At 45.7% G+C, this 57,671-nt stretch carries 57 protein-coding genes, 4 pseudogenes and 3 other annotated features (1 of these 64 running past the window's edge); of the genes and pseudogenes, 12 read left to right on the forward strand and 49 right to left on the reverse strand.

Annotation, left to right across the window (positions count from 1 at the left end):
- A pseudogene (locus tag C1T29_RS24955) lies at window positions 1–197 on the forward strand (hypothetical protein); the annotation flags it as partial.
- Here C1T29_RS24955 and C1T29_RS22590 read toward each other — a convergent pair.
- Window positions 194–415 (reverse strand): annotated as a pseudogene (locus tag C1T29_RS22590) (sensor domain-containing protein); the annotation flags it as partial. The pseudogenes C1T29_RS24955 and C1T29_RS22590 overlap by 4 nt on opposite strands.
- 181 nt (window positions 416–596) lie before the next feature.
- On the opposite strand from C1T29_RS22590, the pseudogene C1T29_RS22595 reads away from it, so the two are divergent.
- Window positions 597–806 (forward strand): annotated as a pseudogene (locus C1T29_RS22595) (serine hydrolase); the annotation flags it as partial.
- 162 nt (window positions 807–968) lie between these two features.
- Here C1T29_RS22595 and bla read toward each other — a convergent pair.
- Window positions 969–1,907 (reverse strand): class A beta-lactamase, encoded by a 939-nt coding sequence (gene bla / locus C1T29_RS22600; RefSeq protein ID WP_103749372.1) that lies wholly within the window; start codon window positions 1,905–1,907, stop codon window positions 969–971.
- 237 nt (window positions 1,908–2,144) lie between these two features.
- On the opposite strand from bla, the pseudogene C1T29_RS22605 reads away from it, so the two are divergent.
- Window positions 2,145–2,698, forward strand: a pseudogene (locus C1T29_RS22605) (serine hydrolase domain-containing protein); the annotation flags it as partial.
- Here the strand turns inward: C1T29_RS22605 and C1T29_RS22610 are convergent.
- The 3 genes from C1T29_RS22610 to C1T29_RS22620 form a co-directional block, all read right to left on the reverse strand.
- A complete protein-coding gene (locus C1T29_RS22610; RefSeq protein WP_103749248.1) occupies window positions 2,672–2,902 on the reverse strand; it encodes a hypothetical protein in 231 nt (76 codons plus the stop codon). The pseudogene C1T29_RS22605 and the gene C1T29_RS22610 overlap by 27 nt on opposite strands.
- Before the next feature lie 138 nt (window positions 2,903–3,040).
- Entirely contained in the window at window positions 3,041–3,559 is a 519-nt protein-coding gene (locus C1T29_RS22615; RefSeq protein ID WP_015714898.1) for a YwhD family protein, read from the reverse strand.
- A 13-nt stretch (window positions 3,560–3,572) separates the two neighbouring features.
- A complete protein-coding gene (locus C1T29_RS22620) occupies window positions 3,573–4,232 on the reverse strand; it encodes a site-2 protease family protein (protein WP_014665778.1) in 660 nt (219 codons plus the stop codon).
- 108 nt (window positions 4,233–4,340) lie between these two features.
- Between C1T29_RS22620 and C1T29_RS22625 the strand changes: the two genes are divergently transcribed.
- Window positions 4,341–4,529 carry a 2-hydroxymuconate tautomerase gene (locus tag C1T29_RS22625; protein ID WP_003222038.1) on the forward strand — a complete coding sequence of 63 codons (189 nt, stop codon included), beginning with the start codon at window positions 4,341–4,343 and terminating at the stop codon, window positions 4,527–4,529.
- A gap of 42 nt (window positions 4,530–4,571) precedes the next feature.
- Here C1T29_RS22625 and C1T29_RS22630 read toward each other — a convergent pair whose 3' ends face one another.
- From C1T29_RS22630 to C1T29_RS22660, 7 genes are all read right to left on the reverse strand, one after another.
- Window positions 4,572–4,991, reverse strand: coding sequence for a MarR family transcriptional regulator (locus C1T29_RS22630; RefSeq protein WP_003242889.1), 420 nt, complete (start codon window positions 4,989–4,991; stop codon window positions 4,572–4,574).
- Window positions 4,992–5,110: 119 nt separating this feature from the next.
- Complete coding sequence (gene thrS / locus C1T29_RS22635) at window positions 5,111–7,027, reverse strand: threonine--tRNA ligase (RefSeq protein WP_103749247.1); 1,917 nt, start codon at window positions 7,025–7,027, stop codon at window positions 5,111–5,113.
- A gap of 53 nt (window positions 7,028–7,080) precedes the next feature.
- Window positions 7,081–7,302: a binding site (T-box leader), on the reverse strand.
- A gap of 31 nt (window positions 7,303–7,333) precedes the next feature.
- Window positions 7,334–7,555 (reverse strand) — a binding site (T-box leader).
- A gap of 33 nt (window positions 7,556–7,588) precedes the next feature.
- Window positions 7,589–7,822: a binding site (T-box leader), on the reverse strand.
- A 54-nt stretch (window positions 7,823–7,876) separates the two neighbouring features.
- Window positions 7,877–9,277, reverse strand: coding sequence for an MFS transporter (locus tag C1T29_RS22640; protein ID WP_095431141.1), 1,401 nt, complete (start codon window positions 9,275–9,277; stop codon window positions 7,877–7,879).
- The gene (locus C1T29_RS22645; RefSeq protein WP_095431140.1) at window positions 9,274–9,744 is read right to left on the reverse strand and encodes an Rrf2 family transcriptional regulator; all 471 of its coding nucleotides are present in this window, start codon (window positions 9,742–9,744) and stop codon (window positions 9,274–9,276) included. Before C1T29_RS22645 ends, C1T29_RS22640 begins: the two co-directional genes overlap by 4 nt.
- Window positions 9,745–9,855: 111 nt before the next feature.
- Window positions 9,856–10,356 (reverse strand): YwgA family protein, encoded by a 501-nt coding sequence (locus C1T29_RS22650; protein WP_040081509.1) that lies wholly within the window; start codon window positions 10,354–10,356, stop codon window positions 9,856–9,858.
- A gap of 35 nt (window positions 10,357–10,391) precedes the next feature.
- On the reverse strand, window positions 10,392–11,693 hold the full coding sequence (locus C1T29_RS22655) for an HD domain-containing protein (RefSeq protein ID WP_014665786.1): 1,302 nt from the start codon (window positions 11,691–11,693) through the stop codon (window positions 10,392–10,394).
- A 161-nt stretch (window positions 11,694–11,854) separates the two neighbouring features.
- Entirely contained in the window at window positions 11,855–12,079 is a 225-nt protein-coding gene (locus tag C1T29_RS22660) for a YuzB family protein (protein WP_003222050.1), read from the reverse strand.
- A 213-nt stretch (window positions 12,080–12,292) separates the two neighbouring features.
- Between C1T29_RS22660 and rsfA the strand changes: the two genes are divergently transcribed.
- Entirely contained in the window at window positions 12,293–13,072 is a 780-nt protein-coding gene (gene rsfA / locus C1T29_RS22665) for a prespore-specific transcription regulator RsfA (RefSeq protein WP_071581886.1), read from the forward strand.
- A 143-nt stretch (window positions 13,073–13,215) separates the two neighbouring features.
- On the opposite strand, the gene C1T29_RS22670 is transcribed toward rsfA, so the two are convergent.
- The 4 genes from C1T29_RS22670 to pta form a co-directional block, all read right to left on the reverse strand.
- On the reverse strand, window positions 13,216–14,106 hold the full coding sequence (locus C1T29_RS22670; protein ID WP_103749245.1) for a carboxylate/amino acid/amine transporter: 891 nt from the start codon (window positions 14,104–14,106) through the stop codon (window positions 13,216–13,218).
- 168 nt (window positions 14,107–14,274) lie between these two features.
- A complete protein-coding gene (gene ywfL / locus C1T29_RS22675) occupies window positions 14,275–15,120 on the reverse strand; it encodes an octanoyl-[GcvH]:protein N-octanoyltransferase (protein ID WP_103749244.1) in 846 nt (281 codons plus the stop codon).
- A 47-nt stretch (window positions 15,121–15,167) separates the two neighbouring features.
- Window positions 15,168–16,067 (reverse strand): cysJI operon transcriptional regulator CysL, encoded by a 900-nt coding sequence (cysL, locus tag C1T29_RS22680; protein ID WP_014665792.1) that lies wholly within the window; start codon window positions 16,065–16,067, stop codon window positions 15,168–15,170.
- Window positions 16,068–16,212: 145 nt separating this feature from the next.
- Window positions 16,213–17,184, reverse strand: a complete 972-nt coding sequence (gene pta / locus C1T29_RS22685) for a phosphate acetyltransferase (protein WP_071581883.1) — start codon at window positions 17,182–17,184, stop codon at window positions 16,213–16,215.
- Between the two features lie 269 nt (window positions 17,185–17,453).
- Between pta and hemQ the strand changes: the two genes are divergently transcribed.
- Window positions 17,454–18,218 (forward strand): hydrogen peroxide-dependent heme synthase, encoded by a 765-nt coding sequence (gene hemQ, locus C1T29_RS22690; protein ID WP_003227507.1) that lies wholly within the window; start codon window positions 17,454–17,456, stop codon window positions 18,216–18,218.
- Between the two features lie 132 nt (window positions 18,219–18,350).
- Window positions 18,351–19,130: an NADPH-dependent reductase BacG gene (gene bacG, locus C1T29_RS22695; protein ID WP_103749243.1), complete on the forward strand. Its 780-nt coding sequence runs from the start codon at window positions 18,351–18,353 to the stop codon at window positions 19,128–19,130.
- Window positions 19,131–19,142: 12 nt separating this feature from the next.
- Here bacG and bacF read toward each other — a convergent pair whose 3' ends face one another.
- The 23 genes from bacF to spsA form a co-directional block, all read right to left on the reverse strand.
- Entirely contained in the window at window positions 19,143–20,342 is a 1,200-nt protein-coding gene (bacF, locus tag C1T29_RS22700) for a transaminase BacF (protein ID WP_103749242.1), read from the reverse strand.
- Window positions 20,343–21,527 carry a bacilysin exporter BacE gene (bacE, locus tag C1T29_RS22705; RefSeq protein WP_103749241.1) on the reverse strand — a complete coding sequence of 395 codons (1,185 nt, stop codon included), beginning with the start codon at window positions 21,525–21,527 and terminating at the stop codon, window positions 20,343–20,345.
- Window positions 21,524–22,942 carry an alanine--anticapsin ligase gene (gene bacD / locus C1T29_RS22710; RefSeq protein ID WP_103749240.1) on the reverse strand — a complete coding sequence of 473 codons (1,419 nt, stop codon included), beginning with the start codon at window positions 22,940–22,942 and terminating at the stop codon, window positions 21,524–21,526. The genes bacE and bacD overlap by 4 nt, the downstream gene beginning before the upstream one ends.
- 17 nt (window positions 22,943–22,959) lie before the next feature.
- Window positions 22,960–23,721: a dihydroanticapsin 7-dehydrogenase gene (bacC, locus tag C1T29_RS22715; RefSeq protein WP_141237705.1), complete on the reverse strand. Its 762-nt coding sequence runs from the start codon at window positions 23,719–23,721 to the stop codon at window positions 22,960–22,962.
- Between the two features lie 2 nt (window positions 23,722–23,723).
- Window positions 23,724–24,431, reverse strand: coding sequence for a 3-((4R)-4-hydroxycyclohexa-1,5-dien-1-yl)-2-oxopropanoate isomerase (gene bacB, locus C1T29_RS22720; RefSeq protein WP_014665800.1), 708 nt, complete (start codon window positions 24,429–24,431; stop codon window positions 23,724–23,726).
- Window positions 24,421–25,035, reverse strand: coding sequence for a prephenate decarboxylase (bacA, locus tag C1T29_RS22725; RefSeq protein ID WP_040081502.1), 615 nt, complete (start codon window positions 25,033–25,035; stop codon window positions 24,421–24,423). Before bacA ends, bacB begins: the two co-directional genes overlap by 11 nt.
- Window positions 25,036–25,186: 151 nt before the next feature.
- Window positions 25,187–26,425 carry an MFS transporter gene (locus tag C1T29_RS22730; protein ID WP_014665803.1) on the reverse strand — a complete coding sequence of 413 codons (1,239 nt, stop codon included), beginning with the start codon at window positions 26,423–26,425 and terminating at the stop codon, window positions 25,187–25,189.
- 207 nt (window positions 26,426–26,632) lie between these two features.
- Window positions 26,633–28,045, reverse strand: coding sequence for an amino acid permease (locus C1T29_RS22735; RefSeq protein ID WP_040081499.1), 1,413 nt, complete (start codon window positions 28,043–28,045; stop codon window positions 26,633–26,635).
- The gene (locus C1T29_RS22740; RefSeq protein ID WP_095431133.1) at window positions 28,045–29,745 is read right to left on the reverse strand and encodes a M20 family metallopeptidase; all 1,701 of its coding nucleotides are present in this window, start codon (window positions 29,743–29,745) and stop codon (window positions 28,045–28,047) included. Before C1T29_RS22740 ends, C1T29_RS22735 begins: the two co-directional genes overlap by 1 nt.
- A 73-nt stretch (window positions 29,746–29,818) precedes the next feature.
- Window positions 29,819–31,366 carry an L-glutamate gamma-semialdehyde dehydrogenase gene (gene pruA, locus C1T29_RS22745; protein WP_069150532.1) on the reverse strand — a complete coding sequence of 516 codons (1,548 nt, stop codon included), beginning with the start codon at window positions 31,364–31,366 and terminating at the stop codon, window positions 29,819–29,821.
- Between the two features lie 219 nt (window positions 31,367–31,585).
- The gene (gene rocG / locus C1T29_RS22750) at window positions 31,586–32,860 is read right to left on the reverse strand and encodes a glutamate dehydrogenase (RefSeq protein WP_095431132.1); all 1,275 of its coding nucleotides are present in this window, start codon (window positions 32,858–32,860) and stop codon (window positions 31,586–31,588) included.
- A 176-nt stretch (window positions 32,861–33,036) separates the two neighbouring features.
- Window positions 33,037–33,501 carry a biofilm surface layer hydrophobin BslB gene (gene bslB, locus C1T29_RS22755; protein WP_040081494.1) on the reverse strand — a complete coding sequence of 155 codons (465 nt, stop codon included), beginning with the start codon at window positions 33,499–33,501 and terminating at the stop codon, window positions 33,037–33,039.
- 322 nt (window positions 33,502–33,823) lie between these two features.
- Complete coding sequence (locus C1T29_RS22760; protein ID WP_014665810.1) at window positions 33,824–34,279, reverse strand: dTDP-4-dehydrorhamnose 3,5-epimerase family protein; 456 nt, start codon at window positions 34,277–34,279, stop codon at window positions 33,824–33,826.
- Window positions 34,272–35,123, reverse strand: a complete 852-nt coding sequence (gene rfbD / locus C1T29_RS22765) for a dTDP-4-dehydrorhamnose reductase (RefSeq protein ID WP_095431131.1) — start codon at window positions 35,121–35,123, stop codon at window positions 34,272–34,274. The genes C1T29_RS22760 and rfbD overlap by 8 nt, the downstream gene beginning before the upstream one ends.
- 13 nt (window positions 35,124–35,136) lie before the next feature.
- Complete coding sequence (gene rfbB / locus C1T29_RS22770; protein WP_095431130.1) at window positions 35,137–36,084, reverse strand: dTDP-glucose 4,6-dehydratase; 948 nt, start codon at window positions 36,082–36,084, stop codon at window positions 35,137–35,139.
- Window positions 36,084–36,824, reverse strand: coding sequence for a sugar phosphate nucleotidyltransferase (locus C1T29_RS22775; RefSeq protein ID WP_103749239.1), 741 nt, complete (start codon window positions 36,822–36,824; stop codon window positions 36,084–36,086). The genes rfbB and C1T29_RS22775 overlap by 1 nt, the downstream gene beginning before the upstream one ends.
- 24 nt (window positions 36,825–36,848) lie before the next feature.
- Window positions 36,849–37,868: a PseG/SpsG family protein gene (locus tag C1T29_RS22780; protein ID WP_071581876.1), complete on the reverse strand. Its 1,020-nt coding sequence runs from the start codon at window positions 37,866–37,868 to the stop codon at window positions 36,849–36,851.
- A 2-nt stretch (window positions 37,869–37,870) separates the two neighbouring features.
- The gene (locus tag C1T29_RS22785; protein WP_103749238.1) at window positions 37,871–38,593 is read right to left on the reverse strand and encodes a glycosyltransferase family protein; all 723 of its coding nucleotides are present in this window, start codon (window positions 38,591–38,593) and stop codon (window positions 37,871–37,873) included.
- Window positions 38,586–39,707, reverse strand: coding sequence for an N-acetylneuraminate synthase family protein (locus tag C1T29_RS22790; RefSeq protein ID WP_103749237.1), 1,122 nt, complete (start codon window positions 39,705–39,707; stop codon window positions 38,586–38,588). The genes C1T29_RS22785 and C1T29_RS22790 overlap by 8 nt, the downstream gene beginning before the upstream one ends.
- Window positions 39,707–40,576, reverse strand: a complete 870-nt coding sequence (locus C1T29_RS22795; RefSeq protein WP_014665816.1) for a GNAT family N-acetyltransferase — start codon at window positions 40,574–40,576, stop codon at window positions 39,707–39,709. The genes C1T29_RS22790 and C1T29_RS22795 overlap by 1 nt, the downstream gene beginning before the upstream one ends.
- Window positions 40,577–41,746, reverse strand: a complete 1,170-nt coding sequence (locus C1T29_RS22800; RefSeq protein ID WP_103749236.1) for a DegT/DnrJ/EryC1/StrS family aminotransferase — start codon at window positions 41,744–41,746, stop codon at window positions 40,577–40,579.
- A gap of 20 nt (window positions 41,747–41,766) precedes the next feature.
- Complete coding sequence (locus tag C1T29_RS22805) at window positions 41,767–43,191, reverse strand: CDP-glycerol glycerophosphotransferase family protein (protein ID WP_103749235.1); 1,425 nt, start codon at window positions 43,189–43,191, stop codon at window positions 41,767–41,769.
- A 4-nt stretch (window positions 43,192–43,195) separates the two neighbouring features.
- A complete protein-coding gene (spsA, locus tag C1T29_RS22810; RefSeq protein WP_095431124.1) occupies window positions 43,196–43,966 on the reverse strand; it encodes a spore coat dTDP-glycosyltransferase SpsA in 771 nt (256 codons plus the stop codon).
- 319 nt (window positions 43,967–44,285) lie between these two features.
- On the opposite strand from spsA, the gene gerQ reads away from it, so the two are divergent.
- Window positions 44,286–44,822 carry a spore coat protein GerQ gene (gene gerQ / locus C1T29_RS22815; protein WP_014665822.1) on the forward strand — a complete coding sequence of 179 codons (537 nt, stop codon included), beginning with the start codon at window positions 44,286–44,288 and terminating at the stop codon, window positions 44,820–44,822.
- 43 nt (window positions 44,823–44,865) lie between these two features.
- Here gerQ and C1T29_RS22820 read toward each other — a convergent pair whose 3' ends face one another.
- The 3 genes from C1T29_RS22820 to C1T29_RS22830 all read right to left on the reverse strand — a co-directional run bounded on the left by C1T29_RS22820 (window position 44,866) and on the right by C1T29_RS22830 (window position 46,958).
- Window positions 44,866–45,237, reverse strand: coding sequence for a DUF423 domain-containing protein (locus C1T29_RS22820; protein WP_014665823.1), 372 nt, complete (start codon window positions 45,235–45,237; stop codon window positions 44,866–44,868).
- A 61-nt stretch (window positions 45,238–45,298) separates the two neighbouring features.
- Window positions 45,299–46,621 (reverse strand): purine/pyrimidine permease, encoded by a 1,323-nt coding sequence (locus tag C1T29_RS22825; protein ID WP_095431121.1) that lies wholly within the window; start codon window positions 46,619–46,621, stop codon window positions 45,299–45,301.
- Between the two features lie 19 nt (window positions 46,622–46,640).
- Window positions 46,641–46,958, reverse strand: a complete 318-nt coding sequence (locus C1T29_RS22830) for a YwdI family protein (protein ID WP_014665825.1) — start codon at window positions 46,956–46,958, stop codon at window positions 46,641–46,643.
- Between the two features lie 166 nt (window positions 46,959–47,124).
- On the opposite strand from C1T29_RS22830, the gene C1T29_RS22835 reads away from it, so the two are divergent.
- A complete protein-coding gene (locus tag C1T29_RS22835) occupies window positions 47,125–48,495 on the forward strand; it encodes an aldehyde dehydrogenase (RefSeq protein ID WP_095431120.1) in 1,371 nt (456 codons plus the stop codon).
- Window positions 48,496–48,519: 24 nt separating this feature from the next.
- Here C1T29_RS22835 and C1T29_RS22840 read toward each other — a convergent pair whose 3' ends face one another.
- Together C1T29_RS22840 and C1T29_RS22845 are read right to left on the reverse strand one after the other, a co-directional pair.
- On the reverse strand, window positions 48,520–49,197 hold the full coding sequence (locus C1T29_RS22840) for a uracil-DNA glycosylase (RefSeq protein ID WP_040081472.1): 678 nt from the start codon (window positions 49,195–49,197) through the stop codon (window positions 48,520–48,522).
- Between the two features lie 13 nt (window positions 49,198–49,210).
- Entirely contained in the window at window positions 49,211–50,017 is an 807-nt protein-coding gene (locus tag C1T29_RS22845; protein WP_047183375.1) for a glycosyltransferase family 2 protein, read from the reverse strand.
- A gap of 190 nt (window positions 50,018–50,207) precedes the next feature.
- Between C1T29_RS22845 and C1T29_RS22850 the strand changes: the two genes are divergently transcribed.
- On the forward strand, window positions 50,208–51,023 hold the full coding sequence (locus C1T29_RS22850; RefSeq protein WP_103749234.1) for a bifunctional hydroxymethylpyrimidine kinase/phosphomethylpyrimidine kinase: 816 nt from the start codon (window positions 50,208–50,210) through the stop codon (window positions 51,021–51,023).
- A gap of 85 nt (window positions 51,024–51,108) precedes the next feature.
- On the opposite strand, the gene C1T29_RS22855 is transcribed toward C1T29_RS22850, so the two are convergent.
- The 3 genes from C1T29_RS22855 to scrA all read right to left on the reverse strand — a co-directional run bounded on the left by C1T29_RS22855 (window position 51,109) and on the right by scrA (window position 54,272).
- On the reverse strand, window positions 51,109–51,357 hold the full coding sequence (locus C1T29_RS22855) for a hypothetical protein (RefSeq protein WP_014665831.1): 249 nt from the start codon (window positions 51,355–51,357) through the stop codon (window positions 51,109–51,111).
- Window positions 51,358–51,450: 93 nt separating this feature from the next.
- Window positions 51,451–52,890, reverse strand: coding sequence for a sucrose-6-phosphate hydrolase (sacA, locus tag C1T29_RS22860; RefSeq protein ID WP_095431119.1), 1,440 nt, complete (start codon window positions 52,888–52,890; stop codon window positions 51,451–51,453).
- Window positions 52,887–54,272 (reverse strand): PTS system sucrose transporter subunit IIBC, encoded by a 1,386-nt coding sequence (scrA, locus tag C1T29_RS22865; protein ID WP_103749233.1) that lies wholly within the window; start codon window positions 54,270–54,272, stop codon window positions 52,887–52,889. The genes sacA and scrA overlap by 4 nt, the downstream gene beginning before the upstream one ends.
- A gap of 300 nt (window positions 54,273–54,572) precedes the next feature.
- Here scrA and C1T29_RS22870 point away from each other — a divergent pair, with 300 nt between their 5' ends.
- Window positions 54,573–55,343, forward strand: a complete 771-nt coding sequence (locus C1T29_RS22870) for a formate/nitrite transporter family protein (protein WP_103749232.1) — start codon at window positions 54,573–54,575, stop codon at window positions 55,341–55,343.
- A gap of 39 nt (window positions 55,344–55,382) precedes the next feature.
- Here the strand turns inward: C1T29_RS22870 and sacT are convergent, their stop codons facing one another.
- Window positions 55,383–56,213 (reverse strand): sac operon transcriptional antiterminator SacT, encoded by an 831-nt coding sequence (gene sacT / locus C1T29_RS22875; RefSeq protein WP_014665835.1) that lies wholly within the window; start codon window positions 56,211–56,213, stop codon window positions 55,383–55,385.
- Between the two features lie 39 nt (window positions 56,214–56,252).
- A complete protein-coding gene (locus C1T29_RS22880; protein WP_003222155.1) occupies window positions 56,253–56,555 on the reverse strand; it encodes a hypothetical protein in 303 nt (100 codons plus the stop codon).
- Between the two features lie 529 nt (window positions 56,556–57,084).
- Between C1T29_RS22880 and vpr the strand changes: the two genes are divergently transcribed.
- Window positions 57,085–57,671: the 5' end (the start) of a serine protease Vpr gene (gene vpr, locus C1T29_RS22885; protein WP_095431116.1), read on the forward strand. The gene runs 1,834 nt beyond the window's last position; only the first 587 of its 2,421 coding nucleotides appear in the window; it begins with the start codon at window positions 57,085–57,087; its stop codon lies off the right edge, out of view.

Genomic DNA, 57,671 nt, shown 5'->3' on the forward strand with positions numbered 1-57,671 from the left:
GAAAGGTGGGAGATAAATGGATTAAAGCGAGCGATACAATCTTTAATAATAGCAACTGGAGGGCTATTTTTTGGCTGCTGCAGAAGTTCTTTATCGGAATAATGAGTCTTATATGCGCTATTTTACTGTATGTAACGCCGCTAGTATTTATCGTTACGCCCTTACTTCTTCGATATTTTAATAACTCTATCTATATATCCGTATAAACCTTTGTCTGAATGCGTTCATACTGAACAAACGTGTGAGTTGTTTGTAGCACCCAAGCTAACAAGGGAATACCAAAAAAGATAACCGTCATTACTAATGCAAATGTAATGCTGACCAGATAGAAACAAAAGTAAAAGAATCCGGATGCAAAGGTAAATAACAAGAAATAGAAATCTTGCAAAGTTTTTTGAGCTGATGCTTTCGTCATTAAAATCTCTCCTCCTCATTCATTGCTAATGCGGTAAAAGCTACTTTTTGATTCTAAGTATTTTTCTGTCACATACGGTAGTGTCAAAGTGTCATGGTTTGTATTTTTGTTACCCTTTATAAAAATGACAAAAGTTCACTATCGACTATGACTCGCCGCGCTTGCTACACTCTGTTCATACGTGGTACGGCCATCAGGAGAAGCTTATACGTATGACAACGTCTCATTTGCGCTCACAGGGTTAGCAGTAGAGAATGTTACTAGCTCCCCTTTCTCGAAATATATGGAAAAGAATATTTTTAAACCATTAGATATGAAATCTACAAGTATGAGCTTTACGTCTGATCCTCTCAAAAGACTGGCTATACCTTATGGTCCCACCGGCGATCCAAATATAAAACAGATTTCTTCCGTCTAATATAGTGGATTATTATTTTTATAATGGAAATGATAAGCATGCAAAAAACCGATTCTCTTTACACTAAAAAGAATCGGTTTCTAGTTTTATCCTCTAGATAACATTGGATAAAGGAATGAGGAAACTGAGATATTATCACTTGAGAGCATTAATTGTAACCTTGGCAGCCTGCGCAATCAGTTCATTATCATAGGTAGCATCTTTCTTATCTCGGCTGGACAGAATTGCGATGATAATAGGTGCTCTATTCGGTGGCCAAATGATGGCGATATCATTTCGTGTTCCGTAGCTACCGGCTCCAGATTTATCACCGACTTCCCAGTCTTTTGGTACGCCAGCGCGGATGAGTTTGTCTCCTGTAGCATTTCCACGCATCCAATCTGTAAGAATTTTACGTTTGTCAGCTGGGAGCGCATTTCCGACTGTGAAAGCCTTAAGATCGGTAGCAAGTGTTTTTGCTGTACTTGTATCACGAATGTCTCCCGGAATAGCTTCGTTCAAATCCGTCTCAAAGCGATTAGCCACGGTAACGTTATCACCAATCTGTCTAAGCGCTTTTTCAAAGCCTTTAGGTCCGTCTAGTTTCTTGAATAAAAGGTTCCCCGCAGTGTTATCACTATAACGAATAGCAGCCTCGCAAATTTCCCCAAGGGTCATCCCAGTGTCCACATGTTTCTCTGTGACTGGTGAATACGTAACTAAGTCATTTTTGGTATAGGTAATGACCTCGTTTAATTTGTCAATTGAGTTTTGCTGTAATACAGCTCCTGCCGCCAAAGCTTTGTAGGTAGATGCGTAAGCAAACCGTTTATTAGGTCGATAAGTTACTGTCTGGTTTGTACCAGTGTCGATAGCATAGACACCTAGTCGAGCGTCAAACTTTTTCTCAAGTTGAGCGAACTCTCGATGAGTCGCATGGTTTGCATGATTGGTTTGCTCTGTTTTTTCTTTTGCTTCAACTTGCAATGGTTCACCTATAAAGAATTTTACGCTTGCAAGGCTTAAACTTAGTATGCCAACACACACCCCTATTTTTAGCATCCTTGTACTTTTCAAAATGATCATTCCCTTCAGACTTTTAATATTTAAAACGGATGTTAAATTAGATACAATTGTATTGAATTTGAACATCAGTTTTTAAAATTACACTTAATAGACAATCTAAATAACAATATTGTTCCATATCTTTTAAAAAAATAATTTAACCTTAAGGTAAAATAGAACCTACATAGAGAAGGGGTTTATGTTACATACAAGAAGCTTTGAATTTTTTGAGCAAATAGTTGTAATTCATCAGATACAGAAATAGGCATGCAAAAGGAAATGATGACTAGTACAGCTGATTCCCCGTTAGGAAAGTATGGGCTTAGCATACATGCAACAAAATTGCCGGACGGTACCAAAGTATGGGGGCATGGTGGTGGTATTCCCGATTTACTAACTTTGCAGGTGGAACGGAAGATGGTCAACATGTCATTTCGATAAACATCAATGTACTAGGAGCAGAAAAACATATCAAGAATATTTCAGTCTCAGAGTTTGCAGGGAAAACCAAACAGGTAGTAACCAATTAAAAAATCCCAAGTGTCATAGCAGGCGGATTAAAGAAGGGTAAACGCTGGCCTTATGCAACAGGGACAGCGAGTTACGAGGTACCGCGCGCAGTAGAACCGAACCTTTCATTTCGTATTGGAAGCATCACGAAGACGTTCACAGCGTCCGTTATACTGCAGTTGGCTGAGGAGAAACAATTAAACCTTGATGATTCGGTTGAAAAATGGTTACCGGGGATCGTACAGGGTAATGGGTATGACGGTAACAAAATTACCATTCGTCAGCTATTGAATCATACAAGCGGGATTGCATCCTATACAGATTTGAATATGACGGAATGAGACCGAGATCTCTAATACTTGATCCTTTTGAATCGGCAGTTCATTCACTGCCTCATAATAGTTAAGACAGTTACCGCATTCACACATATCCTTTATATCTTTCTCATACTGCTTTCTCGTTTCTTCCACGTCGGCTTTTATCAACCAATCGCCGACTCGAATGGTTTCGTACATCATATCCCCCTAAAAATGAAAAACCCCGAGTCTTGTTTCGGCTCGGGATTTTCCATGTCCTATTTCTGTATCACCAGTTTACTCAATGTTTAGGAAAAATATCACAAATATTCTAAAAGTTAACAGAAAATTCACAAATTAATTGTCTTCCGGAAGCAGGCTCGTTTTTAACTCATCTGAGGAACGGTCCCATAGGCCCTGATCATGCTTTTTCAGAAATTCGCCTAGTACACGCTTCGAGCTGTCGTCCATTTTATCAACGATGATTTTCCGTTTCATGGATTTATCCATCAGATTCACATGCTCAGGCAGTGACTTGTAGCCTCTTCTGATGCTTCTGTCGACCGTCATTTCACAGGCTGTTACCCCTGCGTAATAAGGGCCCTCTTCTCTTCTGTCAATCGTCACCCACACAAGCCAGTATGGTTTTCCGTTCGGAACTTCTTCTTTATTCGGGAGAAATTTAATTCCTTTTTCAACGGTGCTGCGGGCATGCATGGCGCCGATGTCTACGAACGCTTCTTTTTCCTCTACATCGACGAACACGGGAGAAATGTTATCAAGGCTGAGTGCCCCTACGCCAAAACCGCCGTGTCCGTCTGTCGGATCACTTTTGATAATATTAAACCCGATTGATTTTTTCTTTTTTTCTTCCATGAAGTTCTACCTCCTACAAAAGCGGTTGAAATATCGCTGAAAACAGCTTTAAAATCGAATCTCTTCCTGCATTAAGCAGCGGCCACAGCACGTAAGATCCGAGCGGTGTCACAAACAAAACCAAAAACACGATAAAGCCGTAGTTCTCCGCTTGCGTCATTTTGGCACGCACGCCCGGCGGAACGAGATCTTCGATAATTCGATAGCCATCGAGCGGAGGAAGCGGCAGCAGATTAAATAAAAACAAGACAAGATTCAGCTGTATCCAAATAGAAAAAAACTGATCCAATCCCGTGCTGAATGCCGCAAGCATTTCCATTCCGTACGCATGCATCAACACTAACAAAAAGAAACCGATAAAGGCAAGAATCAGGTTACTGACAGGCCCGGCTATAGATACGAGCACACCGGCAAGCCGTGGTTTCTTAAAGAAGCGGCGATTAACAGGAATGGGACGCGCCCATCCAAAGCCGGCCACCAAAATCAAAATGGTACCGAACGGATCAAGGTGCTTGATAGGATTCAGCGTCAGTCTTCCTTGTTTTTTCGCCGTATCGTCACCAAATTTGTATGCGACATAAGCATGGGCAAGCTCATGCATCGTAAACGACACAATTAGCGTGATGACGAGGTATGGCATTAAAGATAACGGATAATATAAAAAACGGTCCAAGTGAGATATCCCTCTTTCTCAAAATGCAAGAATTTACTTTATTCAGTATACTATAAGAAGCCTCTTTTTCTAAAGAGAGGAAACGAGATAAAGGAGGATTCAGCACACATGCCATACGTAACTGTCAAAATGCTCGAAGGCCGTACAGACGAGCAAAAGCGCAATCTTGTTGAGAAAGTAACAGAAGCCGTAAAGGAAACAACCGGCGCTTCTGAAGAAAAAATTGTTGTCTTTATAGAAGAAATGAGAAAAGACCATTATGCCGTTGCAGGCAAACGCCTGAGCGATATGGAATAATCTCTATAAAGCCGGCGCTTCGCGCACCGGCTTTTTCTATCTCTATTGAGCCAGCTTCGCAATAATCGCCAAGAACGTCTTCTTCTCTTCGGCTGTTAAACGTTCAAACATCCCGTCAATCAGCTGCTGGCGGTTTTCGATCATTTGTTCAGCCGCTCCCCGGCCCGATTCAGAAAGCGTAATCCATACGGTACGGCGGTCATTATTATTTCTGGATCTCTCAATAAACCCTTCCTGCTCTAAATGATTCAGAGCTGTAGTCGTGGCAGAGGGAGACAGTGTGACCTCCTTCAAAATATCCTTTATGGTGCAGCTCCCATGTCTGTATATGATCCGCAGAATAAATCCTCTTACATTATTCACGTGTTTCGGAACGGTGGCTTCATCTAATTGCTTCGTGCTTTTCAAATATTTTGTAAGTGCGTGATCCAGCAAATTTGCTTCCAGTTTGTCATGGTCCATGTCAATTTCCCCATTTCGAGATGCATTCATAACATACGAACGATATGATTTACTTATTATTTTACTGATTCCGAATAGGGAAAGTCAAAAAAGCAAAATGTGAATTCACAGCTTTTATCCTACATGCCTCGATTTTCCACCTGTTTCACAAGCTTATCTTTGAATGTCTGAAAAGAAACGTGTTCATTCTGCTGATGTCCGAATTGGCGGACGTTTACCGCATTCTCCTGCTCCTCATGATCTCCAAGCACCAGCACGTACGGGATTTTCTGCATCTGCGATTCTCTGATTTTATAGCCGAGCTTCTCATTGCGCTCATCAATGCCGGCTCTTATCCCCGCCTGCTTCAGCTTCGCCTGCACCTTTCTGCAATAATCCAAGTGTACGTGCGAAACCGGTATGATTTGAACCTGGATCGGTGCGAGCCAGACTGGAAAAGCCCCGCCGTAATGCTCAATCAAAATACCGAAGAAACGGTCAATCGAGCCGAAAACCGCTCTGTGGATGACAACGGGACGAACCTTTTCATTGTGTTCGTTGATATATGCTAAATCAAATTTTTCCGGCATTTGAAAATCAAGCTGAATTGTCGCACATTGGTGGCTCCGTTTTAGGGCATCTTTTATGTGGAAATCAATTTTTGGCCCGTAAAACGCCCCATCGCCTTCATTGATCTCATAAGAGAGGCCAAGCTCCTCAAGGACGCGTGCTAAGGCACGCTCCGACGCTTCCCAAAGGCTGTCATCGCCTAATGAATCCTCCGGGCGAGTCGAAAGCTCAACTGAATACTCGAAACCAAATGTCCGATATACCTCATCAATCAGCCGAATCGCTTCTTTGATCTCACTCTCAATCTGATCCTCCCGAACGAAAATATGGGCGTCATCCTGACAGAACGTCCGAACGCGAAGCATTCCGTTTAAAGCCCCGCTGTATTCATGGCGATGCACCTGTCCGAATTCCGCCATGCGAATCGGCAGATCCCGATAAGAATACAGGCTGTTTTTAAAGATGAGCATATGGCCGGGACAATTCATCGGCTTCATTGCAAACCTTGTATCATCTACTTCTGAGAAGTACATATTGTCGCGATAATGATCCCAATGGCCTGACTGCTCCCATAACCGCTGATTCATCATAAACGGCGTACGCACCTCATCGTAGCCGGCATTTGTTTGCAGTTCACGCGAGAAGCGTTCCAGCTCATTGCGGACAATCTGCCCTTTCGGCAAATAAAACGGCATCCCAGGCGCTTCTTCAGAAAACATAAACAGCCCTAACTGTTTGCCGAGCTTGCGATGGTCTCGTTTTGCCGCTTCTTCCAGCATATGCAGGTGCGCATCCAAATCTTTTTTCTTTTGAAACGCAACCCCGTACACCCGCTGCAGGACTTCATTTTTGCTGTCTCCCCGCCAATAAGCGCCTGATACTCTTGTCAGTTTGAACGCCTTGATCATTCCTGTAGAAGGAAGATGCGGCCCGCGGCACAGGTCAATGAATTCTCCTTGCTGGTACAGCGTGATATCCTCCCCGTGCGGAATATCCTTTAAAATCTCAAGCTTGAGGCGCTCGTCTTTTTGTGCAAACAGCTCTTCAGCTTCTTCGTAAGAAACCTCTATACGTTTGATTTCAAGGTTCTCATTTATAATGTGTTTCATTTCTTTTTCGATAGCCTCTAAGTCTCCTGATCCCAAGCTTTTCTCCAGCTTCATGTCATAGTAGAAGCCGTCTTCAATCACAGGCCCTACCCCCAATGACACTTCGCCGTACAGCCGTTTTACTGCTTGAGCCAGCACGTGCGCTGATGTGTGGCGAAGCACCTGCAAGCCTTCTTGTGAATCGAGTGTGACAATCGAAAGCTCAGCATCCTCCTCCAGCTTGAAACTGAGATCAACAAGCTTGCCGTTGACCTGACCTGCAGCCGCCTTCTTTTGCAGACTGGAACTGATCGAACCAGCTGCTTCCTTGATTGTGATGCCTTTCGGATATTCCTTGATCTGTCCGTCCGGAAGCTGAATGTGTACATGTTTACTCATTTTAAAACACTCCTTATTCATTGTTGTATATAAAAAAACACACCCGTCCCGCAGATAGGGACGAGTGTGTGATTAACCCGTGGTTCCACCCAAGTTCCCGACAAACACGATGTTGTCGGCTCGGTGCTGTAACGCAGCATAGACGGCATTGGATACTTTAGTTCCCCAATGCTGCTCAAAGGCGGTAAATGATATTCCTAAGCTGGGAAGCTCTCACCTTTTCTTTCCTCTCTGAAAACCGTAAAAATCATTCATGTCCTTTTCATCGCATATATTCAATTCATAAAAAAACACACCCGTCCCGCAGATAGGGACGAGTGTGTGATTAACCCGTGGTTCCACCCAAGTTCCCGACAAACACGATGTTGTCGGCTCGGTGCTGTAACGCAGCATAGACGGCATTGGATACTTCAGTTCCCCAATGCTGCTCAAAGGCGGTAAATGATACTCCTAAGCTGGGAAGCTCTCACCTTTCCTTCCCTCTCTGAAAACCGTAACTATCATTCATGTCCTTTTCATTGCATGTATTTAATTCATAAAAAAAAACACACCCATCCCTCTAAAAGGGACGAATGTGTTGATCATCCGTGGTTCCACCCAAATTCCCGATCAATTCAATTACACATGGTGATCGGCTTGAAGATGCTGTAACGCAGCATGACGGTATCAGATACTTGTTTTCCCCGATACGGCTCAAAGGCGGTAAGCTGCTTTCTCTGCGTTAGGAAGATTTCAGCTGTCCTTCCCTCTCTGGAAACCGTAAAAAGCATCTCATGTCCTTATCAGTGCCTGTTGTTTCAATAATTTTTTATATCTTACTATATATTCCCACAAAGCGCAATCAGTGATTTACATTTTTTCTGACGCGGCAGTCCCGTTATGGGCAGCCAGAAACAGCCATACAAGCAATGCAGCGAGGCTGTACGCCGCCCCCATCATCAAAAATGTAAACCCGGCACCGGCGTACCAAGTGGCGGACAGATGAATGATCACCCCGGTTATCGCTACGCCGACCAAAGCTCCGATTTGCCGGTTTGCATTTAACGCCGCACCGGCAATGTTCGCATGCCTTTGCCCGGCAGCCTGCATGATCACAGTTGTCATGGCAGGAACTGTAATACCGGTACAGAGGTTCATGACAGACATCAAAACCGCCAGCTGCCAATAAGGAAAATCCGGAGAAATCAGCACAAACAACAGCAATGCAATGATACAGCTGACCGCCATTGAGACAAACATAAGCTGCCCGGCTTCAAATCGATTCGCCAGACGGGCGAACAGCAGATTGCCGATCACGAAGACCGCCATCATCGGCAGCAGCTCAACTCCGGCCATGAAGGAGTTTGCGCCTCCTGCTTCCTGCAAAAAAAGACTCATCATAAACATGCCGCCAAAAAGAGCAAAATTCAGCAAAAACCCGATAAATTGGGCCGCTGAGAAACGGCCGTTTTTATATAAGGACGCCGGCAGGATGGGTGTTTTCGCAGAAATTTCCCGCAGCAAAAACAGCACAAATGTCAAAATCGCTGCAGTACATGCTAGAAGAATCACGGGCGAGCGCCAGCCCGCTGAAGGCCCCTGTATCAATGCATAGGAAAGAAAGCCGAGAGCCATCATGCCAAGCAGATGCCCGGTGATGTTCACGCGGCCGGTTTTTCCCGGGACGCGGCTGAGAATTCGGTAAGCTGAAATGAGCGCGGCAGCCCCCAACGGCACATTGATCAGAAAAATACTCTGCCAGCCTGCCAACTGTACCAGCATACCCCCAATAAAAGGCCCAAGGGCTGAAGCAGCAGAAACAAGCGCGGCCCACAGTCCAAACATTCTCGCCCGCGCCCGTTCATCAGGGTAAGAGGCAGCCAAAAGACTGAGTGAGCTTGGCATAAACAAGGCTGCGCCAATTCCCTGTATAAGACGTCCGGCAATCAGCATCTGCCCATTAAAGGATGCAGCGCATAGACAAGAGGCGAGAACAAAAACAGCTAAACCCAGGATATAGATCGCCTTCGATCCGAAACGGTCGGCCAAGGCTCCGCCCGCCAGCAGAAGTGACGCAAAAGTAAGAATGTACCCGTCCACAACCCACGTTACACCTGAAAGTGACATTGAAAGAGTGTTTTTCATATCCGCCATCGCCACATTCACAACGGTTACATCAAGAGTAGCCATGAGAAAACCCAGAGCGAGCACGATCAGTACAGATATTCCTGTTGATGAATCTGTTTTGTGTAAAGATCCGCTGTTTTTCATTGCAATTGCCCTTTCATTTGCTCGTTTATCCAATCATCTATTTTTTCAAGATCATACAATTCCCCTACTCTGTCCATGACATGCTGCAAGGACTCTTCTTTCATGAGATTGGCCCATTTATCCTCGATTTCCGCCATGACTGTCTCCAGCACACAGTTTTCACCCTCGAATACAGATTGCAGCAGACCTTTTCCCTGATACATCGAACCTCTGCCTTCGACCGCTTGATAAATATCATAAAGCGTAATGTCCGCCAAAGGCTTCGTTAGGGTAAAACCGCCCTTCGTCCCTGGCAAGGATTCTGCCAAACCTGCTTGAACCAATGTTCTCATCAGCTTCTTCAAATAAGACGGAGACACGCGCAATCGCTGGCTTATTGCCTCTGACGTCAAAGAAGCCTGTACAGGCAGCCGTGACAGTAAAAGCAACACAGAAACCGCCTGCTCCATCCCGGATTTCATTTTCATCATACACACTCCCGATTCATTATGGATAACTATTATCCACAATAGATCCCTTAGCGGCTTTTGTCAATAAAAAAAGCAAAAGAAACGGTTCATTTCTTTTGCTTGGTATCCTTAACAAATCTGCTTCAGTTCCTCTATGTATTGAAGCGCTTCGTCATATTCTTCATTTGTATATTTTTGCTTGCTTTTGATTGTAAAGACTTTTTCTTTCTTTTCCTCATCCTCAAGCCCGTCAAAGTAAAGGATCGTGGAAACCAGCTCTAAAAACCGTGATGAACGGCTGTTTACACTGTCGATATAGCCTTTCATATCCGGCATGTTCAGATCAGCATGGTCTAAAAATGCGGAGCCTGTCTCAGTAAGCGAATACCGGTATTGAAAGTAGCCGCCCTTTTTTTCCTTCACCTCATGCAGAAATCCAAGGTTGCACAGCTCTTCAATCTGGAGCGTCAGTTCCTCTGAATATGGTCCGTAAAAGTGAAAATCATATTTCTCATAGAAAGGAAACTGCATTTTCTTGGCGATATAAATCATTTTCTGCAGCTTCTTTCGCCCGATGATTTCTCCAGAATCCGAGAACACCTTCATCAGTTTTGCATGTTCTTTCAACAAATTCCCGACATCTCCTTTTTCCTTCTTTCCAATTTCTATGTCAGTCCCAGCAGCTGCCGGATTTTCATTTTCGCTTCCGGATGTTTAGAGCCGTCACAAATCAAGTCCTTTGGATAGTACAGCTTGTGGTCCGTCCGCCGTTTACCGGAGATGGATTCCACAATAGCCGACTGCCTGGACAGCTCTTTAATTTGGCCGTTTTGCGTCAAGAGATGGATCGGCAGACGCTCCTCTTCCTCTCCCGGCCGGTAAAAATCGTATGGCAGATCTGAAGAAGAATCAACGACCAAATAATAGCTCGGATCGATCCCCGCCTCTTTGAACAATGACGTCAGCTCAAAATAAGCCGACATTTCTTCATTCGGATTGAATTCAACGTATTGGAACAGCTGGCGGTTAATGAATCTGCGGCACAAGTCGGATAAAATCGCGTCTTCTTCATCCTCCCAGGCCTGGAAGTAATACAAAATAATAGATTCATCCAGCTTTACATAATCCTCCAGTGTCAATTTCCCCTCAAAAATAGAATAAAAATGAACCGGAGCGTGAGTGAAGACATAGCCTTCATCATGCAGCTGCTTCGCCCTGTGAAGAATCTTCGTTAAAATGACCTCTGCACTTCTGGTCACAGGATGGAAGTAGACCTGCCAGTACATTTGGTAACGGCTCATGATATAGTCTTCGACAGCGTGCATTCCGCTTTCTTTAATGACGATCTGATCCTCGCGCGGCCGCATCACCCGAAGAATCCGCTCCATATCAAAATGGCCGTAGCTGACGCCCGTATAATAGGCGTCACGCTGCAGGTAATCCATCCGGTCTGCGTCAATTTGACTCGAAATGAGGCTGACCACTTGCTTGTTTTTATATGTTTTGGCAATGACTTCAGCAACATCCTGGGGGAAATCCGGGCTCACCTTTCTGAGCACCTGGTTAACCTCCGTGTCTCCCAAAATGATACCTCTTGTAAAATCTTCGTGGTCAAGGTGAAAGACCTTTTCAAATGAATGCGAGAACGGCCCGTGCCCGAGATCATGAAGCAGCGCCGCGGCCAAACAGAGTTCGCGCTCACTGTCATCCCATTCAGGGCGGCCTTTAAAGACGTCATCAACCATTCTCCTGACAATTTCATAGACACCGAGAGAATGGTTGAACCGGCTGTGCTCAGCCCCATGGAACGTCAAATAGGTCGTGCCGAGCTGCTTAATTCTGCGGAGACGCTGAAATTCACGGGTTCCGATCAAATCCCATATCAGCTTGTCCCGAACATGAACATAGCGGTGCACCGGATCTTTAAACACTTTTTCTTCTGATAATTTTCCATTTGGATACGCCATCGTCATTCCCTCTTTTTTTTAGCCGTGTTTCTATTATATCGACTCTATTCTTTGAAAACATCCTTGAATTTGCCCGGCGATTTGTTCCATCTTCATGAAAAACACATCTTGTGAAGCAAAAAAGCCTGACCTGAGGGCCGAGGCTAAGAAAAAATATGTTTTTACTTTTTTATTTTCTTTTTTACTTTGTCAATCAGCTCATCCTCTGTCGGAGCTGACAGCGGGCGATTGTTCACAAAAGCAAATGATTTTTTCCGTCCGGGCCCGCAATAAGATTGGCATCCTACCTCAACCTTTGCGTCCGGGTCCACTTCTTTCAAACGCGGCAGCAATGTTTTGATATTAGTGGCTTGGCAATCATCACACACTCGAAATTCATTAGCCATGACGTACGCTTCCCTTCATTTCTATGTTCATCTATGTGAATAACCTAAAATCACGTTTCAAAAAAATCACATCACTCTTCATTTTACAAGGATTCGACTGTTCCTGCAAGCCGCTCCATCCTTCGTATCTCCTATTCTTTCAGCCAATTTGTATAAATATTTTCCAACCTGGACATTCTAATACCATGAAAAGAAAAATGGGAGTTGAGATAAATGACAAAACAACGACAAGACGCTTGGTCAGAGGAAAACGATCTGCTTTTAGCTGAAACAGTGCTTCGGCATGTGAGAGAGGGCAGCACTCAATTGAATGCATTTGAAGAAGTCGGCGATAAATTAAACCGGACATCCGCAGCCTGCGGATTCAGATGGAACGCGGTGGTCCGCCATCAATATGAAAAAGCGCTTCAGCTTGCGAAGAAACAGCGAAAACAGCGGATGAGAGCGCTTGGAAAAGGGCAGCCTGCGAAAAAAAGACTATTATATCAGCCTCCTGCCGTTGATCCTGAAATCATTCAAGAAACCGCTGCAGAGGAACCAGTCAAAACGGATGCACCATCTGCCGAAAATGAGCAGCAGCCTTTAATGTCTGGCGAACATATGCCTTTTGTTGATGAAAGCTTTAAGGAAGAGTTAGCTAGTCTATCACACTTATTGTCTCCTCAAACGCCTGCAGCTGCGCCTGAGATGACGATGAATGATGTGATCCGCTTCCTGCAGAATTACGAAGGCAATAACGAGCAATCATCAGCATTAAAAATGGAAAATGAACGTTTAAAGAAAGAAAACCAGGAGTTGCAAAGCAAGACGGAGCAGCTTGAGGCAGAAGTTCAAAAGCTTGAAAAAGATCAAAAAACGATCCAAGAAGATTATGAAACCTTGGTGAGAATTATGAACAGAGCCAGAAAGCTAGTTTTATTTGAAGAAGATGAACATGCCTCTCCGTCCTTCAAAATGGACAGGAACGGCAATTTAGAAAAGTTAGCGGAATAACAAAGTGAAATCCCAAAACGAGCGGCTGTTTTGGGATTTTCGCCATGTGCAAAATCCCCTTTTCTATTGAGAAAAAAGGATTTCCTCATTTTGCAGCCGGATCAGCTATTCTTGTAAAATGAGGCCAAGCTTATGTGAATCTATTAAGACATGTGAGCTGCCTCGGCCGTTTTATGTTTCCGAGGCGCAGCAGAAATGACCAAAAGCCCCAGCATCATAAGTGCAATGCCAATCCACGAGGAAGGCGAAAGCATTTCTCCTATGAAAAACACGCCAAGCAATGAAGCAGTCAGAGGTTCGGCTAAAGACAGCGTGACCGCCGCCGAGGCCGGAACCCCGGTAAGCCCTTTCGCAAACAAAAAATATGCGGCACATGTTGCAATTAACCCGATGTAAAGGCTCGTTCCCAGTCCTCTAGGGGTCAATATCCACGAGATATCTGACTGCCATAGTAGCGGCGTCAGCAAGATGGCGCTGATCATAAAGACAACGGCGGAAGTCGCTCGCGGAGGCTGGGTTTTCATCATCGCTTTACTGATGAGCGTATAGCCCGCAAAAGAAGCACCTGCTCCAAGCGCCATAAGAACACCACCCACATCAATCCGAACATTGGAACTGTCGGAAAACAGAAGCCAGCAACCCGCTAAAGCCAGCACGGTCGCAATCCACCAGGAGTTTCGCGGGCGTTTCTTCAATACGGCCCACTCAAGGCTCCCGGCAATGATAGGCGCACTGCCGATGGCAATCACAGTTCCCACCGCAATTCCCGTTTCTTTAACAGCTGTGAAAAACAGCGGCTGGTAACATGCCATACAAACAACGGCTAAACATATGAGCGGCCATGACCAATTTTTCACGTGAAGCTCCCGGCTGATCCAAACCGCAAGCAGCATGGCGCTTCCTCCTATTAATAACCTGAACGCTCCAAATGCCAGCGGTGTGGCGCTTTCTGGAGCCAACGCCTGAACGGTTCCCGTGGTTCCCCAGAAAAAAGCCGCAATCAATACAAAAAGGCTGTAAATATTCCCTTTCATCTGCCTCTCCCCTTTAATATGGATGCTGATGTCATTTTATCGTTTTTCTATTTGTCACGGTTATCTGTATGTAAGAAGGATTTATCTGAAAATAAGATCTTTGGGGGTAAAATGCCGCTTGAGATAAAAAATGCATGCCGGCATATACAGCCGGCATGCGAAGAATGTTCACCCAAATACCTTTGCATTCCGCTCAGCCATCCGGACGAGGTTTTTCTCAAATTCCATTTCCTCGTCAATGGACAGTCCCGCTGCGTATAGATGGGTACTTAACGCTTTTAGTTCTGTCAGTAAAGCGAACATTAAATCTTGTACGGAGATGTCTGTTTGCAGAAGCTCACTTAAGGACGCCATCGTTTCCGGACGTATTTCCGGATAGACGCCTTTTTTATCATTTTCTTTATCCTTCAGCGCCGCTTTGTAGAATCGTCTGATCAAGTCGGCCCTTTCACTGCCGCTTTTATCCGCGCAGAGATAAATTTGAACAGCGACTCCGCCGCGAACGCGTCTCTGGGAGATGCCGGCGAACTTTTTGCCATTTATGCTAAGATCATAGCTGCCGGGACAATAAGACCCTTCAATTTCATAGGCTTCGATCTTTGCGTTGTACGGTTTCAGCATTCGTCTCATCAGCTCAACCATCGCTTCATATCCTTTGTCTATATCGATGCCTTTCTTTTCGTCCTCGAATATGAGAGAGATATTTAAAACACCTTCATCCAATACGACAGCAAGACCGCCGGAATTGCGTACGATCACACGGTATCCTTCACTCTCCAGCAAGGAAATGCCCTCCTGCAAAAATGGGAGGCGTGTATCCTGTATCCCGAGGACAATCGTATCGTGGTGCACCCATGAGCGCGCTGTCGCCGGCGACACGCCTTTTCCGACAGACATGCACAGCGTATCATCCATTGCGAAGGATTGCTTCGCATCAAATAAAGGGCCGAGACTGGATTGGTCAATGACTCTCCATTTCGGCTGCATCAGTAAATCAATCGGTTGGTTTGCCATCTATGTAAAACCCTTTCATGTTAGGCTTATGAACAAAAACTATTATATCATTTCAGTCGCTGCGATTGATAATTGCTTTTCAGCATCGTAATAAAAATTTCTTTGTTTTTGGTATTCTCCATGAGAGGAGAATGGATGTAAGACAGCTTGCGCTTTAACGAGAAATCTTTAATATGCAGAATTGAAATGTCGCGGTGAATCAAATCCTTATGGAGCACGCTTCTGGATAGAACCGAGAGTCCCATGCCGCTGATCACCGCTTCCTTTACACCTTGGTTGCTGCTGATGGTGAACATTGATTTCGGCCGAAGTCCATTTGAACTGAGCACATGATCGAGAAATTCTCTCGTCCCGGAGCCTTTCTCCCTTGTCACCCACGCTTCGTTTTGCAAGTCGCTGATTGAAATATCTCTTCGTCCGGCCAGCGGGTGCTGATTTGGAGCGGCAATGCACATTTCATCCTCCATGAACGGCTCAATTTCCAGCTCATTCTCGTTTGTATGTCCTTCGATCAGCCCGATATCAGCCTGAAGCATCCGCACACGCTCGCTGACCTCCTCTGTATTGCCAATCATGACATCGAGATTCAGCTCTGGATACAGCTTTTGCAGCTGGGCCAATAGCGGCGGAAGAATATACTCTCCGATTGTAAAGCTTGCAGCGATTTTCAATTCACCCTTCACATAGTGATGATGCGCATAGATTTCAGCCTTGGCTTGTTCGTAGAGAAACACCATTTGCTTTGCTCTTTGATATAAAATGTCTCCTGTCGGCGTTGTCGTAAAGTGTTTTGGCGACCTGTTCAGAAGAGCCGTTTGAAATTCTTTCTCAAGATTTTTGATATGCAGACTGACGCTGGGCTGGGAGATCATCAGCTTTTCCGCCGCTTTTGTGAAGTTTTTTTCTTCTACCACCGCTATAAATGTTTTCAGCACGTCGTAATACAAAAACCCCACCCCTGTCATTAATGAAATATATGGTTATGATTAGTTTTCTTTATTGTACTCATATCATCCGTCTTGGTAAAGAAGGCTATACGGAAGCGCAAAAAAGGCAGCCCTCAGTCGAGAGCTGCCATCGTCTTCATTTTTATTACAGTGCTTGCACCGCTGTAATTAATGCGAGATTGTAAACATCTTCAGCGTTACATCCTCTTGAAAGGTCGTTCACAGGCATATTTAAGCCTTGCAGGATTGGTCCTACCGCTTCAAAGTTGCCCAATCGCTGAGCGATTTTATAGCCGATGTTTCCTGCTTCAAGGCTTGGGAATACGAATACGTTAGCGTCCCCTTTGATATCAGAATCCGGCGCTTTTTTCTCAGCTACAGATGGAACAAATGCGGCATCAAATTGGAATTCGCCGTCAAGTGTCAGTTCAGGCGCTTTTTCTTTCGCGATTTTCACAGCATCCGCTACTTTTTCTGTTTCATCAGATTTTGCTGAGCCTTTTGTAGAGAAGCTGAGCATTGCCACGCGAGGCTCAATGTCGAACATTTTTGCCGTGTTGGCACTTTCAATCGCAATCTCGGCAAGATCTTGGCTGTCAGGCGCAATGTTGATCGCGCAATCTGCGAATACGTATTGCTCTTCTCCGCGAGCCATGATGAACACGCCGGAAGTCTTTTTCACGCCTTCTTTTGTTTTGATGATTTGAAGAGCCGGGCGGACAGTGTCAGCAGTTGAGTGAGCCGCTCCGCTTACGAGTCCGTCTGCAAGGCCTTTATACACCAGCATTGTACCGAAGTAGTTCTCGTCTAATAATGCTTTACGAGCCTGTTCTTCTGTCGCTTTGCCTTTGCGGCGTTCTACGAATGCTTGTACAAGGTCTTCCATGCCTTCATATGTATGAGGATCATAAATCTTAACGCCGTCCAGCGTAAGATTCAATTCTTTTGCTTTTGCTTGGATCTCATTTTCATTGCCGATCACAATCGGATTCAGCACTTTGTTTCCTGCAAGCTTGCTGACCGCTTCTAAAATACGCTCGTCTAAGCCTTCAGGAAATACAATTTTAACGTCTTTTCCAGCTACCTTTTCTTGCACTGTTGAAAATAAATCTGCCACAATAAAACCTCCTCAAAAAGTTACAAAAACGCTTTCTTTTACTAGCATACTCTTCTTCCAATCAAATTCAAACAGCCAACTTTCATTATAGCGCTTTCATAAAGAAATCTTATTTTTCTAACTAATTTAAGTGACTCACTCTTCCCTTATAGGTTCTTCTATTTTGATGGAGTTATACGGAAGGGATGTTCAAGGTTTCTCCACAGTAGAATCGGATAAACTATGGTATAGTGAAGGCAATCATGAAAAGATAATAGGAGTGAAGATAAATGAGTGAACAGCAAATGACGAATGAAGCGGCAAAAACGCTTGACGGCTGGTATGCGCTTCATGATTTCCGCACAATGGACTGGACATCCTGGAAGCTGCTGTCCAGTGATGAGCGCCAATCTATCATACACGAATTCACCGGGTTGCTTGAAAAATGGGGCGTAGCTCAAAAAGAAGGAAAAGGATCGCAAACTCTTTACAGCATCGTCGGCCAAAAAGCTGATTTTATGCTGATGATCCTTCGTCCTACAATGGAAGAATTAAATCAAATCGAGCTTGAATTCAACAAATCAAGACTTGCTGAGTTCACCATTCCGGCATACTCCTACGTATCAGTGGTAGAGCTTAGCAACTACTTGGCAAGCGGTGACGGCGATCCTTACGAAAATCCGCATGTGCGCGCGCGCCTATACCCTGAACTGCCGGAATCTAAATATGTATGCTTCTATCCAATGGATAAAAGAAGATCCGGCAATGACAACTGGTACATGCTTTCTATGGAAGAACGCAGAAACTTGATGAGAAGCCATGGCTTAATCGGCCGCAGCTATGCGGGGAAAGTCAAACAGATCATCACTGGCTCTGTCGGCTTTGACGACTACGAGTGGGGCGTTACATTATTCAGCGATGATGTCCTTCAATTCAAGAAGCTTGTGTATGAAATGCGTTTTGACGAAGTCAGCGCCCGTTATGGTGAATTCGGTTCATTCTTTGTCGGCAATCACCTTTCGCTTGATACACTTCCTCAATTCCTATATGTATAATATCCCCTCCCGCCCTATCCGGCGGGAGTTTTTCAATCCACCTTTATCAGAATTTAAATAAAATTTGCTATTTTCTCCGTTTTTTCTTACGATGTAGGTAATAATCCAATTTTTTCAAAGGGGTGCAGTGATTTGTCAAAACGAACCGCATTTGTTATGGGAGCCAGTCAAGGGATCGGGAAAGCAATCGCTCTGAAATTAGCAGACCAGCATTTTTCCCTCGTCATTAATTCACGAAATTTGGATAATATCGAATCTGTCAAAGAAGATATTTTGGCCAAGCATCCTGAGGCGAGCGTCATTGTCCTTGCGGGGGATATGTCTGACCAGCATACGAGAGCGGGCATTTTTCAGGAAATCGAATCTCAATGCGGACGGCTTGATGTTCTGATTAATAATATACCGGGCGGCGCGCCTGACACATTTGATAACTGCAATATAGAGGATATGACAGCCACGTTCACACAAAAGACCGTTGCCTATATTGACGCTATCAAGCGTGCTTCCTCACTGATGAAACAAAATGAGTTTGGCAGAATCATCAACATTGTCGGAAATCTGTGGAAAGAACCCGGGGCCAACATGTTCACAAACAGTATGATGAATGCCGCTTTAATTAACGCCAGTAAAAACATTTCTATCCAGCTTGCTCCTCACAACATTACAGTCAACTGCCTGAACCCTGGTTTTATCGCTACGGACCGTTATCATCAATTTGTGGAAAATGTGATGAAAAAAAACAGCATATCCAAACAGGAAGCAGTGGAACAGATCGCTTCCGGGATTCCGATGAAACGGGTCGGATCAGCCGAAGAAACCGCAGCGCTCGCCGCGTTTCTTGCCTCTGAGGAAGCCTCCTACATCACAGGACAGCAAATTTCCGCTGATGGCGGCAGCATGAAAAGCATATAAAAAACATCCCGCTTAGCGGGATGTTTCTTGTAATGACCCGAACGGCAGGTTCAGTTTTTGAATCCGCATGACAAATTCCCGCAGATCCTCCTGCTTCGACACCATTGAGATTCTGACATGCCTTTTTCCGTTGCTTCCGAAAATTTCGCCCGGTGTGACTACGACATGGGCATGCTCCAGCAAGTAATCGGAAAATTGGTGAGATGTCTCAAACGTATTCGGAATTTCAGCCCATACGTAAAAGGTTCCTTTTGGCTTCTCCATCTTCCAGCCCAATTCCTTTTCGCAAAGCGCCGTAAAAAAGTCAATTCGTTCTTTATAAATTCGTTTCAGCGATTCCGTTTGCTCCGGATCTCCGGAAAGCGCCGCACTCGCCGCCTGCTGCAGCCCGCCGAACATGCCGACAAATACATGATCCTGAAATTCATTGACGGCCTGAATGATCTTTTCATTCCCAACCGCAAACGCCATTCTCCAGCCTGCCATATTAAATGTTTTTGAAAATGAATAAAGCTCTGCTCCGACAGCCTTGGCATCCTCTGCCTCAAGAAAGCTGGCCGGTTTTTGATCGAATTCAAACGCCCCGTATGCAAAGTCATGAATCAAATGGATATGATGCTCTTTCGCAAAAGCAGCCGCTTTTGCATAAAAAGCCGCATCGGCCACAGCTCCAGTAGGGTTGTTCGGATAGTTTAAAAACATAAGCTTCGCTTTTTCCAGCACGGCTGGATCAATCTTTTCAAAATCCGGCAGATAGCCATTTTCTTCATACAGCGGCATTTCGTACAGCTCAGCTCGCGCCATCGTAATCCCTGATAAATATTCAGGGTAGCCTGGATTCGGGACTAAAGCGATGTCTCCCGGATTGAGCAGACATTGTGTTAGCACATACAAACCGGCTTTCCCGCCTCCGAAAAGCGCGACCTCCGTTTCAGGATTGATTGTCACGCCGTATTCTCTTTTATAGAACGCAACGATTGCTTCCTTCAAAAAAGGATAACCTCTGAATGGGCCGTATCCATGAAACGAAGGATTCAGAGACGCCTCCCGCAAAGCCTCGACAATATGCGGCGGAGTGGGAAGGTCAGGGTTTCCTTGACCGAGATTAATGATGTGGGCCCCCGTTTTTTCCAATTCCTTTACCTTTTGAAAAACGAGAGAAAACTCCTGCCTTGGAAGTGTCTTGATGACATCGGACGGTGTTATTTCCATCTAAAAGACTCCTTTTTGCTCCGTTTTGTTATCCCGTTCCAAAAACGATTTGTTGACGAGCTTCGTATGCAAAAACAATCCGCATACAATCACAACAATCAGCCCCATAATGACCGGAGCACTGAAGACGTTGATTAACATTGAACCAACAGAAATGCATAATCCGATAGACGCTTCGGCTACTGAAAAAATGCGCCCTTGAATCTGGTTTGCCGCATTCTCCTGAACCTTCACCTTTGCAAGCACTTCCCCGTATTCCATCGCGATGAAAAAGAGGATCGCCGCGATGATAGAAACAGCGAATATCGGCGTGAATAAAAACATCGCCAGCGAAACAATCGATAAAACGGTAAAGTACGTCAGGCCTCTATTGTTGTTAAAGCCCCATTTGCTGACAAGCGCCGCCCCGATAAAGCCGCCGAAGCCGATGCAGAATGTGAGGATAAAGTTGCCGATTTCCCCATCACCAAGAAAGCGGCTGACAATCGGAAAATAGCTGTACACAATTCCCCACAGCACAGCCATTGTAATCATCGTAAACATGGCGTTTAATACGAATGCATTGCTTTTGATTTCCTTGAGTCCTTCTTTAAAAGACTGAAAGGCCTCTTTGATGTTTTCAGATTGAATCGGCACAAATTGCAGCTTGATACGGCTGATAAAAAATGCCGAAATCAGGTATGTCACACCGTTAAAGGCCACAGCCAGCTCCACAGATCCGCCTAACAGAAAGAGCCCTCCGGCAGCCGCCCCGACGATAATGGAGATGGTTGTCGCTTTTGCAAATAACGTGTTGATGCTTTTAATATCTGATTCCAAGGACGACATGACAGCAAGACGGGCCGGATTAAAAAACACGCCGCTTCCATAAGAAATAAACAGCAGAGCCAGAAAAATGAGGGGATACTCGCCTTTTGGAAGAAATGTGAGCCCCAAAAAAATGATGCCTCTGATGATATCCGTCCACAGCATGATCTTAATTCTGTCTAACCGGTCGACCAGAACCCCCAAAAACGGCTGGAACACCATCGGAATGCTTCTGACCACGATGACCCCGGACGTCACCCAGTAATCGTGATAATATGTAGACAAAATGAGCAGGGCTGGGAGAACACAATAGTCTCCCATAAACGACAGCGCCTGCCCGTAAAGCAAGTACTTAGAGTTTGGCTTCAGCTGTTTCATACTGGCAGCACATACTTTGCCGTCAGCTTTGCATGCTGCTGAATTTGTTTGATTGATTCAGCCACATCCTGTGAATTGCTGCCTTTCAGTTCGAATGCAGCGATGGAGTTGAAAGCTTCGAACAGTGTCAAATCAACTGAAGTGCCTGGCGCTGCGGCCGAAAAAGAAACGATTTCAGTATCCCCTTTTAAAAGCCCGTCAGGCAGATCGATCGCTTCAATGACCAAATCCTCAGCAGTTTCTGGAATCTGGCCATTTTGTTTGAAATGCTGCGGGTACAAATGGCAATCGGCAACATAGTAAGGCTCTTGATCCAATAATCCGTCAGGCAGATCGGCGTCTTTTCCGAAACAAAGGACATCTAATAATAATTGCGCCATATCAAGGCCGAAAACCTTTTTAATATTAGGGATCATATTCCAGCCAGCGAATCTGGCTGCCGATTCAATTAAACCCGGTTCTCTGTTTTTCATTAGCTTGATCTCTGTATGTGTTGCGCAATTTTGCAGGCCAAGACCTTCATTTGCCTTTTTGGCGGCTTCGACAATTTTCTTTTTCGCCTCTTCATCCAGAATGGACGGCGTAATGTGGGATGTTTCTGTAAATCCGATTTGCGGCGTTTTGTCATGAATGGCGATCGGGAAATACTCACCGTCGGCCATGATGCCTTCGATGCTGATATAGTCGGAGTACCCCTCTGTTTGATACCAGTCTCCATACTCACCCTGTAAAAATTCTTCAGCGATAAACGGCGCTTCAAACGTAACCGCCTTTGGCACGTTAATCGACTTCAGATAGTCATTGACTCTATTAAATTCTGCTTCTGCCGTCTCAGTGTCCGTAATCAGCGTGACGCCGATTGAACTCGCTAAGTATGTAGGCTTTAAAATAAGAGGTGTGCCGATCTCTTCAAGTGCGGCACGGAAATCCTCAAGAGTTGTGACACGTTTGTTTTTGATTGATTTGACGCCAGCCTTATTAAAAGCGTCTCTCATTTTATTTTTATCTCTGGCATTTTCGGCTGCCTGGACGCCGGCACCTCTCAGGCCCAGACGTTCACAGGCTTTCGCCATCGGGGCAATGAATAATTCATTGTTTGTTGTGATGGCATCCACCCCAAACATTTCGGCAACCTTGACGATTTGCTCGACAACCTCTTCTTCAGGCTTGTCATGGTCCTCATGCGCCCAGTAAATAGAATCAGGATGCTCAAAATCAGCTAAACTCTTAAAATAGTCTTTATCTTTTATGACCGCGACCGAGTATTTTTCAATCAATGCTGCGTGGGAGGCTGTAATTGCAAAAGGCCTTGGAATAAAGCTGACCAGGTTATATTTTTCAGCAGCGCTTTTATAAAACATGTGCGGCGGGCAGCCTCCAAGATCAGCAATGACCAATACTGTTTTTCTCTCCATATGTAAACACTCCTTCTCTATTGTGCGGTGTATCCTCCGTCTGCGGTGATGGCGCTTCCGGTCATATAGCTTGATAAATCCGAGGCTAAAAACAGCATCACATTTGCGATTTCTCCGGGTTTCCCCAGCCTCAGCAGCGGATTTACCTTTGCCTTTTCTTTTTTGATCTCTTCAAGTGTGCCTTCATTATTTTCAAGGAATGATTTTTCATTCAGCGGTGTGTCGATAATCCCTGGACATACGCAGTTCACGCGAATTTGATGCTTCGCATAATCAACGGCCATTGATTTAGTCAGCTGCAAAACGCCGCCTTTGCTGGCATTATAGGCAGGAATATCTGGCCATGCCACGAGTCCGCCGACTGAGCATGTATTAATGATGTTGCCCTTGCCGGCAGCCAGCATATGCTTGAGTGCGTGTTTGCTCATTAAAAACGTGCCGGTCAAATTGACTTGCAGCACCTTGTTCCAATCGCTGAGCTCCATCTCGTGAATGGGCGCCACGATTTCGATGCCTGCATTATTAATCAATACATCCAGCCCGCCAAATGTATCGACCGCCGATTCAACAGCGTGCTGACAGGCAGCTTCGTCTGTAATGTCCGTTTGCACAAAGTGCAGCCTGTCATTATTTTCTTTCCGGACCATTGCTTCTCCCTGCTTCTCGTCAATATCCGCCACAACCACATTGGCCTGCTGGTTCAAAAAAGCCTGAACCGCCGCATAACCAATCCCTGATGCGCCTCCTGTTATGAGGACGGTTTTATCGGTGAGGTTCATGATTATTCATCCGCCTTCATTTTTTTTGCTTTTGCCCTGTTATAGCGCGGCGGGAAGAAGATATTAATCGATTTTGATTCTTTTTCTGAACGGTTGATGGCACCATGATCTTCGCGAGGCTCACAGAAATAAGCTGTGCCGAATTCCATCCCGACTGTGCAGCCTTCGACCGTCATGTCATAGCCGCCGCCGATGCAGATGCCGATTTGTTCATTGCGATGTTTATGGAAAGGCATTTCTCCGCCGTTTCCAGGGATTTTGGCAAGCATAATCTCTACCCAATCCTCAACAAAAAACGTGACTTCCATGCCCGGCAGCAGGTCTCTTGTTTTGAAAATATCCAAAAAATAGTCCTCAGGACTTGTATACGTTTCATCAGCTTTCAGCCGCTTGATATCAATAGCAATCACTTCTTGGTCTGTGTCGTTTCTTGCCCCGTGAGGCACATGCGGCGGCGCGATATAGGCAGATTCCAAGGCTGTCATTTTTCTTGTCACATCTCCGACAGTCATCATCAGCTCTCCGGAAACGACCATGCCGATTTGGACCTCCTTATGCTGATGGGGTTCAACATTGGTATGCGGCGGGACGTAAGACATTAATACTTCAGTATCCCCTCGTACGGTTGAATACTGCCTCACTCCGTTTTCCCATTCAATTAATTTCGGAGTCGGGAAATAAAGCTCCTGCATATCTTCTTTAGTTTTCATCATCAACGTCTCCTTTTCCAAATAATGACCAGCTCATTGGAATGCTTTTGAATGTTTTTACAAAGGTTAGCCCGTACTTTTGCCTTGCAAGCTCATTGGTTAAGGCAATATCATACAAGCCTTCTTTTACTTTTCTTGCAGCTTGGCTGGTCGAATTGACCAGTTTGAAACGTACATCTTTGCGGGTAAAATATTTGATTAGATTAATAGGTGATGGATGTGAAACAACAACAGATGTATCAAGCATATCGTCTCTGAATTCAAAATCAGGACGAACAGCCAGGCCGTACATCGGTGTATCGCACCTGAAGATCTGCAATAGCTGCAAATCCGGCCTCATGTAGAAATGCTTAATGCCGTCATAAGCGTGTGGGACGATGGTATATTCCAGCGGGCTTTGGAGTGTCCTTTCAATGCATGATTCAAAAGTATCATGCAAGGACAATTTACTGTTCAGCCCTTGTAGAAGAGTAAAATTGGAAATGAAATGCTTTGCTGCGTACTCACTGCTTGTCCCCTCAGGGCCGAGCGTGTTGACTGTAATGAGTTTGGATAGTGAATCAGTTCTTTTTTTTGTCTGAATGCTATTATCCAATATAATCATGAGCACCAACCAATCTTTTAAAATTTTAAGTAAATTTTATCCAGCGGAAATTGAACTGTCAATGTTTTTTGAAAATATTGATAATTGTTCCCATACAAACAAAAAAACCCTTTAAAAAGGGTTTTTAATTATAGGAATTTAGAAACTTTGTTTATTGGGATAAGGACTGATCGGCCTTCTGCTCATGCTTGCCGTATTTTTTATATGCGAATACACTGAGTACAAATCCGAGCACTGTGATGGCGGCGCAAATCCATCCGACGGCTGCATAGCCGTATGCCACATAGACAGGTCCCATCAAAGCAGATCCTAATGTCACGGCCAGATTCGAGGCGAGACTGTAAAACACCATGATTTTTCCGCGATGACGCTCTGAGCAATCACTCAAAATGGTGCTGAGCAGCGTCACCGTCAAGCTTTGCATTAATCCCCATATAAATAGGCTGACAATTAACAGAAACATTGACGCCGGTGCATATGGTAAACATGCCAGCAGAACGCTGATGACCCCCAGGGCAATCAAAAGGGAGCGCATTTTTCCGATGCGGTCGGCCACCTTTCCTGTAATGACACTCATGGAAAACCCGATTCCATAAATCATGATAAATAAGCCCGCAGCTGTGTTTCCTCCGGTAAAAACGTCCTGAAGATAGGTGCCTAAAAAGGAATACATACCGTAAAATCCAATCATATTACAAAAGGTTATCGTGATATAAACAGGTACACGCGGAACTTTCAGCGCATCCCGGAATGTTCCTGCCGGCTCTTCTTTTTCTTCCTCGCCGCTTGTTTGATGCTGGGCATGACGGCGCATTTCAAGGAGAATCAGCAGGACGACGAAAACGCCCATCAAGGCGAAAATCCAAAATGTCCATCTCCAATGCAGGACGCCGCCGATAAATGATCCGAGCGGCACTCCAAAAATCAGCGCCAGCGACCAGCTTGAAACGATCAGCCCCATCACTTTGCCCCGGTATGTATAAGGAACACGATCACCGACAACGGCGTAAGCGGTCGGCACAAACGCTCCGGCAGCCAATCCCGAAAGCGCCCGGCCTAAAAAGAAGAAAAAGATATTTTGACTCAAAGCGCATATCACTGTTCCTATGATAAAGATCATGAGCCCGGCCAATAAACTCAGTTCTCTGGAGTATTTATCGCCTAATGGAACCAAAAGCGGCGCACCGATAAAAATCATAATGCCGTAAATACTGATAGATAATGCAAGGACACTGACATCTGAGCTGAAGGCTTTTGCTAAATCCGGAAGCAGCGGTGAGATCACAAGCTCTTCAGATCCGGCCGCAAATACCCCCATCGTTAAAGCCAGTGCTAACAATAGCGGAAAATGATGTTTTGTTTTGATGTCATTGTTTTGATTGCTGTTCATTCTTTCTCAAACACCTCTTCCATAATCTTCTTATCATAAAGTTGTATTATAGTTTAGCATTGTTTTTTCATCATTTACAATTCGAACGAAACCTTTACATTTTTAATTATTTTCATTTAAATCCCAATATAGATTTCCTCGTTTCATTTTGAAAATCAACTGATTTTAACATACCAAAAAGCTCTCCGGTCTCCCGGAGAGCTTTTCCTATTGCGCCTCTGCCTGCTCTTTTTCTGCCGGTTCATGATTGATACGCTTTTTGATGCTTAGATGATAGTACGCATAGCAGAAAATAATGATCGGCACGCCGCAGTACAAGCCGATCCTTTGATCCGGAATGAAAATAAGGCTGATCAACACACATCCGTATAAACAAAATCCGAGAATTGGGACTAGCGGATAAAGCGGCGTTCGGAACTCCAGATCATTCACATTTCCGCCTTCAGCGAGGAAACGTCTGCGAAAGAAAAATTGCGACGCACAAATGGACATCCACGCGACAACTGTCACCATGCCCGAGATTGAGATACACCATAAATACACTGTTTCTGCGGCCATGACACTTGTCAGCAGCGAGCAGCCGGAAATGCCGAGGGTAATCAGCAGGGCATTCATCGGCACGCCTTTTTTTGTCAGTCTGGTGAGAAAGGAGGGGCCCATTTGATTTGATGAAAGTGACCACATCATGCGCGACGCCGCATACAAACCCGAATTGGCAACAGATAAAATCGCCGTTAAGATGACAAAGTTCATGATATCTGCCGAAAATGGGATGCCGATTTGATCGAGCACCGCTACAAACGGGCTTTCAATAACGCCCGCCGTTTTGTACGGAAGAATGGCGACCAAGACGAACATTGCCAGCACAAAGAAAAACAGCGTGCGCCAAATGACATTCCGAATGGACTTTGGCAGTGTTTTTTCCGGACTTTCACTTTCCCCTGCCGCAATGCCGACAAGCTCCGTGCCCTGAAAGGAGAAATTCACCATGACCAGCGTAAACATAACGGCCAGCACCCCATTAGGGAAAAGTCCCCTGTCAGTCATAAAGTTAGACAAGAAGGGTGTTTCGTGTCCGCCTTTAAAGTCAATCAAGCCAAACACAGCGGCTCCGCCAATCACGATAAATAAGATGATCGCCGCCACTTTGATGCTTGAAAACCAAAATTCCATTTCTGCAAAGCTTCTGACAGACAGCGCATTAATCAAAAAGATGACAATCCCAAACACGAGACACCATATCCAAATCGGAACGGAGGGCAGCCACCTTTGCATCAAAATGCCTGCTGACGTCAGCTCCAAACCTACTGTATTCGCCCAGCTGAACCAATACAGCCAGCCGATCATAAAACCTGTTGACGGTCCCAGAAATTTAGTGGCGTAGGCCTGAAACGATCCGGCCACCGGCATGGCAACAGCCAATTCTCCTAAACAAAGCATGACGAGATACATTAAAAATCCGCCGATGATATACGCGGCAATGGCGCCGAGCGGTCCCGCCTGGCTAATGGTAAAGCCGGAGCCTAGAAACAGCCCTGTGCCAATCACCCCTCCCAAAGCAATCATAAACAAATGCCTGCTTTTCATGCTGCGCTGCAATTCATTTTTATGATTCTGCATCATCCTTCCTCCTTTGATTCTTTTGCCGTGATGGTCATCCGGTAGCTTTGCAAAAGATGGACGGTGGTTTGTTGTATGAGGAAAGGCAATACATGAAATGTGTATGGTTTATAGACTCGTTCCGTCCATTTATGGCCGTCTTTTCCATACACGCCCATATTAATGGATGGAATATTCAGCTTGCGTATGTCTTTAAACGGAATGGTTCCAATCATATTCCACCCAGGGAAGTTTCTGATAAAAGAATCAATTTCGTCATCGGTTTCATGCAGCGATAAGAAACTGCCGTCTGCCAAGTAGGGGAAAAACTTTTTGAAGACAAATGTTTCGCCTGTCGATGCAGCGGTTTTGTCAGCCGCTTCTTTAATCACATGCTGCAAAAGCTGATCTCTTGTGCTATCTTCTTTCAAATAGTTATGCGGCAGGTAAGGAGGTGCGTAAAATAGAATGACTTTTGCGCCTTGATCGGGGTCAAGCTTTTGAAGCTCTTCGATTGCCTGAAAGCATCTCATACGAAGTTCTAGGTGCTCGTTGGCTTTGAATGTCTGCTCGATACACTGTTCGGGGTCTATTCCCCGGTTTCTCAGCTTTTCTAAGTATTGCTCCAGGCTATACACTTGGATGCCCCATGATAAATGTTTCTTTGGCAGGTTGGCTCTTTTTGCATATTCTTCATAATAGTCTGATAATTTTTGTTCTGTTTCTCGGCATGCTTCCTCAGTGACTTCAATAAGCAAATCCATCATTTCTTTTGCTGTTCTTTCATAAATAAAACAATTGAAATACAAGCTTGTGCTGACAGCCGTTTGCACATTATAGGATTCCTTGTTATCACGCTGATACAAACAGGATGGGGGCAGAACCAACTCCCCTTCAACCTTTTCTGCCAGATGAATGTTATTGTGGAGACGGCTTGTGATTTCAGCTGAAATGAAATTCGGGTCAATCCCTGCCAGTGTATCGCCAACATGGACTTCACGGCCGTAAATGTAAAAGCAAGGCAGTAGTTTTCCCGCGGCTCCAGTATAGATATATCTTGTCTGATCACCATCGTAAAGCGGGGTAATAAAATCTGTATTAATGGCAGCCAGATAGTGAAGCTGTTTTTCTTTTTTTAGCCGGTTCAGCTCTGAAATGCTGGCGAGCACGCCCGAATGCTGGCTCTCCTCATCGGGATTTGCCATAAACAATACATTTCCCGGCAATGTTTCAAGGTTCTCCGAAAAATGCAGGAGATTGGCTAAATGTACGGCGATGCCGCTCTGCATATCGACAGATCCTCTTCCAAACATCCAATCGCCTGATTTGGCATCCCGCTGAACATCCTGATCGAACTCATAGCGGCTGAAATACTCCGCCAATTTCTCACAATCAAAAGCGATATCCTTTAAAGGGCCGAAATCTTCAATTCCGACTGTATCAAGATGGGCATGGTAAATGACTGTATTTCGGCTTTCTCCAAGTCCTTCAATAAACGCAAAAATATTTTTGCGATTGTATGGGTCATTGGGAATCGCCTGTTCCCACACATGACTCGGGTGTTCCTGAAAATAAGGATAGCTCGTGATCACTTCTTTGATGAAATCCGCTTTTGTCCCTTCTCCAATGGTGCCGTTCACACTGCTGAGGCTGACCAGAGATGCTGTCAGCGCCTCCACTCTTTCAGCCGGATTCATGTGACTGATTTTTGTATACTGCATAAATTGTCCTCCTGATCAAAAAGTTGAAATCGTGCGATCCGCTCAAGAATCGCACGATTTGATTTCTCTCAAATCAAAAAGCTTCGGACGTTGTTTTGGCTTGCATATGAAGAATTAAGTAATCGGGACCGCCTGCTTTTGAGTCTGTTCCGGACATATTAAAACCGCCGAACGGCTGATAGCCGACAATTGCTCCGGTGCAGCCTCTGTTGAAGTATAGGTTTCCAACATGGAAATCCTCGCGCGCCCGTTCAATGTGCGCACGGTTTTTCGTCAGAAGCGCGCCTGTTAATCCGTATTCCGTGTTATTGGCAATCTCCAGCATATGATCGAAATCACGCGCTTTGCAAATCGCAACAACCGGGCCGAAAATTTCTTCCTGCATTAAGCGCGCGTTTTCATCAACATCTGCAAAGATCGTTGGCTGAATAAAGTAGCCTTTTGAATCATCGCCTTCTCCGCCGGCCAATAGCTTGCCCTCAGATTTGCCGATTTCAATGTATTTCATCACTTTGTTGTAGGATGCTTCATGAATCACGGGACCCATATACGTATCAGGATCTTCTGGATTGCCGACAGTCAGCGTTTTGGTCAGCGCCACAGCTTTTTCCACCACTTCATCATAGACATCCTGATGGATAACTGCGCGGGAGCCCGCAGAACACTTCTGTCCTGAATATCCAAATGCTGAGTACACGATAGAGGATGCAGCAAGGTCAAGATCAGCGTCCTTGTCGACAAGCACTGTGTCTTTTCCGCCCATCTCAGCAATTACCCGTTTGAGCCATTTTTGGCCCGGCTGCACTTTGGCGGCTCGCTCATAAATCCGGCAGCCGACTGCACGGGAACCTGTAAATGAGACAAATCGTGTCTTCGGATGCTCAACTAAGAAATCACCGATCTCCGCTCCATCTCCCGGAATGTAATTCAGAACACCGTTTGGCAGGCCCGCTTCCTCCATGACCTCGACAAATTTCGCTGCCACTACCGGTGCTGCGTCAGCCGGTTTTAAGAGAATCGTATTTCCTGTCACAATCGCTGCCGCCGCTGTTCCCGCCATAATTGCAAGCGGGAAGTTAAATGGTGAAATGACGATGCCGACGCCAAGCGCTTCGTAATGATATTGATTGAACTCGCCAGCACGGCTCTTCACCGGAGCCCCTTCCTTAAGGTTTAACATTTGGCGCGCGTAGAACTCTAAAAAGTCTATCGCTTCAGCCGTGTCCGCATCCGCTTCCTTCCATGGTTTTCCCGCTTCCTTCACAAGATAGCTTGAAAATTCATGCTTTCTTCTGCGCAAAATAGCCGCTGCTTTAAAGAGAATATTCGCGCGGTGCTCCGGTCTTTGTTTTTTCCAGGATTCAAACGCCTGCAATGCGGCTTGCATCGCTTTTTCAGCAAGCTCTTGATCCGCTGTAGACGCGTACCCAATCACCTCTTCTTTGTTAGCCGGGTTAATAGAAATGATTTTGCGGTCCGTTTCAATTTTTTCTCCATTGATAACAAGCGGATAATGCTTGCCAAGCTGAGTGTTTACAAAGGCCAATGACTCCCCAAATGCTGTTTTATTCATTGCTTCCGTAAAATCTGTAAATGGTTCGTGCGCGTATGTAACTGTCATATGTAGTCCCCCTCGTGTTATGAAATATATCTTCGCATATGAATAAAAATGCAAGAATCATGCCATTTTCTTGTCTTTTGCTGAAAAAACTTGTTGAATCGAACAGAAATTTGTCTAACAGGTGATCACCTTTCTCTTTTTCCGAGCTTGAAAGCAAATTATTTTTGCGGTTTTTGCCCTTCCCACAAAGAAAAACGCAAAATTATTTTGCATCGGCTATTACACCCATCCGCGGAATCGCGATGCTTCTGCCGATTTTCTGATGCCCGTCATGTAAGCCGCCAAGCGCATATCCACTTTATGCGTTGCCGCTGTCTGATAAATCGTTTCGAACGAGCTGACCATGACGCTTCTCAATTTTTCTGCAACCTCTTCTTCCGACCAATAATATCCTTGGTTATTCTGCACCCATTCAAAATAAGAAACCGTGACGCCGCCGGCACTCGCCAGGATATCCGGCACAAGCAGCACGCCTCTTTCATTTAGGATCTTAGTGGCATCAATGGTTGTCGGTCCATTCGCTGCTTCGACGACGATTGACGCCTGAATGTTATGTGCGTTTTTGGCTGTGATTTGATTGGAGATCGCGGCAGGCACTAAAATATCGCCTTCCTTTTCAAGCAGTTCCTCATTTGTGATGACGTCAGTAAATAAGTTGGTGACCATGCCGAAGCTGTCCCGTTTATCGAGCAAATAAGGAATATCAAGGCCGTCCGGGTTGTAGAGCCCGCCATGGGCATCAGAAATCCCGATCACCTTCGCGCCCGCGTCGTGCATGAATTTGGCCAGGAAGCTACCCGCGTTTCCAAAGCCCTGTATGATGATGCGTGCGTTTTGCAGCTTGATCCCTTTTTTCTTCACCGCCTCTTCAATACAAATCGTGACGCCCTGTGCCGTCGCCGTTTCCCGTCCTTGCGATCCGCCTAAAACGAGCGGCTTGCCTGTAATAAAGCCCGGAGAATCGAATTCCCGCAGCCGGCTGTACTCATCCATCATCCACGCCATAATCTGCGAATTGGTGTATACATCTGGAGCTGGAATATCCTTTGTCGGACCGACGATCTGGCTGATAGCACGGACATACCCCCTGCTCAGCCTTTCCAGTTCTCCAAATGACATTGTCCGCGGATCACAAATGATACCGCCCTTCCCGCCGCCGTAAGGAAGATTGGCAATCCCGCATTTGAGCGTCATCCAAATGGATAATGCCTTTACTTCCTCTTCATTGACTTCTGGATGGAAGCGAACGCCCCCCTTTGTCGGACCGACAGCATCATTGTGCTGTGACCGGTAGCCTGTGAACACTTTGACGCTCCCATTGTCCATTTTGACCGGAATGCGGACAGTGAGCATTCTCTGCGGCTCTTTCATGAGTTCATACATATCGCCCGGATAACCCAGCTTCCGAATGGCCTCCTTAATGATCGTTTGGGTAGACAGAAATAAGTTAAGAGCTTCTTTTTCTTCATCTTTTGAGACTTGCTTTGCTGACATCTTTTTCACCTCATTGTTTTTTTGGCCGGCTGTAATGTAAGCGCTTTAAAAAATCAGCCCGCCAATTCCTTTCTTCATTGGATTCACCATATGATCATGCAAGATCCGTACCAGCTTTTGAATCCACAAAAAAAAGAGACTGAAAACATCTCAGTCTCTGACTACAAATCTATCGATTAACGGGGATCAATCACCAGTTGCGTTTCAGCATAAAAACTGCCGATTCCCAAACCGTTTACTACATCGCCTTTAATCGTGTAAGTGCCTGCGCGAGGAAGAGTTTTACGCACCATGACGAGGTCAAATTCGGATGCGCCTAACAAATCAAGCGTAAGCGGGAGTCTGACTGTTTTTCCATCGTTTAAAATCTGTGTTTCTTTCAGTGTTCTTCCATTTACTGAATCTCTTGTCGTAGCATGAAACCCGTCAGGAAATTGAAATACTACCGCTCCAAGAGAAAGCACCGCATTTGGTTTATATGTCACTTCAATATCAGAAGTGGTCCACTCTTTTGTGCTGTTGATCGTTTTTGCCTCGATTGATGCAGACTGTGCATGAGCTTGGCCTGAAGGAAGCAAGATTGATAGTAAGACAGCTGAACTGATCAATAATGAAGATACGAATGAAGTTCTTTTTAACATGACATTTCCTCCTCAAATCACTGTTGAAATTGGCCAGAGCGTCCTCTGCAGAAAAAGCGTTTTTTTGCAATTCGCGAATTACCAGTTCTTTTTCTTAAAAATTAATCTATCATCATTTTCCATGGAAGTAAATGCTTTTTCAGGAATATTAACACTTGGGTTCCTTGAGAATTCCTTCCTGTTTATACAAGGTTCAAATGGAGGATTTCTCACTCTTTTTCTAGTAACTTCTACCTTCCTATTTCTATCTTTTATCCTATTTTAAAAAAGGACAAAAAAAGTCGAAGATGCCTCTGCTCTTCGATTGATCACGTTCCTATTTTTATCTGAATTCAGTGTTCCAGTTAAAACCGATCGTCTCATCATTCCACGGAATTCTTTTTTCATCAGGCTGATCCGGATTATACGACATGGTGGTAAAGTAGATAATTGTCAGCGGCGTTTCTCCCAGCACTCTGTATCCGTGGGCCACCCCTTTTGGGATTAATAACAGCATCGGGTTGTCTTCGCCCATATAATAGACGTCCGTTTCTCCTTTTGTCTTTGAGTCGTCTCGAAGATCGTAGAGGACAACCTGAGCGTGACCGGTTGGGAAGAACCAGAGATCATCCTGCTTCTCATGATAATGAAATGCCTTAATCACACCCGGATAGCTTTTCGACCAAGAGGCCTGCCCGAAATGCTCAAGAAGATTCTCATCATCCCGGACCAGCTCAGCAAAAAAGCCTCTGTCATCGCTATGCTTCGTCAATTTTTTCACCTTGACTCCATCAATCATGCACACTGCTCCTTTCCTGCAAATACTCCCGTAACGCTTCCCGCCAGTGGCGGGGGCGGATGCCGGCTTCTTCAATAGCCCGATGGCTCAGCACAGAGTATGCCGGGCGGGGCGTTTTGTTCCCGTATTCCTCTGTTGTGACAGGCAAAATGACTGTGGCCAGCCCGCTTTCTTCCATAATCCCCTTCGCAAACTCATACCAGCTGCATATGCCTGAATTGCTGACATGATAGATGCCCGGCGGATGGCTGAACAGCTTGATGACCGCTTCTGCTAAATCCTTCGTATAAGTCGGCGAACCTATTTGATCGGTGACAACCCGCAGCTCTTGTTTCGTTTCAGCAAGCTTCAGCATGGTATGAACGAAATTGCTGCCGCCATGTCCGTACACCCATGATGTTCTGATGATCGTGCTGTCTTTTGTTGCCAAACGAATCAGTTCTTCTCCGAGCTTTTTGCTTTTGCCATAGATGGTGTTTGGATCAAGGGGATCGTTTTCCTTGTAAGGCTGGTTTCCTTTCCCATCGAATACATAGTCCGTGCTAATATGAACATATTGAGCGCCGATGCGGGTTGCCTCTAGCGCAGTATAATAAGCGCCGATTCCGTTGATCAAGTACGCTTTATCAAGCTCTTTCTCACATTGATCAACCGACGTAAACGCGGCGGTATTGACCACAATATCCGGCTGATAATGGCCAAACGAATGCCGTACTGAGCGCTGGTCAGCAATGTTCATCATCTTCTTTGTTAACGCAATGACCTCGTATCCGGCTTGCTTCAGCTGGCGGCACAGTTCCAGTCCAAGCTGTCCTCCCGCCCCAGTCACCAATACCTTTTTCAATCAGATCACCTTCTCATCGGTCATTGTCTGTATACCACTGAATCGTACGCGCAATGCCTTCTTTAAACGGCACTTCCTGCCGCCAGCCAAGTTCGTTTTTCAGTTTTGATGCATTGATCGCATAGCGCCGGTCATGCCCTTTTCGGTCTTCCACGTGGGCGAACAATTCCTCACAGCCCAGGTGCTTCATGATGATGCTCGCAAGCTCTTTATTCGTGCGTTCATTTCCGCCGCCGATGTTATACACCTCGCCTACGGTTCCTTTTTCTAAAATCAGCTTGATGGCGCGGCAATGATCCTCCGCAAACAGCCAATCTCTAATCTGAAGTCCATCTCCATACAGCGGAACCGGCAGGCCTTGCTTCGCATGACGGATAATCGTCGGAATCATTTTTTCGCTGTGCTGATAAGGGCCGTAATTGTTGCTGCATCGTGTAATGATCGCCGGAAGCTTGTGGGTTTTCACATAAGACAATACGAGCAAATCAGAGCTTGCTTTGCTGGCTGAGTAAGGATTATTAGGAGAAAGCGGCGTCGTTTCTGTAAATGCTGGATCATCCGCTTCTAAATCTCCGTACACCTCATCCGTTGAAATATGAATCAGCTTCTTGGCTTTGCCTTGCAAAACCGCTTCCGCCAATCGGTAAGTCCCCATGACATTTGTGGTGATAAACGGCTCTGCTTGGGAAATGCTTCTGTCCACATGCGATTCTGCAGCGAAGTGAATAACCCCGTCATAGGTCTCGTCAAACGCGCGGTCGATATCATCCTGAACGCTGATGTCCCCTTTTATAAAGCGAAAGCGGCTGTTTTGCTTTAATGTTTCCATTTCTTCCGGGTGGCTGGCGTACGTCAGTTTATCTAAAACGGTAATGCGCGCATCCGTTTCCCTCAGCATGAGCTTTGTAAACGTGAGCCCGATGAAGCCGGCCCCGCCCGTAATTAAATATGATTTTGCCATCACTTTTCGTCCTGTCCTTTCTGTAAAGCCTTGTGTACAAGCTGGGAAGCGAGATAAAGCGATTCGTGAGTTCCGGCATCTACCCACCAGCCTGGTAACACATCATACGTAAGCTGGCTGTTTTCGATGTATAGATTATTCACATCGGTGATTTCCAGCTCGCCTCGCTTTGATGGTGATATTTGTTCAATATACGAAAATACCTCCGCATCATACATATAAATGCCGGTAACGCAAAGGTTGGTCGGCGGCTGTTTGGGCTTCTCGATGATGGAACGAATCCGTGTGTTTTCTTCATCAATCTCAGCGATTCCGAAGCGTTCCGGGTCATCCACTTCTTTCAGCAGCACCTTTGCCCCTTTCCCCTGCTGTTCAAAGCGTTCTGTATAAGGCTTTAATGAATCTTCAAATATATTATCACCTAATAATAAAATGAAAGGCTCTTTTTTCGTAAAGCGCTTTGCATAAGACAGCCCATCCGAAATGCCCGATGCTGCAGGCTGTACCTGATAAGTGATTGTAACGCCAAGCTCTTCCCCGTTTCCAAGCAGTTTATAAAATTGCGGCATATGCTCTTTTTGGCTGATGAGTAAAATGTCTGTTATTCCGGCTTCCTCCAGCTTCATAATCGACCAGTATATCATCGGATACGGGCCTACAGGAAGCAAATGCTTGTTGACGGCTTTCGTTAAGGGCATAAGGCGTGAGCCGTTTCCTCCGGCTAAAATAACACCTTTCACATTAACACTTCCTTACATGCATTTTTATACCTTTTGTTCATGTAATTCTTGAAGAATAGCTGTTACCCGCTTGATGCCTTTTCCATCCACGAACGGCCTTCCTCCTTTGTGCAAAGAAAGGCGAAGAGGATAGCTGCTCACAATGCGCGACATCTGATAAATGAGTGTTTCACCCGGTACAAGCTCACCCAAGCCAAGATCAAGAGCGGCACCTTGCCCGGCAAATATTTTGGCTGTTGCCGTTTGATGTTCAACCTGAGAGAGAACAAGGCACGGCACGCCGATGCAAATGGCTTCATACAGTGAGATGCCGCCGGCGACAATGGCTGCGTCCGCTTGTTTCATCAAACCCGCCATATCATTTGTCTGTTCGATCACCTTGTACTGCGGCTTCTTTTCGATCTGCCTTCGGACTGCCTCTTGATGCGGTGAAGCGCTCCCCATCACAAACATCATGTTTTTGTCTTTTATGGCGGGGACTTGATCAGCGGCAGCCAGCACTTTAAAAATAAGCTGCTTCGGATCACTTCCTCCTAATGCAACAAGGATAGTGCGGCAGTCTTTCTTAAGTGTGTAATTCCCTCTTGCGGCCTGAAAGGCGGGATGAAGAATAAGATAGTCCGGGCCTTCATAGACGCGTGTGTTTCCCTGAACGTACACCCTGCCTCTGATGTCACCGTAAATGCCGTTAATGACCGCGTCACTAAATTGAATCGATTTACCGTTTTTCTCTTCAAAGAGAACAATTTTCGCATCTGTTTCCGTCTTTATTTTCTTTAACAGCTCTGCAGGCGCACCTAGAATATCAAATAAAAGCAAATCAAGCTTCTTGCTTTTTATTTCCCGGAGAATAAATTCGTGCTGCTGCAGCTCCGGTTTTACGATGACACGCCAATGCTCTGCATGAAGAAACGCTTCAGACTCCTGATTCGTGTAAAACGTAATCAAGCAGCTCTGTTTGAGTTCTTCCGCAAGTCTCTTCATCCGAACAACATGGCCCATTCCCTTTTCATAGCCCCCGTCTGCAACGATCCCAACATTCATGACTAGTCAGCCTCTCGTTCGATCGCCGCATCAGAGTTTCGGTTCAGAATGCTGATGAGCTCAGAGGCTGATACATCGGGGCGCTCGCCTGCTTTTTGATAGAGGGACTTTATCGATTCATAGTCTTCCTTTGTATCAATGGTCAGCCGATATCGAGGGGCGCGAAACCGTTCCGGCGCTTCCAAAAACTGGACGTGATAAAGAGCTGGATGATTTCTCACATATAACGTGACATGCTCCTGATATTGATCCTCCAAAGCCTGAATACGGCTGATGTCAATTAACAGGTTGGCGTTGACCACTTCGCCGCAAATCCCTAATGGGGCATTCAGGATATACGTATAATCCGCGCCTTGATCAAAATGCGCCTTAATCATTACATCGAGCAGCTCTGGATCGACAAACGGATTATCACCCGTTAACCGGATGATGACTGACGGTTTGACAGCCTCTATGACCTTTACAAACCTATCGAGAACACGTTCTTCGCTCCCGCGGAAAACGCGATAGCCATGTTTGATGCAATGCGCCTCTAATATGTCGTCGGTTTCTTTGTCAGACGTGGCAATGACAAGATTATCCCGATCCTTTTGGTAAAACGCGCTTTTCCGGACGCGATGAACGAGAATATCAAGTAAACGATCCGATCCAATCGGTCGAAGCACTTTTCCCGGCAGCCTTGTTGAACCCATTCTCGCTTGAATGATAAAGAGAATGTCATTCATGAAACGGGCTGTCCTTCATTAAAATGTCATCCCAGGCAATGCCTGTGTCGGCCGGGATGTCTCTTACAGCCCGAACACCGCCGGTCAGCAGTTCAAAAAATCTCGGATGCAGTCCCTGCGGCTTTTGTCCGGGCCGAAGCACTGCGATATTATCTTCACTAAAGACTTCACCTTTTTGAATCGGAGCTGTTGTAAAAATACCTCTGTATGCAAAATTTCTGATTTCACCTTCGATGGCAGTTGTTGTTTTGTATGAACTGCCAAGCAGTTTTTCAGAGACCGGCTTTTTGATCCCCTGTTTCAGCTCAGCCTCCGTTTTCCTGATGCCATCGACCATTTCTTTCAATTCATCCGGATTTAACGCAAACGAGTGGTCGGCACCCGGCAGATTTTTATCGATCGTAAAATGCTTTTCTATCAGTCTTGCTCCAAGCCTAACCGCGGCACACGGCGCTTCTGTCGGATTCTCGCTATGATCCGAGAAGCCGATTACCGCCTCAGGAAAAGCGGCGGCAAGCATCGGAATGACGCTGAGGTTGCTGTACTCCGGCGGTGCAGGGTATTTCGCCACACAATGCATTATGGCAATTTGATTGTTTCCCTCTGCCTTGATGGTGCTCCAAGCTTCTTGAACGTCAGAGATTTCAGCTCCGGCTGTCGAGAAAATCATCGGCCTGTTCAGCCGGGCGACATATTTGAGCAGCGGGAGATGGTTAATTTCATAGGATGCGATTTTAAAAGCGCTCGGCGAGGTGGACTGAAGCAGATCAGCTGACCCTTCGTCACATACCGTGCTTAGAAAGATTACCTGCTTTTCGCGGCAGTAATCCAATAACGGTGAAATCCACTCAGCGGGCATTTCCATAGATTGAACCAAAGAAAAAATAGAGACGTCCTTGCCCGCTGCCGTTTTGTACAAACCAGGATCTTTCTGGTACATCCTATCAGCCTGGAACATTTGAAATTTCACGGCATCCGCTCCCGCTTCCGCCGCGGCGTCTATCAGTGCAAAAGCCTGATCAAGCTTCCCGTCATGATTAATCCCCGCTTCGGCGATAATAAATACAGGAGCGTCATGCCCTACAGTTTTATTCGCAATCTGAAACTTTGCCATTATTTCGCCTCCTTGCCCGGCCAAATATGATAATAGTAATACGATTGTTCAGCGGTGAAGCCCATTCGTTCATAAAGGCGGATCGCCCTTACATTGTGAAGCTGCGTCCCCGCTGTTACCGTTCTATGCTTCTGGGTCTCCGGTTGTTCTATGAGATTCGCCAATAAATGAAAGGCAATACGTTTTCCTTCAAATCCCGGCTTTACAGCCATCAAATCGAGAATGCACTCATCATCCCTTGATAAGCCCTGAAGATAACCGATGACCTCGCCATTGTGTTTAGCGACAATATTAACCGCCGCCCTTCCATTCAGATTGTTTCGTGTCCACTCCTGAAAAATGTTGTTTGCTGCATCGCGGCTGAGATGAGGGTCCTGAAAATATCTGCTTTTTGTAAACGAGTCTCGGGCCAGCTCACATATCGCTTCTGTGTCTCCGGGCTCAGGCGGACCCAGTTCAAAAAATGGCGGGGTTTTGTCATAAAAAGACGGAGGCATCGCCAGCTTCAGCAAACTGCCGACAAAGTAAGAGGACGGCTGCTGCTGTATCACATGCGCGGCTCCGATATCTTCAGCCGGAACACGGACAAAGATAAAATCCGTTTCATCCATTTGGCGTACAGAATAAAAAGCTTCAAACAGCCTCTTCAGCTGCCCGGTGCTGTTCGCCGCAAGAAGTTTGACATTCATGACTTTCTTCTGAAGCACCTTGCTTTCCCACAAAGAATCTTCGTAAAGCAATACGCCTTGGAGCCTGCTGTTTTCAAAAAGGCCGAGGGAAAATTGATACGGAACATCCAATGTAAGCTGTCTGCTTTGGAGAAATTCCTCAATCGCCTCTTTGGAGACATGTTCTTTTACCGTATACACTTAACCAGCCCCTTTTACGATATCCCGCACAGCTTCAATGACATCATGTACATCGTCGTCAGACATTGACGGATAAAGCGGGAGGGAAAGGGTTCGTTTATAGTAATTCATGGCATTCGGGAAGTCCGATTCCTTAAATCCAAATTGTTTTTGATAATACGGATGAATGTGTACTGGAATAAAATGAACGCTCGTGCCGATATTGTATTCATCCTTTAGAGCCGTAATCATTTCGCTTCGCGTAACACCAGCCTTTTTTTCATCAACTTGCAGAACATATAAATGCCAGGCGTGTCTGCCGTCATCATGAACAAACGGTGTGATCAGCCCCGGAATCTGCTGAAAAGCATTTTGATAGCGACCGGCGATCTCTTCTCTCCGTTTCTGCATATCATCCAGCCGTTTCAGCTGATGAAGTCCAAGAGCCGCCTGCAAATCAAACATATTCATCTTATAGCCGGGCGATTCGACTTCATAGTACCAGCTGCCATTTGAAGAATAACGGTTCCATGCGGCTTTACTCATGCCGTGAAGGCTTAGCACCCGAATCTTATCGGCAAGCTCCTCATCATCTGTCGTGAGCATGCCGCCTTCCCCTGTCGCCAGGTTTTTGGTGGCGTAAAAGCTGAATGCCGTCGCATCCCCAATCGAACCGATCATTCTGTGCTTATAAGTCGTATATACCGCATGCGCCGCATCCTCCAGCACGAATAAACCATGTTTTTGGGCAATTGCCAAAATCACATCCATATCGCAGGACTGCCCGCCAAAGTGGACAGGTACAACTGCTTTCGTTCGCGGTGTGACGGCTGCCTCAAGCTTTACCGGGTCAATATTGAGCGTGTTTTCGTCAATGTCCGCAAACACAGGCGTCGCTCCTGTATGAATAATCGTATTGGCGGTCGAGCTGAACGTAAGCGGAGAGGTAATGACCTCGTCCCCAGGACCGATTCCTTTTGCTTTCAAAGCCAAAAATAAAGCTGCGGTACATGAATTCACCGCCACGGCGTGTTTCGCCCCGGCAAATGCGGCAAACTCTTTTTCAAACTGCTGAACCTTCGGGCCTTTGGAGAGCCATCCCGATTCAAGCGTTTCAGTAACCTCCTGAATTTCTTCCTTACCGATTAACGGCAATGAGTAAGGGAGAAAATGATTTCTCTTTTGCACCATTTCTTTGCGCTCCTATCATTTTATTCAGTATCTTCCCGCCTATAATCAACCCCTGTTTTGGCTTTCAGTTCCGTAAATAAAGCGTTTGTTGATTCTGCCACCGGATAATTAGCCGCTATGAATGCCAGACGCGCCTCTTCCGCTTTTTGATGCACGCCAGGGCTTCGAAGAACCTCAACCAAGGTGCGCGCCAGTTCATCCGGCTGGTCAAACATAAAATCGCCAAGAGATTCATAGTACGGATATGAACGATTTCCGGATGATTTGCCGATCAGCACAGGCTTTTGAAACAGCATGGCTTCGAGACCGACTGTTGAGGTTTGCGTCACTGCGGCATCAGCATACGGCAGCAAGTCATAAAGGTCGAGCTCCTTTTTGATGACTCTGCATGCTTGATGTTTTTTCGCCGCTGCGTGATACAGATCAAGCTTGTTTTTTCCAATTTCCCACGGATGGGGTTTGATGATGATTTGCAGCTGCTTCTGATCAGAAAGCCCTTCCAGCACACCGGAATAAAAATCTGCTGAAAAGGGCTGAGTGGCAATGAGCACAATTTTTTTAGACGGGTGAAAAGCAAGTTTTCGATAGAATATGGACATATCCATTGGTGTTCTGTTAAAAATCTGATCGAAGCGGGGATGTCCCGTTACAAGAATCTGCTCGGGTTTACAGCCTTTTCGTAAGAACCACTCTGCTTCATACGCTCCGAAAACTGCTTGATAGGTTGTAAAAACAGGAATGAAGGCTTCATCTCCCATCAACGCGCCATGCTGAAGACAAATGCTGACGGCCCCTTTCCTTTGACACATGAGAGCAAGCACCCTGCTGTAAATATCTTCTGCCGTGCCGACAATAACTGCTGAAATCTTTTCCTGTTCAAACAGCGCATCAACTGTATCAATGGCTTCTATAAATAAAGGAATGTCTTTGAAAAGCCGGTCACGAAACGCTTGATCACCAAATGCCGGGTGGTCATCATAAGGGGCGAGAATCGAACAGGCTGTTTCGAGATAAGGCTTCGAATCGCCTTTTTGGCATGATTCCGCAATCTCCCGCTTGCTAATCACAGGCAGATCACAATAATGCGGCAAACTCCATCTGGCCAGAACAGCGGTTTTTTCAGGATCAAATTGATAGTAATTTTCGTTTGAAAAACGCAGGTAATCAAAGTGCAAAATGACTTTCCCTTTAACAGGTTCGGCATTTGTTTTAACGATGTTTTGGATTCTTTCTTCAAAAAACGGCTGAATCTGCCCCTCATCGATATGCTGATCCACCGGTCCGAATAACTCCGGTTCTTCTTCCATCATCACCCTCAGCTCAGGGCTGATGTATTGATAAAAATTACTGATAAGCCCAAGCGGAATCCCTTTGTAGCGAAGTTTGTCAAAAAGCGCGACATACTTCCGGTACAGCACCCAATAATTGCTTAAATAGGCCGACAAGCTCTCACCCCATTCCAAGCTTTTTTAATGATTCACGCAGCTCTCGGCAATTTCGCTGCGGAGGCAGGTTCCTGACAAATTCATTTTTGTCTGATTCAAACAGCTGAAAGTGAATCGATTGGTCGGTAATATAATTCAGGTCCAGCTCCTCATCCAGCGGGTAAAACGGATAAAAATGATTGACTCTCCAAAAGAACCGGGCATCTCCTATACGGTAAAACGCCGGGCTTTCATCCCAATAGGAGCCAAACTTCTCCTTCACCTTCTCAAGCACCGAATATCTGTGCATCACCGAGCAATGATCGATGGCGCACGGCGCGTTCCATGTCACTTGAGCGGCAGGCCTGACCGTTTCTTTTACAATGTCGCGATGCTCGTTTAAATGATAGGTTTTGGAGGCTGAGTAAATCACAGCCTTTTCAGGATGGGCATCGAGCTCCCGCACCATTTTCAGGAGCCGGTCCGGCATATAGATGTTGTCATCCGTCGCATAGGTGATATATTCACCTTCCGCCATCTCAATTGCCTGATTGATCAGTGCCGCGTACCTCGTTTTTTCTGTTCTTTCCTTTACTCCAGATACATCGCTTTGATAAAAACGCACTCGGCTATCATTCAAAAAAGGACGGATTACATTCAGCGTCTCTTCATTGGAGTTGTCATCCATAATAAACAATTCAAAATCTGAAAACGTTTGTGAGAGTATGCTAGAAATGGACTTTGCCACATAATCGCTTTTGTTATAGCTCGTCATAATGACTGATACTTTCGGCAAATCCTACACCTCCTTCTTGGAACTTCACACCTGAAACTATCGTTATCTTATGTCGCTTACGCTCAAGTTGCGCTAGGGATACAAACCAATATGCGAAAAGTTTGTGTATGTCTATGAAAAACAGAGGCTGCCCAGAGTGAAATCTGATCCGTCCGCTGTTCTTTTTCAGCATATTCCAAGCATCAGCCTCATAAGGTGAAAGAGATAAAAATCGCACCAGCGACTAAGATCGTTTTTCATCGGAGGTGAGTCATCGCGGAGCGTTCACCTATACATCCAGAACATGTTTTGAATGGCTTTCATAAAAAGGAGGAACGATATGAAACCGAAAAAAAATCAATACCAGCAAATGCAGGGATTTGATAATATGCAGGGGTATCAGCCTCAGTTTGGCGCCAACCCTTACCCGCAGCAAGGCCAAGGGTCACAAATGCAGACGATGGGGATGCAGCCAATGATGCCAATGCAGCAGGGACAGCAAGGACAGCAAGGATTTGGATTCCCGGGCCAGCAGCAGGGCGGCGGGTTTCAAATTCCTTCGGGGCCTACACCATCAGCACCAGGCCAAAGCGTTCCCGGCATGCTGCCTGTTGAGGAATCTTATATTGAAAATATTTTGCGCCTGAATCGGGGAAAAACAGCCACCATTTATATGACATTTGAAAACAGCAAGGAATGGGGCTCGAAGATCTTTCGCGGCGTCATCGAAGCAGCGGGCCGGGATCACATCATTATCAGCGACCCGAAATCAGGAACACGCTATCTGCTCCTGACAATCTACCTCGATTACATTACGTTTGATGAAGAAATTGCTTATACGTATCCATATTCCATGGCGTCCTATTCGCCAAGATAAGAAAAAAGCCAATCACTCATATGATGAGGATTGGCTTTTTTGTTTAGAGATATTTGACGGCTGCGACAACAACCATAATCCAAGAAATAATAAACGCCACACCGCCGAGCGGAGTGATCGCGCCAAGAATGGAGATTTGCGTCACACTTAGAATATATAGGCTTCCGGAGAACAGCACGATTCCCGCAAACATCAGCCATCCGGCTGTCGTGACACTGCCTATGCCGGATAATTTATCAGCCAGAAACGCGACAACGAAAAGCCCCAGAGCGTGATACATATGATACTGCACGCCTGTGTGCCAAACCTGAAGATATTTATCAGGTATTTTCCCTTCTAATCCGTGAGCGCCAAATGCTCCGAGCCCCACAGCAAGCAGGGCGTTAATGGCCCCTAATATGATAAAAACTTTCATCTATCTCTCCCGCCTTTTCGTTAAACTCATATCATTTATCTTATCGCACCTGCACCAAAATTCAATGTTTGTTCTCCGTTGACACGAGATTGTCGGATTTTCTCCTGCGCCAAAGCTGGAACTGGTCAGCCCCTATTGCAGCAAGCGTCCCTAATACGAGCCCGTTGCTTAACAGAGAAATAAATACCGGATGCAATCCTTTTAACGCAGTTTCAGGAACAAACATGATACCGACCCCTGTCAGCAGCGAGATGCCGATGACAGACCGCACCCTTTTTAATTCTTCTTTCTCATATGAATCAAATTCGGCAAAGGCCAGACCGCCCATTGCGGAGAAAACAACAAAATTCACCGCGAATCCGACGGGTGACGGCAGGCTCGCAAACGTATTCATAAAAAACGGGATCACGCTGATCACGATAACCAGAATACTGCCGAGCATAAACGGTTTTTTAGAAGGCATTTTGGTTGTTTCAATAAAACCTGCGGCTCCCGAAATCGGAACCGGTGCAATGGCACCCGTCAAGCCGCTAAGCAAATGGCTGAATGAAGCGGCAAAACCGGCATGGCGTTCATGATGCTTTCCATCAGGCTGTTTGCTGAATTTTTTCACGGCGATGTCCACGACCTTCATGCTCGCCAGCATATTCACGATCAGCAAGATGGTAATAAATATAGAAGTGATGATCAGCCCGCTGTTAAATAACGGAGTCCCAAAAGGAAACAGGGAGGGCAGCTGAAACATCCGGTCCGGCATTTCAATCGGCTTTGCCGCCCCGGCAGCCGCAAACAGCACCCATCCGCCAAACAAGGCTAATAAAATAGAATATTGCTTAAAAAACATGATATTCGAATTTGTCATCATAAAGGCGGCAGCGATTACAACAAGCGCCAAACCAAATACAAGACCGTCCACCCCGTCCTTTCGATAGCCGATCCCGAGAATTCCTTTTATAATCGGCTGACTCAGCTGCATCACAAGAAGCAATAAATAGACGCCCGTGACAACCGGAGTAAACAATTTTGCAAGCCGGTCAATGACCTTGAAAACACTTAACAAAAAGAAACATACAGCGCTTACAAGGAGAGCTCCCTGCAATCCCCGCAGTGTGTCTCCATATGTCGCAAACACAGTTCCCGTCAGCCCTGCGTAGATCGTATACACTCCCCACCACAAACCGGCGGGGCTTTCATTGATCGGCAGTCTGTGGCCTTTCAAACACTGGATGACGGCGGCAATTCCCAGTACAAAAAAAGTGCTTTGAATCAATCTCGCAGAATCCGAGTGATCCAGATGAAACGACTGGGCAACCGCCACCGGAACAACAATCGCCGCAGCAATGATAAACGCTGTCCATTGCAGTGCGCCAAGAACCAATTTCACGTAAGCTCAACCTCTCTCTTTAAAAATCAAATAAAGACTCTCCGTTTCCGTCCTCTTCCTGCTTCTCTTTTTCTTGCTTTCGATATTTGTTTAATCCCGCGCTCCCCATCATTTTTTCCATCATCAGCTGGTCTGTCGATGGCGGCGGGGCAGGACTTGGCGTAACGCTCGGCTGTATGCGGGGCGCGCTCGCGGTCTCCGGCTGATCAAGCACGACATCACACAGAGAACGGACAACCGCTACATAACGCTTCAGCTCCTCATCTCGTTCAGCCGTTTTTGCTTTTTTCAGCTCTTCTTCCATCTTTTGAATCAAAGCAGATATATGAATGTTCATGAAGCACCCTCCAAAAAATAAATGTTATCTTCCTGCATTTTATCAAATTCCTGCCGTGAACGCAGAAATGAGTTTGTTATTTTTTCTGACAAACCCTGCGCAATTGACAAGCAGAAGAAATTTTTCACATAATAAATCACCATACCTTACAAAAAGGAGAGACGGAATGAACAGCAGCCCCTCTATCATCAGCAAGCATAAAACCTATTTTGCGGCGGGACATACAAGACCGCTTGAATCGAGACTGAACATTTTGCGGAAGCTGAAACAAGCCGTCAGAACTCATGAAGCCGATCTCATAGCCGCTCTCTACCAGGATCTCCATAAATCCGAGCAAGAAGCATACTCAACAGAAATCGGAATCGTCTTGGAGGAAATCAGCTTTGTCATGAAACGGCTGAGAAAATGGTCCAAGCCGAAACGAGTCAAAACGCCGCTGACTCATCTAGGCTCCAAAAGCATCATCATTCCTGAGCCGTATGGAACCGTTTTGGTGATTGCGCCTTGGAACTATCCCTTGCAGCTGGCGCTTTCCCCGTTGATTGGAGCCATTGCGGCGGGGAACACGGTCGTTCTCAAACCGTCAGAATATACGCCGGCTGTTTCCGCTGCACTTTCGAAACTCATCAGCAGCGTTTTTCCGACCGATTATGTCGCTATGGCAGAAGGCGGGCCCGACGTCAGCACGGCATTATTACAGCAGCCCTTTGACTACATTTTCTTTACAGGCAGCGTAGCCGTGGGAAAAGTCGTCATGGAGGCCGCCGCCAAACAATTAATTCCCGTAACCTTGGAGCTCGGCGGAAAAAGCCCCTGCATCGTCCATAAGGATGCTGACATACGGCTTGCCGCAAAACGCATCGTCTTCGGGAAATTTACAAATGCGGGACAAACCTGCATCGCACCGGATTATTTATTTGTCCACGAGGACATCAAAACGAAGCTGGCGGAAGAAATGAAGCATGCAATCAGAGAATTTTACGGCCCTCAGCCTGAACGAAATCCGCAGTACGGGAAAATCGTCAGTGAACGGCACTATCAGCGGCTGCTCAGCTTTCTGAATGATGGCATCCCGCTCACAGGCGGACAATCTGATCCTGATCATCACAAAATTGCGCCGACCATTCTCGAACAAGTGAGAGATGACTCTCCAGTGATGCAGGAGGAGATTTTCGGGCCGATTCTTCCGCTCTTTACATACCGTGATATCGGGGAAGTCATTGAGAAAGTCCAATCGCGCCCAAAGCCGCTCGCCATGTATCTCTTCACCACAAACAAAGAAACTGAGCGCGCTGTTTTAGAGAATCTGTCGTTTGGCGGAGGCTGTGTCAATGATACGTTAATGCATGTTGCGACGCCGTATTTGCCATTCGGCGGCGTCGGGGAAAGCGGCATCGGGAGCTATCACGGATTTGACAGCTTTAACACGTTTACGCACAAAAAAAGCATCGTCAAACAAACGAACCGCTTCGACTTCGCATTTCGTTATCCTTCCTCCAAAAACGGGCTGCGAATGATTCGAAAAATACTCAAATAAAAAAGCGCAGATCACCTGCGCTTTTTACAAATCCTTAATACACCAATCAATCGGTGCCTCTCCCATTTTCTCCAAATAGGCATTCGCCCGGGAAAACGGTCTGCTCCCGAAAAATCCGTTTCTTGCAGAAAACGGGCTGGGATGCGTCGATTCAATGATAAAATGCTTGGACGTGTCGATCCGTTCTTTTTTCATTTGAGCATGCCGTCCCCACAAAATAAAGATAACCGGCCGCTCCCTTTCATTCAGCACGTCAATAATTCGGTCCGTCAGTCGCTCCCAGCCTTTTCCCTTATGGGAATTCGCCTGTCCGCGCCTTACTGTCAGCACAGTATTCAGCAAAAGAACGCCTTGCTTTGCCCAGCTCACAAGCGACCCGTGATTTGGAATGCTGCACCCGATGTCCTGCTGCAGCTCAAGAAAAATATTTTTTAACGAAGGCGGCTGCTTTACACCCGGCTTTACGGAGAAGCTTAAGCCTTGAGCCTGTCCCGGCCCGTGATACGGATCCTGCCCCAGAATGACGACCTTGACATCATCATAGGACGTATAATGCAGCGCATTGAAAATGTCCCGGCTGTCCGGATAAATCGTTTGCTCCGCGTATTCCCGCTTCAGCATTTCTCTGAGCTCTTGATAATACGGTTTCTCAAACTCTTCCTTTAGCTGATCCCACCAGCTGTCTTGTAAAAGCTGTTTCAAGATTCAGGCCTCCTTACGAACGATGAAGTCTGGAATAAACAGGCTCGCCATCCCAAACCATTTCACTTTTTGCTTCCCGCCTTTTCATCTCAGGCTCTTCAAGCAGGACGGCAAAGTTTTTCGTCGGCAGCTCTCCGAGTCCGTGCTTTTCACTTAACCGATCCAAATATTGCTTCCGCTTGGCGCCAAGGTCCGCAGACTGATTGTCTCCCGCGTCACTGAAGGCATAAATCACACTGGCGCAAGGGACACGCTTCACCCGGTAATCCTTGGCCGCGCGCAAATAAAAATCCCAGTCCCAGTAATTGTGCACATCAGCATCGAAATAACCGATTTCATCATGCAAGAAACGTCTGTACATGCTGCCCGACGGCACATATGTAGAGAACACTCTCATATCCTCATAGTCAGCGGTATAAGCAAACAGCTTCCGTGAAACAGGATATCTTGTTCCGTTTTTCTCTTCAAACGAGACAATTTCCGCATCAGAATGAACGAAATCTGCCGTTTCTATTTCCTTCGCCATTCTCTCCACATGCCCTGGCGTAAAGAAATCATCGTCATCACACAGCATAATGCAATCCCCAGACGCCTCTTTTACACCGGCATTTCTCGCAGCCACATGCCCCGAGTTCTTTTCTAAATTGATGACAGCAATCGGCAGCTCCGGATACAGTGCTTTGACTGGCACGACCGATTCCCCCGCATCATTTACGATAATAATTTCATACGGCTTCAAGGTCTGGCGGGAAATCGACTCCAAAAGCTCACACAAAGCCGGAATCCGATTATAGGTCACAATTACGATAGAAATCTTCATGATGCTCTCCTTCTCATTTTCATAGTCATGTACTATTAAAACATATATTGGACGGGAGATCAGTGGGAATATCCTACTGAAACAGGAAAGGTGACCTTGAGAATACCAGATGATTTGCTAAGCCTTCTATATTGTGATACAGAGAAAATCTAACTATAATGAAAGACAAAACACGATGGAGGTTCAAGACATGTCTATGCATAAAGCACTCACCATTGCCGGCTCAGATTCCAGCGGCGGTGCTGGGATTCAAGCTGATTTAAAAACATTCCAAGAAAAAAACGTATACGGGATGACCGCCTTAACGGTGATCGTTGCGATGGACCCGAATAACAGCTGGGACCACCAGGTATTCCCGATCGATACGGATACAATCCGCGCCCAGCTTGCAACAATTACGGACGGCATCGGTGTGGACGCCATGAAAACAGGAATGCTGCCAACCGTTGACATTATCGAGCTTGCAGCAAAAACGATCAAAGAAAAACAATTAAAAAATGTGGTAATTGACCCGGTTATGGTTTGCAAAGGTGCTAATGAAGTCCTTTATCCAGAGCATGCCCAAGCCCTGCGTCAGCAGTTGGCTCCGCTAGCCACTGTCATTACGCCAAACTTGTTTGAAGCCAGCCAGCTCAGCGGCATGGATGAACTAAAAACAGTTGACGATATGATCGAAGCCGCGAAAAAAATTCATGCACTCGGCGCTCAATATGTCGTCATTACAGGCGGAGGCAAACTCAAACACGAGAAAGCCGTTGATGTTCTCTATGACGGTGAAACAGCGGAAGTCCTTGAAAGCGAAATGATCGATACGCCTTATACACATGGCGCAGGCTGTACATTCTCAGCAGCCGTGACAGCGGAGCTTGCCAAAGGTGCGGAAGTCAAAGAAGCCATTTACGCAGCGAAAGAATTCATCACAGCTGCCATTAAAGAATCCTTCCCGTTAAACCAGTATGTCGGACCTACGAAGCATTCTGCGCTGCGCCTGAATCAACAATCATAAAAAAAGCGGCTGCCTTACAGGCAGCCGCTTTTAAATTACCGAAGACTTTTCACAGAAAAAACTGCCGATCCCATCGGCAGCCTGTTTATTTGATTTTTAAATTATTTGCAGATTTCCTCAAAAATGCTTCTATCGACTGAACAAAAAGTGCATATTCCTTCATTTGTTCATATGCCCGCGTGAGAATTTCCGCCGTTTCACTGTGCGGTGTTGTTCCGCCAAGCATTTTTTTCAGCTGAAGCAGCACATCCTTATATTCTTCCCGCTTATCTTCAACTTGGTCCGCAGCCTTTTCCAAACATGCCGGTGTTATCTTCTGTTCATGTATATTCAAGAAAACAACTCCTTTTACAGAAAAAAATAGTAGGTTATCGTTGAAGAATAGCACAGATGGCTTAGATTTCACATAAGAAAATAGAAGGATTTTCTACATAAGGGTCCAAATTCCGACATTCATTTCAGATTTCCCGGTCGAACTGGCTGTTACTTCATGATTTCCCGGGAAAGGAAAATATCTTGCACTAAAAACCTCTTCTCCGTTATTCATAAAGATTTCCACAGATGACGCGTCGAGAAACATGTGTACGGTATGCAAATCCTTGATGCGGCAATGTCTTGCTTCTGTTCTTTTTCCGTCAAAGCTCTTTCGTTCCAGCGTAACAATCCCCGCGTCTTTATGGAAGGAAAACGTAGCCGTTCCGCGGATACTGATTGAAAAGCCAGACTCCGTATGAATGTCTTCCAGCAGAATCTCAGCTCTTTCAGGTTTTTCCACTGGAAGCGTACCAGATGATCCATGCATGTTGATGTGTATTTTTTTCTCATTTCTGCGCATGGCTTTTAGCTCAGGCAGCGGCTGCTGAATCAGCTTCTGGCCTGAAAGCGTCAGCTGTCTCGGCAGCGTCATGCAGTGAATCCAGTGGTAGTCAATGGTCGGATGGGACCCTTCATCCTGATCAGGCACCGCCATCCATGCAAACAAAATCCGCCTTCCCTGATCGTCTTCAAGTGTTTGCGGTGCGTAAAAATCAAAACCTTGATCAAGTTCCCTAAAATCACCATGCTTCAGTTCAGGCTTGTTATAATCGAGACGCCCGACAAAATAACCTGACTGGTACACGTTCTGATAAAGGAAACTGTCAGCCTCAAGCCCTTGAGGCGAGACAATCAGCACGTCGGACCCTTGAAGGGAAAATAAATCAGGGCATTCCCACATGTATCCAAAATCGTCCAGCCCGTTGAATCCCGCGCCAGTTATCGGGCCAAGAAATCGCCACTCCGTCAGGTTATCAGAAGCAAACAATACAGCCTGCCCGTTCAAATTTTCCGTTTGCGCACCAATCACCATATACCATGTACCTTCATGCTCCCATACCTTCGGGTCGCGAAAATGGGGCGTATATCCTTCCGGAAGGCGGGCGACAACACCCTTTTTCTCAAAGGACAGCCCGTCGTCAGAAACAGCAAGGCATTGATACGTTTCCCGATTTCCCTCCTGGTCCCTGACATTTCCTGTGTAAAACAGATAGAGCCGATCGTCTTTCGTGACAGCGCTGCCCGAGTAGCAGCCGTTTTTATCAAACCAATCACTCGGAGCCAGCGCAATCTCTTCCCGCTTCCAATTCACAACATCCTGTGTCGTATAATGCCCCCAAAATTTCGCGCCGTGCCCCGTCTGAAACGGCTGCCACTGAAAGAATACATGATAGGTGCCCTTCCAATAAATCACGCCATTCGGATCATTCAGCAGCCCAACCGGCGGCATGATGTGAAAATGCTGGCGATGCGGATCGCTGTCAGCGATAGGCTCTTTTTTCTCCACCTCTTCATAAGCCCGGCGACGAAGCTCCTGATCATGTGCTGTCATTTTTTTCTCCCCTCATCCTCATTAATCTTCATGACAAATGCTGCAATGAACGCTGACACTGCCGCAATGACCATTCCAATCAGATAGTTGATCAAGTTGCCCATGCCAAACGGTGCAGCAATGGCGATCATCGGAATACCCGTTAACCCATAAGCGTTTGCAGCAACATGAGTAAAGACGACATAAGCACCGCCCAATGCGCCTCCGATCATCGCGGCGATAAACGGTTTTCGGTAGCGAAGGTTAACTCCGAATATGACGGGCTCAGTAATGCCGAGAAAGGCGGAAAATGCTGCCGGAAGCGCGATTTCTTTTGTCTTTGCTTTTTTGGCCATAAAGAAGACGGCAAGGCCAGCCCCGCCTTGTGCGACATTCGCCATTGACCAGATCGGCAGCAAGTAGTTTTTGCCTATATCTGCAATTAGCCCCGCCTCAATCGCATGGAAGCTGTGATGAACACCTGTCAGTACGATGAGTGAATACGTGCCCCCGAAAATCAAACCTGCAACAAAACCGGCATGGTCATACACATAAGTTAAAGCAACCGTAATCCCGGAGCCAAGGGCTCTTCCCAGAGGGCCAATCGCGATAAAAGCAACAAACCCGGTGACGATTACAGTAACAAAAGGTGTAACAAGCAAATCCACCGCATGCGGAACCACTTTTCTTGTCCATTTCTCTACCTTGCTCATTACATAAACCGCCAGCAGAACAGGGATGACAGTTCCCTGATAACCTAGAAGCGCGATATCCAATCCGAAAAGATGCATATAATCAGGTGTCGCTTCAGCCAAACCCCATGGATTCAGAAGGTTTGGATGAATCATGATTCCCCCAATGACCGCTCCCAAGTATGGGTTGCTGCCAAATTCTTTTGAAGCGCTTACTCCAATTAGAATAGGCAAGAAAATGAATGCTGCACTTGAAAACATATCAAGCAGCTGAAAAACCGCAGAATCCTTGCTCATCCAATGAAACGCATTGATCATACCCAGCAATCCCATTAATAGGCCGCTGGCTACAATAGCCGGGATAATTGGGACAAAAATATTAGAAAGCGTTTTCGCAAATCTCGCAGCGGGATTCAGCTTTTCTTTTGCCGCATCCTGATGATTGACGTGTTCCTCACGCTCAATATCAGCTTCTTTAGAAAAAGCATCGAATACTTTATTCACAAGGCCTGTTCCGAAAATGATCTGGTACTGGCCAGAGCTGCTGAAGGCCCCTTTGACACCATCAAGCTCTTCAACCTGTGCTTGATCTATCTTTGATTCATCTTTCATCACTAAACGCAGTCTTGTTGCACAATGAGCCGCGCTGATAATGTTATCTTTCCCTCCGAGAAGCTCAATGAGGCGTTTTGCAGTCTCTTTGTAATCCATCTGTTTCTCCCCCTTTTATTTAAACAAAAAAGACCTAAAATTCGCCAACGAATAAAGGACACAGTGATCCTTTTTTCATTTCGCAAATTTTAGGTCTTGCCTGCTTTACCAGTCACAATCCCGCTTATTCAGATTGAGAATACGCTTTCATCATAAAACATGACAGCGTTTTCGTCAACTACTTTTTAGTTAAATAGTTTGATAAAACATGTAGACAAAAATTCGTAAAAAATACTTGTGAAATACTTCACAATATCATGCTATACTATGCTCAATCATGATAGAAAGCAGGAAAAGACCATGGAAACTCAAGCATTGCAAAAGGTTGAACAGTACGCTTTGAAAAAACAATACATATTCGCTTCAAGCAAAATCCGTTATGTGCTTCGGTCCATTTTGGCCAGTATGTTTATTGGTTTTGGCATTACAGCAGCAAGTAAAACCGGCAGTTATTTCTATATGGCTGATTCTCCATTTGCCTTTCCGGCAGCCGCTGTCACTTTCGGGGCCGCTATTGTGCTGATCGCTTACGGAGGCGGAGATTTATTTACCGGCAATACCTTTTATTTCACCTATACCGCGCTCCGAAAAAAACTCCGCTGGCGCGATACCCTGTACTTGTGGATATCAAGCTATGCCGGCAATTTAATCGGCGCCATTTTGTTTGCCATCCTGATCAGTGCGACAGGGCTTTTTGAGGAGTCTTCCGTACATTCCTTTTTGATTCATCTGGCAGAACACAAAATGGAGCCGCCGGCTTCCGAGCTGTTTTTCAGAGGATTTCTGTGCAATTGGCTTGTCTGCCTCGCCTTTTTCATTCCAATGGCTCTCAAAGGGGAAGGAGCAAAGCTCTTTACCATGATGCTTTTCGTTTTCTGCTTCTTTATTTCCGGCTTTGAACACAGCATTGCCAATATGTGCACATTCGCCATCTCACTTTTGGTCGAGCACCCTGATACAGTGACACTGATGGGAGCAGTCCGAAACTTAATTCCCGTTACGCTCGGGAATCTGACCGCGGGAATGGTCATGATGGGCTGGATGTACTACACACTCAATCCTGATCAATAAAAAAAACTTCCAGAGATCACTCCCTGCAAGTCAAAGCGGTTATTCCGAGAGATCTTGAAGACGCTGGACATGCAGCGTGATATAGCCGGCCTCGGATTCCGGCAACTGTAATTGATATTCATTTTTCAAAAACTCCGCCAGCTCCAGCGCACATTGATAGGCAAATGAATACTTTTTTTGGATGAAATAAAGCATCTCCTCGTCCATATGATGGAGCGCTTCATTTGATTCCAACCGGCTGACCGCGTATCGCAAATGCGTGACAAGGCGTTGATAGGAAATGCTGTTTTCATCCACCTTTCGATTAAAGTATTGTTCTATTTTCTCTATCATTTCTTTGATCATGGTCGTATGCTTCAGCGCTGAATACATGCTCTCCGCATCCATCTTGGCCGTATGGATGTGAAGGGCAATATAACCCGCTTCATCTTCAGGCAGAGACACGCCCAATGTCTCTTTTACATGTCCGATCGCCCATAGGCCGATCTCGTATTCTTTTTTATAGAGCGCTTTTATCTCATGCAGCAATTTATTCTGCACAAGCAGCCCATTTTGAACCCTTTCGATCGCAAAGGATAAATGGTCAGAAAGCGCGATATGAATGTGGTCGCTCAGCGGCGCCGCGAGCTCCCCTTCCGCATAGCTGATGATATCTTCAGCTATCTCTATATGCTCCTCCGGCAGTGTTTGCAGGATTTGTTTGAATTTTTCATTCTCGTCGCGCACGACAAAGATTTTTTCCACTTTATTCATAGGGATGAGATCATTTTTCTTTTTTTGAAAAGCGATTCCAGGTCCCATCACGATTTTTTCCTGATCATCCTCTTTTATTAAAGCCGCATTGTTGTTTAATACTTTATAGATTTTCAAGAGGTTATCTCTCCCGCCAATTTGCTTTTGACTGGGATTTTACCTCCTTTTGACCGCCATGTAAAGATGCGGGCCCGCTCTCTCCTGCTTTGGCGATTCCTTGAAGGCTTGCAAACACCTTCTTTTATAAAGCGCGGCGGCTTTCGCTTTCTGTTTTTCTTCCTCATTCACAGCCATCCGCCATTCATAAAACGAAACAAGTCCCGCGGCTTGCACCGCCGCCTTTCTTTGGTATGTACGCTGAGCCGAGTAGACCGCGGCAGCCGCAGTTTTTCTGTCCGGCGTCACCCAGTTCATCAAAAAGACCATCCACACCCGTAAAGATACAAGCAAACGTTTCATAGAAAAACATCCCTCCGCTTCTTTTTGGCAGGCAGCCTTTTTTAGCAGCCCGTTTTCTCAGCCGCAGCCCGCAGGAAAAGACGGCCGATTTCTTTTCTCGCAAACTAGCAGCTCTAGCAAAACTCATGACTCTATGATAGACCGTTGAAAGAGAATTCTTTGTCACAATATGAGTGAAAAAACCAACTAGTTTTTAGAAGTTTTGTTGAAAGCTGAAAGAATTGAAATGAAAATTGGAGAACGGTTTGAAAACTTTATACACAAGTTATCCCAAAGATAAGAACAACTTAATCACAAGAGATATCCACATGTCCACAAACTCTATCTATATTTTGTATACGAACATTTATTCCCAACTATATATATACACAGGTTTATTCACTTATGCACAGGGTTCTGTGTATAACTCCTTCCTTATACACAAACAAAATCCAATAAATGGTCCAAATGACACAAGGATTTTTTTGAATTTTCAAGAAATATATACTAGATCTTTCACATTTTTTCTAAATACAAAGGGGGAAACACATTGAAAAAGGGGATCATTCGCTTTCTGCTTGTCAGTTTCGTCTTATTTTTTACGTTATCCACAGGTGTTACGGGCGTCAAGGCAGCACCGCCGTCTTCAAAAACGTCGGCTGACCTGGAAAAAGCCGAGATATTCGGTGATATCGACATGACAACAAGCAAAAAAACAACCGTTATAGTGGAATTAAAAGAAAAATCCTTGGCAGAAGCGAAGGAAGCTGGAGAAAGCCAATCGAAAAGCAAGCTGAAAACCGCTCGCACAAAAGCAAAAAACAAAGCAATCAAAGCGGTGAAAAACGGAAAAGTAAACCGGGAATATGAGCAGGTATTCTCAGGCTTCTCTATGAAACTCCCAGCTAATGAGATTCCAAAACTTCTCGCGGTAAAAGACGTGAAGGCAGTATACCCGAACGTCACGTATAAAACAGACAATATGAAGGATAAAGACGTCACGATCTCTGAAGACGCCGTATCTCCGCAAATGGATGACAGTGCGCCTTATATCGGAGCAAACGATGCATGGGATTTAGGCTACACAGGAAAAGGCGTCAAGGTGGCGATTATTGATACTGGGGTTGAATACAATCA

The sequence above is a fragment of the Bacillus sp. MBGLi79 genome (genome assembly GCF_002953915.1).

Bases quoted from the DNA above. Each gene is read 5' to 3' on its own strand.
- scrA (WP_103749233.1), bottom strand. From the start codon at position 54,272: ATGGATTACAAAGAGACTGCAAAACGCCTCATTGAGCTTCTCGGAGGG.
- C1T29_RS22785 (WP_103749238.1), bottom strand. From the start codon at position 38,593: ATGAATGACATTCTCTTTATCATTCAAGCGAGAATGGGTTCAACAAGG.
- C1T29_RS22655 (WP_014665786.1), bottom strand. From the start codon at position 11,693: ATGGCGTATCCAAATGGAAAATTATCAGAAGAAAAAGTGTTTAAAGAT.
- C1T29_RS22820 (WP_014665823.1), bottom strand. From the start codon at position 45,237: ATGAAAGTTTTTATCATATTAGGGGCCATTAACGCCCTGCTTGCTGTG.
- C1T29_RS22640 (WP_095431141.1), bottom strand. From the start codon at position 9,277: ATGAAAAACAGCGGATCTTTACACAAAACAGATTCATCAACAGGAATA.
- sacA (WP_095431119.1), bottom strand. From the start codon at position 52,890: ATGACAGCACATGATCAGGAGCTTCGTCGCCGGGCTTATGAAGAGGTG.
- bacE (WP_103749241.1), bottom strand. From the start codon at position 21,527: ATGAAACAGCTGAAGCCAAACTCTAAGTACTTGCTTTACGGGCAGGCG.
- thrS (WP_103749247.1), bottom strand. From the start codon at position 7,027: ATGAGTAAACATGTACACATTCAGCTTCCGGACGGACAGATCAAGGAA.
- C1T29_RS22630 (WP_003242889.1), bottom strand. From the start codon at position 4,991: ATGGACCATGACAAACTGGAAGCAAATTTGCTGGATCACGCACTTACA.
- ywfL (WP_103749244.1), bottom strand. From the start codon at position 15,120: ATGGCAAACCAACCGATTGATTTACTGATGCAGCCGAAATGGAGAGTC.
- C1T29_RS22610 (WP_103749248.1), bottom strand. From the start codon at position 2,902: ATGTACGAAACCATTCGAGTCGGCGATTGGTTGATAAAAGCCGACGTG.
- C1T29_RS22730 (WP_014665803.1), bottom strand. From the start codon at position 26,425: ATGAACAGCAATCAAAACAATGACATCAAAACAAAACATCATTTTCCG.
- C1T29_RS22615 (WP_015714898.1), bottom strand. From the start codon at position 3,559: ATGGAAGAAAAAAAGAAAAAATCAATCGGGTTTAATATTATCAAAAGT.
- C1T29_RS22835 (WP_095431120.1), top strand. From the start codon at position 47,125: ATGAACAGCAGCCCCTCTATCATCAGCAAGCATAAAACCTATTTTGCG.
- C1T29_RS22800 (WP_103749236.1), bottom strand. From the start codon at position 41,746: ATGGTGCAAAAGAGAAATCATTTTCTCCCTTACTCATTGCCGTTAATC.
- pruA (WP_069150532.1), bottom strand. From the start codon at position 31,366: ATGACAGTTACATACGCGCACGAACCATTTACAGATTTTACGGAAGCA.
- rsfA (WP_071581886.1), top strand. From the start codon at position 12,293: ATGACAAAACAACGACAAGACGCTTGGTCAGAGGAAAACGATCTGCTT.
- rfbB (WP_095431130.1), bottom strand. From the start codon at position 36,084: ATGGCAAAATCATATTTAATTACGGGCGGGGCCGGCTTCATCGGGCTC.
- gerQ (WP_014665822.1), top strand. From the start codon at position 44,286: ATGAAACCGAAAAAAAATCAATACCAGCAAATGCAGGGATTTGATAAT.
- C1T29_RS22670 (WP_103749245.1), bottom strand. From the start codon at position 14,106: ATGAAAGGGAATATTTACAGCCTTTTTGTATTGATTGCGGCTTTTTTC.
- C1T29_RS22625 (WP_003222038.1), top strand. From the start codon at position 4,341: ATGCCATACGTAACTGTCAAAATGCTCGAAGGCCGTACAGACGAGCAA.
- C1T29_RS22830 (WP_014665825.1), bottom strand. From the start codon at position 46,958: ATGAACATTCATATATCTGCTTTGATTCAAAAGATGGAAGAAGAGCTG.
- C1T29_RS22790 (WP_103749237.1), bottom strand. From the start codon at position 39,707: ATGGCAAAGTTTCAGATTGCGAATAAAACTGTAGGGCATGACGCTCCT.
- C1T29_RS22780 (WP_071581876.1), bottom strand. From the start codon at position 37,868: ATGAATGTTGGGATCGTTGCAGACGGGGGCTATGAAAAGGGAATGGGC.
- C1T29_RS22735 (WP_040081499.1), bottom strand. From the start codon at position 28,045: ATGCAGAATCATAAAAATGAATTGCAGCGCAGCATGAAAAGCAGGCAT.
- C1T29_RS22740 (WP_095431133.1), bottom strand. From the start codon at position 29,745: ATGCAGTATACAAAAATCAGTCACATGAATCCGGCTGAAAGAGTGGAG.
- bacD (WP_103749240.1), bottom strand. From the start codon at position 22,942: ATGGAGAGAAAAACAGTATTGGTCATTGCTGATCTTGGAGGCTGCCCG.
- C1T29_RS22870 (WP_103749232.1), top strand. From the start codon at position 54,573: ATGGAAACTCAAGCATTGCAAAAGGTTGAACAGTACGCTTTGAAAAAA.
- bacF (WP_103749242.1), bottom strand. From the start codon at position 20,342: ATGGAAATAACACCGTCCGATGTCATCAAGACACTTCCAAGGCAGGAG.
- C1T29_RS22880 (WP_003222155.1), bottom strand. From the start codon at position 56,555: ATGAAACGTTTGCTTGTATCTTTACGGGTGTGGATGGTCTTTTTGATG.
- C1T29_RS22645 (WP_095431140.1), bottom strand. From the start codon at position 9,744: ATGAAAATGAAATCCGGGATGGAGCAGGCGGTTTCTGTGTTGCTTTTA.
- bacB (WP_014665800.1), bottom strand. From the start codon at position 24,431: ATGAAAACTAAAGAAGATATGCAGGAGCTTTATTTCCCGACTCCGAAA.
- C1T29_RS22850 (WP_103749234.1), top strand. From the start codon at position 50,208: ATGTCTATGCATAAAGCACTCACCATTGCCGGCTCAGATTCCAGCGGC.
- rocG (WP_095431132.1), bottom strand. From the start codon at position 32,860: ATGTCAGCAAAGCAAGTCTCAAAAGATGAAGAAAAAGAAGCTCTTAAC.
- hemQ (WP_003227507.1), top strand. From the start codon at position 17,454: ATGAGTGAACAGCAAATGACGAATGAAGCGGCAAAAACGCTTGACGGC.
- bslB (WP_040081494.1), bottom strand. From the start codon at position 33,501: ATGTTAAAAAGAACTTCATTCGTATCTTCATTATTGATCAGTTCAGCT.
- bacC (WP_141237705.1), bottom strand. From the start codon at position 23,721: ATGAACCTCACCGATAAAACCGTCCTCATAACAGGAGGCGCATCAGGG.
- bacA (WP_040081502.1), bottom strand. From the start codon at position 25,035: ATGATTATATTGGATAATAGCATTCAGACAAAAAAAAGAACTGATTCA.
- C1T29_RS22660 (WP_003222050.1), bottom strand. From the start codon at position 12,079: ATGGCTAATGAATTTCGAGTGTGTGATGATTGCCAAGCCACTAATATC.
- C1T29_RS22760 (WP_014665810.1), bottom strand. From the start codon at position 34,279: ATGATTGATGGAGTCAAGGTGAAAAAATTGACGAAGCATAGCGATGAC.
- C1T29_RS22845 (WP_047183375.1), bottom strand. From the start codon at position 50,017: ATGAAGATTTCTATCGTAATTGTGACCTATAATCGGATTCCGGCTTTG.